Annotated in this window: 53 protein-coding genes (2 of these 53 cut by a window edge); 27 read left to right on the top strand and 26 right to left on the bottom strand. The window is 37.3% G+C overall.

The window, feature by feature from the left end; all coding sequences use genetic code 11:
* A protein-coding gene (locus AC27IF_RS08215; protein WP_487053555.1) for an AAA family ATPase crosses the window boundary here: on the bottom strand, positions 1-2,110 show its 5' portion. 1,403 nt of this gene lie to the left of the window's left edge; only the first 2,110 of its 3,513 coding nucleotides appear in the window; its start codon is at positions 2,108-2,110; its stop codon lies beyond the left edge, outside the window.
* Positions 2,107-3,480 carry an exonuclease subunit SbcD gene (gene sbcD, locus AC27IF_RS08210; protein ID WP_487053554.1) on the bottom strand — a complete coding sequence of 458 codons (1,374 nt, stop codon included), beginning with the start codon at positions 3,478-3,480 and terminating at the stop codon, positions 2,107-2,109. Before sbcD ends, AC27IF_RS08215 begins: the two co-directional genes overlap by 4 nt.
* A gap of 91 nt (positions 3,481-3,571) precedes the next feature.
* Here sbcD and ybaK point away from each other — a divergent pair, with 91 nt between their 5' ends.
* The gene (gene ybaK, locus AC27IF_RS08205; protein WP_487053553.1) at positions 3,572-4,039 is read left to right on the top strand and encodes a Cys-tRNA(Pro) deacylase; all 468 of its coding nucleotides are present in this window, start codon (positions 3,572-3,574) and stop codon (positions 4,037-4,039) included.
* 74 nt (positions 4,040-4,113) lie between these two features.
* Here ybaK and ppsA read toward each other — a convergent pair whose 3' ends face one another.
* Positions 4,114-6,489 carry a phosphoenolpyruvate synthase gene (ppsA, locus tag AC27IF_RS08200; protein ID WP_487053552.1) on the bottom strand — a complete coding sequence of 792 codons (2,376 nt, stop codon included), beginning with the start codon at positions 6,487-6,489 and terminating at the stop codon, positions 4,114-4,116.
* Positions 6,490-6,666: 177 nt separating this feature from the next.
* Here ppsA and ppsR point away from each other — a divergent pair, with 177 nt between their 5' ends.
* The 3 genes from ppsR (at position 6,667) to AC27IF_RS08185 (ending at position 10,853) form a co-directional block, all read left to right on the top strand.
* Positions 6,667-7,476 carry a posphoenolpyruvate synthetase regulatory kinase/phosphorylase PpsR gene (gene ppsR / locus AC27IF_RS08195; RefSeq protein WP_487053551.1) on the top strand — a complete coding sequence of 270 codons (810 nt, stop codon included), beginning with the start codon at positions 6,667-6,669 and terminating at the stop codon, positions 7,474-7,476.
* A 148-nt stretch (positions 7,477-7,624) separates the two neighbouring features.
* On the top strand, positions 7,625-8,674 hold the full coding sequence (locus AC27IF_RS08190) for a 3-deoxy-7-phosphoheptulonate synthase (RefSeq protein WP_487053550.1): 1,050 nt from the start codon (positions 7,625-7,627) through the stop codon (positions 8,672-8,674).
* A gap of 325 nt (positions 8,675-8,999) precedes the next feature.
* Complete coding sequence (locus AC27IF_RS08185) at positions 9,000-10,853, top strand: choice-of-anchor I family protein (protein ID WP_487053548.1); 1,854 nt, start codon at positions 9,000-9,002, stop codon at positions 10,851-10,853.
* A gap of 70 nt (positions 10,854-10,923) precedes the next feature.
* Here AC27IF_RS08185 and AC27IF_RS08180 read toward each other — a convergent pair whose 3' ends face one another.
* The 7 genes from AC27IF_RS08180 to AC27IF_RS08150 form a co-directional block, all read right to left on the bottom strand.
* Complete coding sequence (locus tag AC27IF_RS08180) at positions 10,924-11,394, bottom strand: low molecular weight protein-tyrosine-phosphatase (protein ID WP_487053547.1); 471 nt, start codon at positions 11,392-11,394, stop codon at positions 10,924-10,926.
* A 354-nt stretch (positions 11,395-11,748) separates the two neighbouring features.
* Positions 11,749-11,976 carry a hypothetical protein gene (locus AC27IF_RS08175; protein ID WP_487053546.1) on the bottom strand — a complete coding sequence of 76 codons (228 nt, stop codon included), beginning with the start codon at positions 11,974-11,976 and terminating at the stop codon, positions 11,749-11,751.
* Positions 11,977-12,381: 405 nt separating this feature from the next.
* Entirely contained in the window at positions 12,382-12,702 is a 321-nt protein-coding gene (locus AC27IF_RS08170; protein ID WP_487053545.1) for a hypothetical protein, read from the bottom strand.
* A gap of 309 nt (positions 12,703-13,011) precedes the next feature.
* Positions 13,012-17,163, bottom strand: coding sequence for a thrombospondin type 3 repeat-containing protein (locus AC27IF_RS08165; RefSeq protein WP_487053544.1), 4,152 nt, complete (start codon positions 17,161-17,163; stop codon positions 13,012-13,014).
* 231 nt (positions 17,164-17,394) lie between these two features.
* Positions 17,395-18,000, bottom strand: coding sequence for a hypothetical protein (locus tag AC27IF_RS08160; RefSeq protein ID WP_487053543.1), 606 nt, complete (start codon positions 17,998-18,000; stop codon positions 17,395-17,397).
* 209 nt (positions 18,001-18,209) lie between these two features.
* Positions 18,210-19,970, bottom strand: coding sequence for a gamma-glutamyltransferase (gene ggt, locus AC27IF_RS08155; RefSeq protein WP_487053541.1), 1,761 nt, complete (start codon positions 19,968-19,970; stop codon positions 18,210-18,212).
* A gap of 34 nt (positions 19,971-20,004) precedes the next feature.
* Entirely contained in the window at positions 20,005-20,634 is a 630-nt protein-coding gene (locus AC27IF_RS08150) for a tRNA-uridine aminocarboxypropyltransferase (protein ID WP_487053540.1), read from the bottom strand.
* A 109-nt stretch (positions 20,635-20,743) separates the two neighbouring features.
* On the opposite strand from AC27IF_RS08150, the gene rrtA reads away from it, so the two are divergent.
* A complete protein-coding gene (rrtA, locus tag AC27IF_RS08145; RefSeq protein ID WP_487053538.1) occupies positions 20,744-21,370 on the top strand; it encodes a rhombosortase in 627 nt (208 codons plus the stop codon).
* Positions 21,371-21,403: 33 nt separating this feature from the next.
* Here rrtA and AC27IF_RS08140 read toward each other — a convergent pair whose 3' ends face one another.
* Entirely contained in the window at positions 21,404-23,920 is a 2,517-nt protein-coding gene (locus tag AC27IF_RS08140; RefSeq protein WP_487053536.1) for a S9 family peptidase, read from the bottom strand.
* A gap of 246 nt (positions 23,921-24,166) precedes the next feature.
* On the opposite strand from AC27IF_RS08140, the gene AC27IF_RS08135 reads away from it, so the two are divergent.
* A complete protein-coding gene (locus AC27IF_RS08135) occupies positions 24,167-24,715 on the top strand; it encodes a YchJ family protein (protein WP_487053534.1) in 549 nt (182 codons plus the stop codon).
* A 25-nt stretch (positions 24,716-24,740) separates the two neighbouring features.
* Here AC27IF_RS08135 and AC27IF_RS08130 read toward each other — a convergent pair whose 3' ends face one another.
* From AC27IF_RS08130 to AC27IF_RS08120, 3 genes are all read right to left on the bottom strand, one after another.
* A complete protein-coding gene (locus tag AC27IF_RS08130; RefSeq protein WP_487053533.1) occupies positions 24,741-25,328 on the bottom strand; it encodes a VC2046/SO_2500 family protein in 588 nt (195 codons plus the stop codon).
* A gap of 98 nt (positions 25,329-25,426) precedes the next feature.
* Complete coding sequence (locus AC27IF_RS08125) at positions 25,427-26,737, bottom strand: ATP-binding protein (RefSeq protein WP_487053532.1); 1,311 nt, start codon at positions 26,735-26,737, stop codon at positions 25,427-25,429.
* Positions 26,738-26,822: 85 nt separating this feature from the next.
* Complete coding sequence (locus tag AC27IF_RS08120; RefSeq protein ID WP_487053696.1) at positions 26,823-27,518, bottom strand: response regulator; 696 nt, start codon at positions 27,516-27,518, stop codon at positions 26,823-26,825.
* A gap of 245 nt (positions 27,519-27,763) precedes the next feature.
* Here AC27IF_RS08120 and xthA point away from each other — a divergent pair, with 245 nt between their 5' ends.
* Positions 27,764-28,573, top strand: a complete 810-nt coding sequence (gene xthA / locus AC27IF_RS08115) for an exodeoxyribonuclease III (protein ID WP_487053530.1) — start codon at positions 27,764-27,766, stop codon at positions 28,571-28,573.
* A 7-nt stretch (positions 28,574-28,580) separates the two neighbouring features.
* Positions 28,581-29,393: a 23S rRNA (guanine(745)-N(1))-methyltransferase gene (gene rlmA / locus AC27IF_RS08110; RefSeq protein ID WP_487053528.1), complete on the top strand. Its 813-nt coding sequence runs from the start codon at positions 28,581-28,583 to the stop codon at positions 29,391-29,393.
* Between the two features lie 4 nt (positions 29,394-29,397).
* Here rlmA and yfbV read toward each other — a convergent pair whose 3' ends face one another.
* Entirely contained in the window at positions 29,398-29,868 is a 471-nt protein-coding gene (gene yfbV, locus AC27IF_RS08105) for a terminus macrodomain insulation protein YfbV (protein ID WP_487053527.1), read from the bottom strand.
* Positions 29,869-30,052: 184 nt separating this feature from the next.
* Between yfbV and AC27IF_RS08100 the strand changes: the two genes are divergently transcribed.
* The 7 genes from AC27IF_RS08100 (at position 30,053) to AC27IF_RS08070 (ending at position 36,800) form a co-directional block, all read left to right on the top strand.
* Positions 30,053-31,330, top strand: coding sequence for an acetate/propionate family kinase (locus AC27IF_RS08100; RefSeq protein ID WP_487053526.1), 1,278 nt, complete (start codon positions 30,053-30,055; stop codon positions 31,328-31,330).
* A gap of 3 nt (positions 31,331-31,333) precedes the next feature.
* The gene (gene pta / locus AC27IF_RS08095; RefSeq protein ID WP_487053524.1) at positions 31,334-33,454 is read left to right on the top strand and encodes a phosphate acetyltransferase; all 2,121 of its coding nucleotides are present in this window, start codon (positions 31,334-31,336) and stop codon (positions 33,452-33,454) included.
* A gap of 405 nt (positions 33,455-33,859) precedes the next feature.
* On the top strand, positions 33,860-34,243 hold the full coding sequence (locus AC27IF_RS08090; RefSeq protein WP_487053523.1) for an ACT domain-containing protein: 384 nt from the start codon (positions 33,860-33,862) through the stop codon (positions 34,241-34,243).
* Between the two features lie 52 nt (positions 34,244-34,295).
* The gene (locus AC27IF_RS08085; RefSeq protein WP_487053521.1) at positions 34,296-34,676 is read left to right on the top strand and encodes a Spx/MgsR family RNA polymerase-binding regulatory protein; all 381 of its coding nucleotides are present in this window, start codon (positions 34,296-34,298) and stop codon (positions 34,674-34,676) included.
* Positions 34,669-35,847, top strand: coding sequence for a succinyl-diaminopimelate desuccinylase (gene dapE, locus AC27IF_RS08080; protein ID WP_487053519.1), 1,179 nt, complete (start codon positions 34,669-34,671; stop codon positions 35,845-35,847). The genes AC27IF_RS08085 and dapE overlap by 8 nt, the downstream gene beginning before the upstream one ends.
* Positions 35,834-36,616, top strand: a complete 783-nt coding sequence (locus AC27IF_RS08075) for a M15 family metallopeptidase (protein WP_487053517.1) — start codon at positions 35,834-35,836, stop codon at positions 36,614-36,616. Before dapE ends, AC27IF_RS08075 begins: the two co-directional genes overlap by 14 nt.
* Positions 36,609-36,800: a hypothetical protein gene (locus AC27IF_RS08070; RefSeq protein ID WP_487053515.1), complete on the top strand. Its 192-nt coding sequence runs from the start codon at positions 36,609-36,611 to the stop codon at positions 36,798-36,800. Before AC27IF_RS08075 ends, AC27IF_RS08070 begins: the two co-directional genes overlap by 8 nt.
* Before the next feature lie 102 nt (positions 36,801-36,902).
* Here the strand turns inward: AC27IF_RS08070 and bamC are convergent, their stop codons facing one another.
* A complete protein-coding gene (gene bamC / locus AC27IF_RS08065) occupies positions 36,903-38,018 on the bottom strand; it encodes an NlpB/DapX family lipoprotein (RefSeq protein ID WP_487053514.1) in 1,116 nt (371 codons plus the stop codon).
* Between the two features lie 263 nt (positions 38,019-38,281).
* Between bamC and AC27IF_RS08060 the strand changes: the two genes are divergently transcribed.
* Both AC27IF_RS08060 and bcp read left to right on the top strand, forming a co-directional pair.
* A complete protein-coding gene (locus AC27IF_RS08060; protein ID WP_487053513.1) occupies positions 38,282-38,809 on the top strand; it encodes a glycine cleavage system transcriptional repressor in 528 nt (175 codons plus the stop codon).
* A gap of 27 nt (positions 38,810-38,836) precedes the next feature.
* The gene (gene bcp / locus AC27IF_RS08055) at positions 38,837-39,313 is read left to right on the top strand and encodes a thioredoxin-dependent thiol peroxidase (RefSeq protein WP_487053512.1); all 477 of its coding nucleotides are present in this window, start codon (positions 38,837-38,839) and stop codon (positions 39,311-39,313) included.
* Positions 39,314-39,358: 45 nt separating this feature from the next.
* On the opposite strand, the gene AC27IF_RS08050 is transcribed toward bcp, so the two are convergent.
* On the bottom strand, positions 39,359-40,414 hold the full coding sequence (locus AC27IF_RS08050) for an AI-2E family transporter (protein ID WP_487053510.1): 1,056 nt from the start codon (positions 40,412-40,414) through the stop codon (positions 39,359-39,361).
* 10 nt (positions 40,415-40,424) lie between these two features.
* On the bottom strand, positions 40,425-40,652 hold the full coding sequence (locus tag AC27IF_RS08045; RefSeq protein WP_487053508.1) for a sulfurtransferase TusA family protein: 228 nt from the start codon (positions 40,650-40,652) through the stop codon (positions 40,425-40,427).
* Between the two features lie 108 nt (positions 40,653-40,760).
* Between AC27IF_RS08045 and AC27IF_RS08040 the strand changes: the two genes are divergently transcribed.
* From AC27IF_RS08040 to AC27IF_RS08020, 5 genes are all read left to right on the top strand, one after another.
* Positions 40,761-41,390, top strand: coding sequence for a hypothetical protein (locus AC27IF_RS08040; RefSeq protein ID WP_487053507.1), 630 nt, complete (start codon positions 40,761-40,763; stop codon positions 41,388-41,390).
* A 51-nt stretch (positions 41,391-41,441) separates the two neighbouring features.
* Positions 41,442-42,908: a beta-barrel assembly-enhancing protease gene (gene bepA, locus AC27IF_RS08035; RefSeq protein ID WP_487053506.1), complete on the top strand. Its 1,467-nt coding sequence runs from the start codon at positions 41,442-41,444 to the stop codon at positions 42,906-42,908.
* A 63-nt stretch (positions 42,909-42,971) separates the two neighbouring features.
* Positions 42,972-43,313: an arsenate reductase (glutaredoxin) gene (gene arsC / locus AC27IF_RS08030; protein ID WP_487053504.1), complete on the top strand. Its 342-nt coding sequence runs from the start codon at positions 42,972-42,974 to the stop codon at positions 43,311-43,313.
* A gap of 23 nt (positions 43,314-43,336) precedes the next feature.
* Entirely contained in the window at positions 43,337-43,732 is a 396-nt protein-coding gene (locus AC27IF_RS08025) for a DUF2069 domain-containing protein (protein ID WP_487053502.1), read from the top strand.
* Between the two features lie 15 nt (positions 43,733-43,747).
* Complete coding sequence (locus AC27IF_RS08020; RefSeq protein WP_487053501.1) at positions 43,748-45,682, top strand: hypothetical protein; 1,935 nt, start codon at positions 43,748-43,750, stop codon at positions 45,680-45,682.
* A gap of 28 nt (positions 45,683-45,710) precedes the next feature.
* Here AC27IF_RS08020 and AC27IF_RS08015 read toward each other — a convergent pair whose 3' ends face one another.
* From AC27IF_RS08015 to AC27IF_RS08005, 3 genes are read right to left on the bottom strand one after another with little or no spacing between them, the layout of a single operon-like run.
* A complete protein-coding gene (locus AC27IF_RS08015; RefSeq protein ID WP_487053499.1) occupies positions 45,711-46,322 on the bottom strand; it encodes a fumarylacetoacetate hydrolase family protein in 612 nt (203 codons plus the stop codon).
* Positions 46,323-46,360: 38 nt separating this feature from the next.
* Complete coding sequence (gene hda / locus AC27IF_RS08010; RefSeq protein WP_487053498.1) at positions 46,361-47,080, bottom strand: DnaA regulatory inactivator Hda; 720 nt, start codon at positions 47,078-47,080, stop codon at positions 46,361-46,363.
* Positions 47,077-48,294 carry a DUF2066 domain-containing protein gene (locus tag AC27IF_RS08005; RefSeq protein ID WP_487053497.1) on the bottom strand — a complete coding sequence of 406 codons (1,218 nt, stop codon included), beginning with the start codon at positions 48,292-48,294 and terminating at the stop codon, positions 47,077-47,079. Before AC27IF_RS08005 ends, hda begins: the two co-directional genes overlap by 4 nt.
* 166 nt (positions 48,295-48,460) lie before the next feature.
* On the opposite strand from AC27IF_RS08005, the gene purM reads away from it, so the two are divergent.
* The 3 genes from purM (at position 48,461) to AC27IF_RS07990 (ending at position 51,086) form a co-directional block, all read left to right on the top strand.
* Positions 48,461-49,501 (top strand): phosphoribosylformylglycinamidine cyclo-ligase, encoded by a 1,041-nt coding sequence (gene purM, locus AC27IF_RS08000; RefSeq protein WP_487053496.1) that lies wholly within the window; start codon positions 48,461-48,463, stop codon positions 49,499-49,501.
* A gap of 78 nt (positions 49,502-49,579) precedes the next feature.
* Entirely contained in the window at positions 49,580-50,236 is a 657-nt protein-coding gene (gene purN, locus AC27IF_RS07995; RefSeq protein WP_487053494.1) for a phosphoribosylglycinamide formyltransferase, read from the top strand.
* 82 nt (positions 50,237-50,318) lie between these two features.
* The gene (locus AC27IF_RS07990; RefSeq protein ID WP_487053492.1) at positions 50,319-51,086 is read left to right on the top strand and encodes a DUF3108 domain-containing protein; all 768 of its coding nucleotides are present in this window, start codon (positions 50,319-50,321) and stop codon (positions 51,084-51,086) included.
* 13 nt (positions 51,087-51,099) lie between these two features.
* Here AC27IF_RS07990 and AC27IF_RS07985 read toward each other — a convergent pair whose 3' ends face one another.
* The 3 genes from AC27IF_RS07985 to AC27IF_RS07975 all read right to left on the bottom strand — a co-directional run bounded on the left by AC27IF_RS07985 (position 51,100) and on the right by AC27IF_RS07975 (position 52,980).
* A complete protein-coding gene (locus tag AC27IF_RS07985; RefSeq protein WP_487053490.1) occupies positions 51,100-52,356 on the bottom strand; it encodes a Y-family DNA polymerase in 1,257 nt (418 codons plus the stop codon).
* A complete protein-coding gene (locus tag AC27IF_RS07980; protein ID WP_487053488.1) occupies positions 52,344-52,757 on the bottom strand; it encodes a LexA family protein in 414 nt (137 codons plus the stop codon). The genes AC27IF_RS07985 and AC27IF_RS07980 overlap by 13 nt, the downstream gene beginning before the upstream one ends.
* Positions 52,758-52,827: 70 nt before the next feature.
* Positions 52,828-52,980, bottom strand: coding sequence for a hypothetical protein (locus AC27IF_RS07975; RefSeq protein WP_487053487.1), 153 nt, complete (start codon positions 52,978-52,980; stop codon positions 52,828-52,830).
* Positions 52,981-53,308: 328 nt separating this feature from the next.
* Here AC27IF_RS07975 and AC27IF_RS07970 point away from each other — a divergent pair, with 328 nt between their 5' ends.
* A complete protein-coding gene (locus tag AC27IF_RS07970; RefSeq protein ID WP_487053485.1) occupies positions 53,309-54,646 on the top strand; it encodes an RICIN domain-containing protein in 1,338 nt (445 codons plus the stop codon).
* 365 nt (positions 54,647-55,011) lie between these two features.
* Positions 55,012-55,194 (top strand): hypothetical protein, encoded by a 183-nt coding sequence (locus AC27IF_RS07965; protein WP_487053483.1) that lies wholly within the window; start codon positions 55,012-55,014, stop codon positions 55,192-55,194.
* Between the two features lie 10 nt (positions 55,195-55,204).
* Here AC27IF_RS07965 and AC27IF_RS07960 read toward each other — a convergent pair whose 3' ends face one another.
* A complete protein-coding gene (locus tag AC27IF_RS07960) occupies positions 55,205-56,377 on the bottom strand; it encodes a cystathionine beta-lyase (RefSeq protein WP_487053481.1) in 1,173 nt (390 codons plus the stop codon).
* 128 nt (positions 56,378-56,505) lie between these two features.
* Positions 56,506-57,671, bottom strand: partial view of a DNA polymerase II gene (locus AC27IF_RS07955; RefSeq protein ID WP_487053479.1) — the final stretch only. The gene runs 1,213 nt beyond the window's last position; only the last 1,166 of its 2,379 coding nucleotides appear in the window; its start codon lies beyond the right edge, outside the window; the stop codon is at positions 56,506-56,508.

Raw genomic sequence — 57,671 nt, 5'->3', positions numbered from 1 at the left:
GCTCTAAACGTTTACTACTGTCATTTAACTGCTCTTTAATATGATTTACCGCTTGCTGATGTTGATTGAACGCGTCATTAAATAACATCAACTGCTTTAAGTGCTCATCATGCTGCAAAGCCGTTTGCTCAAGAGTAGTAAAATGATCAATAGTTAGTGGTGATGCTGAAGCAATAGGCGAGCTAAGTGACAGTGCGCTAAAACTGTGCGATAGCTGTATTTGCTCTTCGCTATTTTTCTGTAGTATTTCTGCATTGGCATTTAGTTTCCAAATTAACTCTTTTTCTTTTAACTTTAACTCTTTCCCCTGTTCTTCAAGCAATGATAATTCACTGCGAATTTGCTGCAGTCGGCTTTGATGTTCATCAAGACTAATGGCTTGATATTCGCTTATTGCAGGGTGTTCATGTGAGCCGCATAAGGGGCATGGCTCATGTGCTTGTAATTTGTTTCTATGCTCACTTAACGCCATTATTGTTTGCTGTTGGCTAATTAAGGTTTCTACATCAATTTGCTGTTGTTTTACCGTGGAAAATTGCTTTCGTAACTCAATAAGTTGACTATTCGCTGTGGCGATACTGGGTTCAAGAGCGTTTTTATCTTCATTAAGCTTTACTTGCTCTTGAGATAAAGTCATAAAACGTTTCGAAAGCTGTAATGCTTGTGCGTATTTATGCTGAAGCTGTTGACCATGACTCAACTTGGCATTCAATGTTTCCATCGATAGGTTGTCATACGACAGCTCAGCACTCGTCAATAAAGGCTCATTATCAATAAGTAATTGCTGATATTTACCATCGAAAGCGTTTACTTGTGTCAATAAATTTTGCTGTTGCTGGTGATGTTGAGTTAATAGCTTTTGTTGCGCTTGCTGCTGCGTATCTAGCTGTTTTTGACTTTGTTGACTGCGCTTAAGTTTCTGCTCTTGCTCATCAAGATTAGCAACCATTTGTGTTAGTTGATGTTGCTGACTTTGCCATAGCGGCAGTTTTTCTTTAACTTGTGCTAGTACCTTATTCTCAGCAAGATATACTTGTAGCTTTGATAATTCAGCGTTTACTGTTATATGCTCGGCGCTAGCTTGCTTATATTTTGTTTCTGACGTTAGGCTTAACTCTTGCTGATTGTTCAGTTGTTTAGTCACTTGTTCAAGCTGAGTATTTAACGTGGTTAACTCATTCTCTAGCGGAAGAATGTCATTAATTAATTTATCTTCAATGATTTTGTGTTTGGCATGAAGCTTTTCTTGCTCAACTAAACAAATATCGATTAACGATTGCCCATCAGTTACTTGCTTTTTAATCTGCTCCCCTTGAGTTTCAAGTTCACTTAACTGACACACTAACTTTTGATAGTCTTGCTGAGTTAATTGCAGCTCTTTAAGGGCTAGATAACATGTTTGTACTTGAGAAATTCGCTTATCTTGCTCAACCAAGGCTAACTGCTCATCACAAAGTTCATTTAATGCTTGTTCACTAAGTAAACTAACGTCTTGTGCCCTAGCTTGTAGAGTTTTTAAAGCGCTTTCTGCTTGTTTGTGATTATCAAAAACCTGTTTTGATATATCACCATAAATTTGTGTCCCTGTTAACTGCTCTAATAATTGCGCTCTGTCATTAGGCTGTGCTTTTAGAAAAGCCGCAAATTCACCTTGCGATAACATCATCGACTTTCTAAAACGTGAAAAGTTTAAGCCTGTTATCTCAGCTATTTTATCTTTTACCTCTTTGATTTTTTCGGCAATGATTTCGCCATTAAGTAAAGATAATTGCGCCATTGGCGCAAGTAAGTTGCCATCAACTTTATTGCGAGCACGTTTTTGACTCCAAAAAGCACGATATCCTTGTCCTTTTACTTCAAATTCAACCTCTGCCATGCAATGAGCTGTAAATCGCGTCATTAATTGATTATGGCTCGCTGAAACCTTCATTCTTGGCGTTTCATGATACAAGGCTAAACAGATCGCATCTAAAATAGTGGTTTTACCGGCGCCAGTCGCACCAGTAATAGCAAAAAGGCCATTGCTATCAAATGGCGCTTGAGTAAAGTCTAATTGCCAAGCATTTTTCAAAGCATTAACATTTTCAAAGCGAAGTCGCAATATTTTCATTCATTGCTCTCCTTCTCTTTAGTGGCCATAGCCTGATTTTCTGAAGCTTTAGTTAATGCTTCTTCTTTCACCAAAGCTTCGCCTTTAGAAACACCCTCAACAGCTTGTTTAAATAAGGTATGTAATTGTGTGCGCCTAGCTTGTATCTTCGCTCTGGCATCATTATCTTCGCTTTCATCATTAAGACTTGGCTCATGATTTAAACGAGCAGTAAATACATCCTCTAACGTTATTTCATTTAACGTACTTTGAGCAGCTTTATGCTCTGACAATAGACGTTTTCTTACTTGCTTTGCTCTACGTACCAGTAAAACCTCTACCGGAAACTCATCGACTATGGTCATGATCCTTGGCTGTAAATCACTTAATACACCCGAGTTTGATAACTCAATATCAAGCCAAATTTTTATACCTTCTTCAAGATCGTTACTGTCGTTTATCAATACTTCAATAGCTTCTTTCAAAGCTTCTATCGAGGTTTTAACCATCGCTAATGGTTGAAAACATGGCACAGCTAAATCATTAACTTCAGTTAACTTATCTTGTTCAAAATCGACCATCAATACACGTTTATTTTGCTTCGCTTCATCAAAACTTAGCGGTATGGGTGAGCCACAATAGCGAATATGCTCAGTTTTACCGACTTTTTGAGCTCGATGGATATGACCTAGGGCAATATAGTCTGCAGGTGGAAAGGCATTACTTGGTAACGCTTCTAAGGTACCAATATAGATATCTCTGACTGAATCTGAGGTGGTAACACCCAGTGCGGTTAAATGGCCAGTAGCAATAATCGGTAATTTGTTATTGTCAGTGCCTTGCTCGCTTGCCAATTGTTGTGCATGTTCATATAACTTTTGGTAATGGGTGACTATAGCCTGTTGTAAGCTTTTACTTTTATCTTTAGAAGATTGCCCTGCTTGGCTTTTAATGACATCACGCGGGCGAATAAACGGTACTGCGCATAGAACAGCCTGCGGTATACCTTGCGTATTGGTAATGGTAAATACTTGCTCGGCTAAATGTTCACTGTCACTAATATCAGTAACATTGGCAATAACCCGTGTCGACATGGCGTTGAGTAACTCTTTGGATTCACTCAACATACTCACAGAGTCATGATTACCTGCTAACACAATTAATTGGCAATTAATTGATTGTAAGTCACTGATAAAATTAAAGTACATTTGCCGCGCATAACTTGGCGGCGTAGCAGTATCAAAAATATCTCCAGCAACTATGATGGCATCAACAGCTTGTGTAGTTGCTTGTTCAAGTAACCATTGTAGAAACTGCTGATGTTCATTAGCACGACTTTTGCCATAGAAATATTGACCTAGGTGCCAATCTGAGGTGTGGATAATACGCATAAAAGACAAAGAGATATTAAGAGTAGATTGATAATTCTACCTGATTAGGATAAATAAACCATTAAAGATTATAATTCATAGGGACTTAAACATGACACCTGCAATAAAGCAACTTGAACGAAAGCAATTACCGTTCGAATTACTTCAATATGAGCATGATACTAATGCCAAATCATTTGGCCTTGAGGCTGTGGAGAAACTAGCATTAGATGCCAAACTTGTTTTTAAAACGTTAGTGGTTTGCTCTGATACAGAGCAATTGGCGGTTGCCGTCATTCCCGTTGAAAGCAAATTGAATCTTAAAGCCATCGCTAAAATCCTGAAAGTTAAAAAGATCAAAATGGCTGATGCTAAAAGAGTAGAATCCACTACTGGCTACATTCTTGGTGGGATTAGCCCCTTGGGCCAGAAAAAGTCATTAAAGACACTTATAGATAGTAGTGCAGAGGAATGTGAAAAAATTTATATTAGTGGTGGGCGACGAGGTTTAGAGATTGGTTTATCTCCTTTAGATTTAGCCAATCAATGTCAGGCAAGTTTTGCTCAAATTGGTCTCTAAAATAAGAACTTATATTCATTAGATGAAAAGTTAATACCAGTGGGAGCCATCAAGACTCCCACTGATAATATCGTTTACTCAGACAAAGTTTTTGCTAAATATAACCAAGTCGGTAATACCGTATCTGGATTAAGAGAAACACTATCAATCCCCTGCTCTACTAACCAAGCAGCGAAATCTTCATGATCTGATGGACCTTGACCACAAATCCCGACATATTTACCTCGTTTTTTACACGCAGATATTGCCATTGATAATAGTGCTTTAATTGCAGGATTTCGCTCATCAAATAAATGAGCAATTAAGCCTGAGTCTCTATCTAAACCCAATGTTAATTGCGTTAAATCGTTTGAGCCAATAGAAAAACCATCAAAGTAATCAAGAAATTGATCGGCAAGTAAAGCGTTTGAAGGTAATTCACACATCATAATAATACGTAAACCATTCTCACCACGCTTTAAACCGTGCTCTGCTAAAATATCGATAACAGCTGCAGCTTCTTCCAAGGTACGTACAAACGGGATCATAACCTCTACATTGGTTAAGCCCATATCATTTCTTACGCGTTTAATGGCTTCACACTCTAATGCAAAACAGTCTCTAAAATCTTTAGAAATATAACGCGCTGCGCCACGATAGCCAATCATAGGATTTTCTTCATCAGGCTCGTATTCATCTCCACCAACCAAGTTCGCATATTCATTAGATTTAAAATCAGACATACGCACAATAACTTTTTCTGGAGAATAAGCAGCAGCGAGTGTTGAAATTCCTTCCGTCAATTTAGCAATATAAAACTCAACAGGGCTTTCATAACCAGCAATAATGTCATTGATTTCGTCTTGCAAGTCAGCCGACTGCTTATCAAAGTTCAATAACGCTTTGGGATGAATTCCAATCATTTTATTTATGATAAATTCTAATCGCGCTAAGCCAATACCTGCATGGGGTAATTTTGCAAAAGCAAAAGCTCTGTCAGGATTACCAACATTCATCATTATTTTTAGTGGTAACTCAGGCATATCATCTATTTCTGAGGTAGTCACTGTATAGTCGAGCTTACCTTGATAAATAAAACCCGTATCCCCTTCTGCACAAGAAACGGTAACTTCATCACCCGTTTTGATAAGTGAGGTTGCATTACCACAACCTACAACAGCAGGTATGCCCATTTCACGCGCGATAATAGCGGCATGACAAGTTCTGCCACCACGGTTTGTAACAATTGCCGATGCGCGTTTCATGATAGGCTCCCAGTCGGGATCAGTCATATCAGTAACAAGTACATCACCAGGTAAGATTTTATCCATTTCTTCAAGTGATGCTAAAACCTTAGCTTCACCACTACCAATCTTATGACCAATAGAGCGTCCTTCACACACAACACCTGCGGTTGCTTGTAATTGGAATTGCTCCATTACATTGGCATTTTCACGACTCTTAACGGTTTCAGGGCGTGCTTGCACAATATAAAGCTTGTTATCTAAACCATCTTTGGCCCATTCAATATCCATGGGGCGGCCATAATGTTTTTCAATAATTACGGCTTGTTTAGCTAACTCTTGTACTTCGTCATCGGTAAGAGAAAAGCGATTTGAGTCTTGCTCATCAATATCAACAATTTCAACTTGCTTATTGTGCTCTTGCGACTGGGTATAAACCATTTTAATCGCTTTGCTGCCAATATTACGGCGCACAACTGCAGGTTTATTTTTAGCTAATGTCGGTTTATGTACGTAAAATTCATCAGGGTTTACAGCCCCCTGTACTACCATTTCACCTAAACCGAAACTTGAAGTGATAAAAACTACATCTTCAAATCCTGATTCCGTATCAATTGAAAACATAACACCAGAAGCAGATATATCACTACGCACCATACGTTGAATACCTGCAGATAATGCAACGCCACGATGATCATAACCTTGATGAACACGATATGAGATAGCGCGATCATTAAATAGGGAAGCGAAAACATGTTTAATGGCTACCATGACAGCATCTAAACCACGAACATTTAAAAAGGTTTCTTGTTGACCGGCAAAAGATGCATCAGGCATATCTTCCGCGGTAGCAGAGGAGCGTACTGCAAACGAAGCATCTTGAGTGAATTCACCAGCTAACTTGTTATATGCTTGCTCTATATCAAGCTGCATTTGCGGTAGAAAAGGCGTATCAATAATCCACTGACGTATGGTTGAACCACATTTTGCTAATTCATTAACATCATCTACATCTAAAGTATCAAGTAATTGATATATTTTTTCATTAATGCCACTTTGCTCTAGGAATTCGTTAAAAGCAAAAGAGGTCGTAGCAAAACCTGTTGGTACTTGCACACCAACATTTGCTAAGTTTGAAATCATCTCTCCAAGTGACGCATTTTTTCCGCCAACACGATCTACATCACTCATTCCCAAGTTTTCATACCAAAGTACGTTATCTTGCACAACAATTCTCCATTAGAGTCAATAAAAGGGTAAATATTTAAATTAAAAGAATAATTTGCTTACTTTATTTGTAGCTTAATTCATTCTACACTGCCAACTATTGAAACTAAAAGTTAAAATGTAATTTAACTTAGAAGTTTTCATTTTTATTATCAAAACTTTTTCATAAGGATTTTTATGCGCACAGCATTTTATATTTCTGATGGTACTGCAATCACGTCTGAGGTTTTTGGTCATGCACTATTATCACTGTTCCCGACAGAATTTGAGCATGAAACTATTTCCTTTGTAGAGACCAAAGAGAAAGCGCTTGAAGCAAAAGAAAAAATAAATAAAGTATGTGCGCGCTCCGATGAACCAGCACTAGTTTTTCATACCTTTGTTAATAATGAAATCAGAGAAATTATCGATAGTTGCGATGGCATTATTTATAACTTCTTAGAGCACTTTGTGGCACCGCTAGAAACACAGCTTAATATGAAGGCTAAGCCCACAGCTCACCGTACCCATAGCATCCATGAAAATAGTTATGATTATCGTATTGATGCGGTCAATTATGCGCTTGCAAATGATGATGGCTCAAATGTTACCAACTATGAGGATGCCGATGTTATTCTGGTTGGTGTTTCTCGTTCTGGAAAAACCCCCAGCTCTTTATATTTAGCACTGCAATATGGCATAAAAGCAGCGAATTACCCATTTACTGACGATGACATGGAAGAGCTTAAATTGCCCGAGTTCCTTAAGCCGCATAAGAAAAAGCTTTTTGGTTTAACTATCGACGCCCAACGTTTGATAGATATTCGAGAAGGTCGAATGTCTAACTCTAAGTATGCTTCTGCAAGGCAGTGTCGAATGGAAGTAAGAGAAGTAGAAAAACTTTATAAGAAAGAGCGAATCCCTTTCATCAACACCACAAAGTTTTCGGTAGAAGAGATCACGGCAAAAATACTCTCAGAAACAGGGTTACAGCGTTATAAATACTAATATCAAATACACTTAAGCAATATTGTTAGTTTTTATCATTAAAATGGTTCACATTGGCGGTTAATTTAGCTATGTTACGCCATAATTTCGTTTATGTGCGCTATTATTTCCACATGTTTACGCGCCTTATTTAAAGTATTTCTATTTCATGACTATAAAAACTGATGAATTACGCACAAGTTTAATTGAAAACTTAGTGTCTCCAGCTCAATTAGCTGAGCAAATCCCACTAACGCAAGATACTGCTGATTTTATTATGCAAAGTCGACAAGAAGTTGAAGCGATAATTAGTGGTAAAGATAAACGATTACTTGTGGTGATTGGTCCTTGCTCGATACATGATACAGAAGCCGCAATTGATTATGCTAAGCGTTTAAAGAAACTTAAAGATAAGTACAGCAACGAATTACTTATTGTTATGCGTGTATATTTTGAAAAACCGCGTACGACAGTTGGCTGGAAAGGCCTTATTAGTGATCCTGATCTAGATAAATCTTTTCATGTGGCCAAAGGTTTAAACTTAGCTCGTCAATTGTTAGTCGATATTAATGAAATGGGCTTAGCCGCTGGCACAGAATTTTTAGATATGGTTACCGGTCAGTATATTTCTGATTTAATCAGTTGGGGCGCCATTGGTGCACGTACAACTGAGAGTCAAGTTCACAGAGAACTCGCTTCTGCTCTTTCTTGCCCTGTAGGCTTTAAAAACGGTACAGATGGCAACGTTAAAATTGCCTTAGATGCAATTAAAGCCTCTAGTGTTCCTCACGTACTATACTCTCCCGATAAAAGTGGTCAAATGTGTATTTATCGTACCCACGGCAATCCATTTTCTCATGTGATTTTACGTGGTGGTAAAATGCCAAATTATCATAAAGAAGATATTCAAGATACCTGTCAGCAATTAGAAAAAGCGGATTTACAACAAAGTATTATGATTGATTGCAGTCATGGCAATAGCTATAAAGATCACACTAAACAAATTGACGTTGCCCAATCAATCGCAGAGCAAGTTAGCAATGGTGAGCAAAGTATCTTTGGTGTCATGATTGAAAGCTTTATTGAAGCGGGTAACCAATCAGTAAAGCCTGATACGCCACTGGTTTACGGCCAAAGTATTACCGATGCCTGTGTTGATTTAACCGTTAGTGAAGATATTCTTACCTTATTAGCCAATGCAGTAAAAGAAAGGCACTAAAAAACGTTAGATGAAGGTAGAGTCTGCTGCTACCTTCATTATCTCCTCAGTTTACTTACCTCCAGTTATTATAATACCAAGAGCATTTTTCACTAGCCTCCCCAAAATTACGAATAACCTCCAATAAGCATTTCCAGTAGGTAATACCAAGTGGATTCATTAATTGATCTGTTTGGTAAAACTTCCCTGCTATTCCTTTCAACTGATTTTCTTGTTTCATTTATCTTTCACATTCGTGCAATAAATTAGTCATTAAGTTTCCCTATGATGAGAACGTTTGTAATAACAACAAAAAAATAATACTCAATAAATCAAAGGAATAATCATGTTATTTAGAAAAACAGCGCTAGCTTTATCTATTGTTACTGTGCTATCTGCCTGCCAATTTGATGGTGATGATGGTGTAAATGGCACTGATGGTGTAAATGGTGTTAATGGCGCACAAGGCGAAGCTGGACAAGATGCACGACAAGATATTAGCTTAGAGGTTGTCGGTCGATTTACTGCTGGTGACTCAAGCCTATATGGCAAAAGTGCTGCTGAAATTGTACAGTTTCATCAAGCATCAAATGCAGCCTTTGCTGTCAATGGTGCTTTGAACCAAATTGAAGTCATTGATTTGACAAATATCTCAACCGAAAAAGTTGCAGACCCTACTACCAATTCAAGCTTATCATCAACAGCATTCACCTTCCTTACTGAAGTCACGGTTAAATTACCTGACTTAACTGAAGAGCAAATAGACTTAGGTGATGCTAACTCTATTGCGATACATGAAAATTTATTAGCTATTGCAGTAGCCGCACAAAATAAAACTCAAGATGGTGCAATTCTTTTCTATTCATTAGATACCACTGGCGCAGGTACGTTTATAAAGGCTGTTAAAGTAGGCGCCTTGCCTGATATGGTAACTTTCACGCCAGATGGCAGTAAAGTATTAGTTGCCAATGAAGGTGAGCCAAACAGTGATTATACCGTAGATCCGGAAGGCTCTATTTCAGTCATTAGTATTGTTGAAGAAATGCCAAATGACTTGGCAACTATGATTAATCTCACCTCAGATATAACCTTTAGTAGTGATTTACTTGACGATGAAGATTACGATGATGATGCAAAGCGTACCGCATTATTAACCGAGAAAGGTTTAAAACTAGCAGGCCCTGCCAACACTACACTTGCCCAAAGCCTAGAGCCTGAGTACATAACAGTCAGTAATGACAGTCTAGTTGCCTATGTGTCACTACAAGAAAATAACGCCATAGGTATTATTGATTTAACTAAAAACACAATTGAAATTAAGCCGTTAGGTTTTAAAGACTGGAGTCAATACCAGCTAGATTATACCAATAAAGATGAAATCGCTCAGTTTGATACTGTTGATGGCTTGTACGGTATGTATCAACCAGACACAATTACTTCTTATCAGTGGCAAGGTGCTACTTTCATTCTTTCTGCCAATGAGGGTGATGCCCGTGATTATGACGGCTACTCTGAAGAAGTTAGAGTTAAAGATATTATTGATACTGACGAATTAAACATGGCGTTAACTGCTGAATTACAAAGCCAATATGATAACAGTGGTGGTAAAGATGGCTTAGGTCGTTTGAAAGTTACCACGGCCTTGGGCGATGCTGATAATGATGGTGTATTTGAAGCCTTATATGCCTACGGAGCCCGTTCTTTCTCTATCTGGGACAAAAATGTCAACCTAGTGTTTGACTCAGGTGATGATTTCGAGAAAATTTCTGCTGCAATATTAGGTAGTAACTTTAACTCTACTCACACAGAAAACAAAGGTGATAACCGCTCTGATGATAAAGGTGGTGAGCCTGAAGCAATAGCTGTGGGTGAAGTCAACGGACGTATGTATAGCTTTATTGGCCTAGAGCGCTCTGGTGATATTTTTGTCTATGATGTGACAAACCCATTCAATGTCTCTTTTGCAACTCACTATAACAATCGCGACTTTACTATTAATTATGAGTTAGATGACGATTTAGACAACCCCTGTGATATTGAAGAAGGTATGGATTGTAGCATGGTCGAAAGCGCGGGTGATCTGGGCCCTGAAAGCATCAAGTTTGTTAGCGCAGAGCAAAGCCCTAGCGGAGAACCTTTATTAATAGTAGGTAACGAAGTGAGCGGCACGGTTACTATTTATCAAGTAGCCGCTCAGTAGAAAGTGAAAAAGCTGTATACCATAGGTGGTATGCAGCTTTTGTATAGTCACGAATAAACTTTGTTTATGTTTAGTTTAACTTAGTTAATAAACCATCACTGGCATCTTCAACTAAATCAAGTACAAAACGAAAGCCATTTGCACCACCGTAATATGGATCAGGGACTTCAAGCTCTTCATGATTATTAGCAAACTCTAAAAACAGTTTAACTTTATCTTTAAGTGCCTCGGGAGCTTTATTTAATAAATACTCCAAATTAGCATTATCCATAGCAAGGATAAGGTCAAAATCCTGAAAGTCTTGTTCAGTTACTTTACGCGCTTTAATACCATCAAAAGAATATCCGCGCTCTACTCCCACCTTTTGTGCTCTATGGTCGGGCTTCTCTTTGGCATGTGCGCCAACAGTACCTGCAGAGTCGATATGTAAAGTTAAGCCTAATGACTTCGCTTTATGTCTAAAAACTGCTTCTGCGCTAGGCGAACGGCAAATATTGCCCATACAGACGAACAATACACTTTTCATTTCTTTATAATTCATAAACTTAACAACCATTTTCCATATGATTAACAGGTTATTCTTAGCATTTCACACACTAATAAATCAATAACTTATGCTTTTATTTTTGGGGATTTATTAGCATTATTCTGAGTGTTTTTTAACAAGAGGTAAAGAGGAAATTAATTAATTGTTTATTTTAAGTCAAAGAAATCTTGGATAACAGCTGAACTTTTAAATTCACTACATCCTTCTTTATTAGCTTTCTACATTGTTTTCGCTACAACAAATACAAATATATACCAATAGCAAAGTATATTCCGACACAAATAAAGACCCCTAAAGAATCATTAGCGTAAGTTGCAGTATAAGATTTAAGATTAAATTCACCTTTGATTATTGAATAAATTGCAAAGAACCAGAAAAAGCTATTACATATAATATTCTATGAGTTTTAGACGATTTTTCATTAAATTTTCTTGGTTCGGTTTCTTGAGGGGCATTTATTTTAGTATTAATTAAATCACTAACTATTTTAAAACGCTCAGGGTATAAATCTTTATCAATGTTTTTCTGTACATCTAACAATTCTTCTAATGTGAATTTCGAGAAATCAGGCTGCATTTTACAACTTATATCGACATGGAGCTAAATTTAACAAATAACATACCAATTGAAAGCAGAATAAATCCAGGAATAGCATGTAAAACACTATTGGACATTGAACTAGGACGGATTTAGTTGGTATAAAAAAATAAGGATCAAACTTATGAATATACCTATAAATAGCTGTGACTAATGGTTTAAGCCAAGTCTGAAAAAAAATATCCAAATACTGCAACTACCCGAACCTCTAAAAGTAAAAAAAACTCTAAGCCAATACCACCCAGTAATATAGCTAAAGCTATAAACTCAGGCCCAAGTAATAAAAAGCTAGATACTTTCCATGACAATTTTTTAAAATTCAGACCTAACCCTCGCGAAATTGCTAGCGTCTTTTTAACTAGTTTTGTCGTTTGTTAAATGACTTTAGCCAAGGGTAGCAAGAAGTGTAACAAATACTGAGATAAACAAAGCGTATATTAACCAATTGTCATGCTTATCTGCTTCCAACTCATTTTCGTGATGTTGAATCATTTTCTTAACAGAGCCTTTAAATTTACCAAATCGATTAATTTGATATGATAGATCGTTAGGTAGTTGAACAAAGTAATCCGTATATTTTAAAAAATATTCTCGAAGTGTTTGAGCCTCTATATTGGTTTCCTTTGAAAGAGTATAAATTCCTTTTCCTTTCGGTGTGTGGGTTTCTAATGATTCCAGTATTTTAGTTAGTTCACTTACTTTCAAAATCATTCCATCCTTGAGAGTACACAAGAGCTCATTATGTAGATATCTTATTAATAACATCTACTTATTTAAACATAACTTATCATATAACAAGTTAAATTCAACTGGTTAAAAAGTAATAATAAACTTACTTGTTAAACAATAGTCGCTATTGTTTATAAACGAGCAACTAAAAATACTGAGAATTATCAGTTATCTTATATTAAGATTAAAACAAAAGATAATAAAAAAGACCTGCACTTATGTATAAACAACTACAGATCTTTAGTTATATCAACTTTCAAAATTTTGGAAAATATATGCCTTAAGCTAGGAGCTATGCGCTACATAAAAACGCCTTAGCAAAAACAAACTCATCACTAATAAGACGTAATATGAAGTACTACCACTACTCGATTTTTCTGGTGCTGTTTCTTTAGCTATTGTTTCATTTGAAACCACAGCGATACCGCCAGGATCATCAATTACACCGTTGGCAATCCCGTCGCTATCATTTGCGCCGCCATCTTCAATATACAAGCGCAAACAAACGTTACCAATAGTTAATCCATCGACATAAAGATCACTTTGTGGTGGTGGACAAACACCATTGACCGTTGCACTTGAAGCAATGGCATTATTGGCGTCTATGGTAAAGTCTTGCCAACCGTTTTCTTTAGTATATTTACGATAAACTGCAAATTCCTCAATGGCTGCAGATAGCGGTAAAACGATATAAACAGAGCGACCAAACGGGGTAATATCATCAATGATGAAGTCATAATAACTGCCATCATGCGACAAAGTATCAGCAGTTATCAAACCGGTATTATCGATTTCTTGTTGCGATAATTGCAAACCATCTGCAAATTGTTGAATTGCATATTTTCCTAGCTGTAAAGTTAAGCCAGGCTCAGTTTCTGCGATACTACTCACTGAGGAGTTAACATGCAAAGGTTGTAAATAAGCTATGGTTGAAGTATCTAGATACTCAGGTAAACCGTCATTATCGTCATCATTATAGCCCTCATCAATATCTGAAATACCGTCGCCATCAGTATCAGTAGTACTGAGCCTTGCTAGAGATTCAACCAAAATAAAACTAAAGGTTTTTGTTTGCGCTAACGGCTCACTACCGCTATTGGTTGTATTACCGCTATCAGTAACAGTGACAGTTATGTCAATCAAGCCGTTATTTTCATCAGGTAATGATACTTCATCCGGGTCAATAAACACCTGAAGCTGGTTTGCACTGATATCCGCTGATAAATAATCAGGGAATTGCCATTCAACCACATGTGTGTCCGCTATGTTTGAGTCAGTGATAGCTAGATTTAACGTGCCCTCGCCGGCATCTTTAGCTAATTGTGCAGTGAAAATACCATTTTGCTCTAAGGTTAAAGTAATATTTGGTACAACATTAGTTTCCACCACATTAATGATATGTGAGCTATTAACCCCACCATTAACACCTTGTTCAAAAGTTAGTATAAGCTGCTCATTACCTTCTAATTCAAAATCAGAATGCAGAAGCACTTCAATACTGCCTTCTGTGCCTTCATCAATCGTAATAATATTATTTGTTAGTTGATAATCGGCACTATCAACACTTCCTGTAACATTAAAAGCAATATCTAATGGGTAATTTGGCGCTTCACCAGAAAGTGTCACTTTAATTGTTGTCGTGCCACCTTCTGCTACCGATTGTTGCGCTGAAAAGTTAACAAGTGGATGAACATTGAGTATTTGCTCTTTAGTAGCAACATTACCCGCATTATCAACAGCACGCCAAGTGATTGGGTACAAACCAGAGCTAATGTTTTTCGATCCCGTTTCAAACCCTAAGGCCGTTAAATTACAGCAATTCATACCATCTTTGCCATCTTCCACTGCAACACTGGTGATACTAATTAGTGTAGCTAAATCTAACTCCGTAAACGTATGATCAGCATAGATATGTGCCGACTGAGGTGGTGTAATCATAGGTGCATAGTCATCTAATAATGGATCAGTATTAGATTGAGCTTCTTCAGCATTAGTAATACCATCAAAATCTGTATCAAATGTAGCATCTGCAGGCTCAAGAGGGTCAAAATTATAACTTAATTCAAAAGCGTCACTCATACCGTCACCATCGTCATCAAGATCGGCATTATTACCTATTTGATCATTGTCGGTATCAACTTGTTCACTAGCATCAAGTGGTAAATCATCATAAAAATCTAACGTACCATCACCATCATCATCACTATCTAACACATCACCAATACCATCACCATCAGTGTCATCAGTCTCAAGAGCATTGAGTGGAAAATCGTCTAGGTAATCAGGAACACCATCATTATCATCATCACTGTCTTCATTATTGCCTAAACTATCATTATCACTATCTTCAAATTCATTGATGTTTAAAGGGAATAAATCAAATGCATCAATAACCCCATCATTATCGTCATCTTGATCTGAGATATTACCAATACCATCAGCGTCAGTGTCTAGCCATTCTAGCGGATCATTAGGTAAGGCATCTTGTTGATCGACAAAGCCATCATTATCATCATCGCTGTCACTATTGTTACCTAGGCCATCACCGTCAACATCAAATTGTTCATTGGCATCTAATGGAAAAGCGTCAGACCCATCAAGTTCACCATCGTTATCATCGTCATCATCAGTATTGTTTCCAATACCGTCTAAGTCAGTATCGAACCATTCGAGTGGGTCAGTATCAAAGGCATCAATATCGTCAGTAAAAGCATCATTATCATCATCACTGTCGACATTATTACCTAAACCATCACCATCAGTATCATACTGCTCGCTCGCATCAAGGCGAAAAGCATCAAGGTGATCAAGAACACCATCACCATCATCGTCGTCATCGGCATTATCACCAATAAGATCGCTATTTGTTGGGTGCGTCGCATCAGAGTTTAAGTACTCATTGACATTCAGTGGATAAACATCGCTACCATCTGCAATACCGTCATTATCATCATCGGCGTCACTGTTATTGCCAATACCATCACCATCAGTATCTAGCCATTCTGTATTATTAAACGGAAAAGCATCACTAGCATCATTTATACCGTCACCATCGTCATCAGTATCAACGTTATTACCTACGCCATCACCATCTGTATCTATTGTTTCAGAAAAGATATCAGGAAAGTCATCATCACCATTAGCAATACCATCACCATCTCTATCAGCATCAATATTATCACCAATACCATCGCCATCTAAATCGTTAGTTTCAGTTGCATCTAACGGAAAAGCATCAAGAGCATCATTAACATTGTCGCCATCATCATCAAGATCAGTATTATTACCAACGCCATCTAAATCTGTATCAATATATTCTGATGGATCATCTGGGAAATCATCACTTGCGTTATTAACACCATCGCCATCACGATCAGCATCCGCATTATCACCTAAACCATCATTATCTAAATCGAACTGCTCGGTATTATCTAAAGGAAAATCATCAGTAATATCCGGCTCGCCGTCATTATCAGCATCAAGATCTGGACCATCACAGGTGCCATCATTATCTGTATCTAAACGCTCTAGTGGGTCTAACGGACAGGCATCTAAACCATCTTGTACGCCGTCTCCATCATCGTCGTCATCAGCAAAGCTATCACCTAAGCCATCGTTATCGGTATCTACAGACTCTGTTGGATCTAAAGGTAAATCGTCATTAATATCAAGAAATCCATCGCCATCATCATCATCATCGGTATTATTGCCGATACCGTCGGTATCCGTGTCATACCACTCGCTTGGGTCATCAGGAAAAACATCATTAGCATTTACAACACCATCGCCATCTCTATCAGCATCTGCATTGTTACCAAGGCCATCACCATCAATATCTTGCCATTCAAGTGGGTCTAGCGGAAATAAATCATTAACATCTAACGTTAAATCACCATCATCGTCATCATCAGCATTATTACCAATGCCATCAAGATCAGTATCGATTGTCTCTAAAGGATCAAGAGGAAATTGATCGTAGACATCGAGTACACCGTCATTGTCATCATCGGTATCAGAATTATTACCAACACTATCGTTATCTGAGTCTAGTGTTTCAAGAGGATTTAGTGGAAAGTCATCGAGAAGATCAAGTACGCCATCATTGTCATCATCGGTGTCCGTGTTATTTCCTAAACCGTCATTATCAGTATCGAGCCATTCGCTGGGATCTCTAGGAAGGGGATCATATAAATTAATAGCAAGATCGCCATCATCATTATTATCTGGTCCACCATCAGTACCATTTAGAAGTCCATCACCATCAATATCAGGGTCAGAGTTATTACCTATGCCATCAAGATCGGTATCAATCCACTCAAGTGGATCATTAGGAAAAAGGTCGACGCTGTCATCATAACCGTCGCCATCGGTATCTACGGCAAGAGCCGTACCACTACATAATAGCAATACCAGTGATGTATATTTAAATCCACGCATTGTAATACTTCTCCACACGCTTCCCTATAAACGAAATTCAAGTGTTATTTTCAGCTACTATTGGTAGCATTTTTATACTTGATTATTGAACATAATAAGTTTAGCAAAAATGAAAAACAAAGCTGTAATGGCTTTGTAACATACTAAACATAAGGGTTAAGTTAACTTTATAACGACTGACTAAGATAAAACTTAAATCAACCTGCCCCACTGTAACGAAATAAGCTAGGGTTAATAGCCCATTTGACGACCAAATGTATAACTAAAACCAATATAAACTGATGATATATCGCCAAATTCAGAATAATCAGGATAATTTTTTACACCAATTTGCATCGCCATTTGTTTGGTAAACTTTTTATGTACGCTTAAACCGACCATGCCGTTGACATCACCTTGCTCTGAGAAATACTTCTCTTCATCAAGCTCAGGCCAAATAAATTTATTTTCAGTAATAGCAACACCAACACCAGCTTGAAATTCAAAAATTAAGCTTTTTATAAAGGTATTATACGATTTTGGGTAATAACGATAGCTTAATGCTAAGTCCACAGTGTCTAAAGCAAAGTTAATATCTTCATCATTCCAATGAATATTAATATCTTCGAGACGGTTATAGCTGACAGACCAGTTAAATTCTTTGTGATTAAAAAAGTTATCACCGATACCAAAGCTGACGCCATATGCACCTGATTGATCAGGCTTATGCATTTGAATTGAAGTTTCTAAAGCGGAACTGTTAAAAGCAGTCAGTACCAACAATACGCCTACCAAGCGTTTCAAAAATTTACTCTGTGCAAACAAGCTTTTATATATTATGTTATTTTTACTACTCACTACTACTCTCCTGCCAGTTTTTTGTCAGCTTATGATGATTTATTAGTCTATTAAGTCATATTTAGCGTTTTATGATTAACTAAGCAAAAATCAAACCACTCTATATTAATAATGTTAATCGGCTTAATTATTACGACTTCTCTAATTGAAATAAAAACGGCTGTCACTTTAAAATGACAGCCGTTGTATTGTTAGTAATTTCTACTTAGTTATTCAGCTAAGACTAATCCTTCTCGGCGTGGGTCTGCTCCACCAACCAGACCTTTTTTGGTAACCTCAATAGCTTGAATACCGCTATTTAAATCTCGAGACTGTACTTTATGGCCTTTTGCTTCAAGTAATGGAATCAACTGCTCTGCAGGTGTTCCACGTTCAACCGTTGTTATATGGTTGCGGTTAGTTATTTTAGGTAAGTTGATGGCTTGTTGCGGGCTTAATTTCCAATCTAGAACACCAATAATGGTTTGAGCGACATAATTGATAATTCGACTCCCACCGGGTGCCCCCAATAATAAACGTAACGAATTATCTTCGTTAAAGACCATCATTGGCGCCATTGAACTTCTAGGACGTTTATGGGCTTGTACTCGGTTAGCGACCAACTTGCCGTCTTTTTTAGGCGCTAAAGAAAAATCGGTTAACTGGTTATTTAACAAAAAGCCTTCAACCATTAACGCTGAGCCAAAACCATTTTCGATACTACTTGTCATTGAAACCGCATTCCCTTCACCGTCAACAATAGATAAATGTGTTGTTGATGGTCTTTCAATGGCACTGTCATTAGCTAAAGCCAGAGCACCTTGCGGAGAGCCTGCCTGTGCTTTACCCATATCAACTTTAGGATTAATTAGTTGTGCTCGTTTAGCTAAATAGTCAGGGTCGATTAGGCCTTTTACTGGTACAGAAACAAAATCTGCATCTGCAATATACTTATTTCGGTCTGCAAAAGCTAAACGGGCACTTTGGGTATATAAATGAATTGCTTGAGCATCATTGGCTGAGTATTTTTCTAGATTAAATGATTGCAGCTGCCCTAATATCTGAATAACAGCAACACCACCCGAACTCGGCGGCGCCATACCGCACACTTTAAATTTTTTATATGGACCACAAATAGCTTCGCGTTCTTTTACTTGATATGACGCCATATCTTCCATAGACAATAAGCCTGGTGCTATCGCCGCATTTTGTACTTTTTCAACAATTTTTTGAGCTATCCAACCTTGATAAAATACATCAATGCCATCTTTAGCCACACTGCGGTAAACATTTGCCAACTTTTTATTAACTAATACGTCACCTGCTTTAACAGATTTGCCATTTGGGAAAAAATACTGATTAGCTTCAGGTAAGGTATGGATACCTGGATTAAAATTCATACCCAATAATTTCTCTAAGCGAGGAGAAACCACAAAGCCCTGCTCTGCTAACGTGATGACTTGCTCAAACAAGCTACTCCACGCCAGCTTACCATGTTTATCATGAGCTGTTTTCAGTGTGGCTAGTAAACTAGGAACCCCGACAGAGCGTCCGCCAACTACGGCATCTCGCCACTTAAGTGGTTTGCCATTTTTATCCAAAAACAATTCACTTGTTGCTGCCGCAGGAGCTGTTTCTCGACCATCGAAACTAGTGAGTTTAGTTTTATCGTTATCCCAATAAAGCATGAAGGTGCCACCACCTATGCCTGAAGACTGTGGCTCAACTAAAGCTAATACTAGCTGTACCGCAATAGCAGCATCAACAGCGCTACCACCTCGTTTTAAAATATTAAAGCCAGCTTTGCTCGCATATGGGTTAGCAGCAGCCACCATAAACTTATTACCATGTACCGCTGTTTTTTCAATATAACCTGTAGCAGCTTCAGGCTCGCGAGTTTCTCTTTGCTCAATAGTTTTATTTGCAAAAGATACGCTACTAAAAACGAGTAAACTCGCTGTAGATAAAGTAAAAATATTTTTTAAGATCATGTGATGGCTTATTTAAGTCAAGGTGAACGAGAAATTAACTCTGAGGTCTAAACGATAACTGAAATTGATTAAACTGTGCAAATTTATTTAACAAGGGTTGGTACTTAGCTAATGCTAAAGCTTCACTTTCTGTACAATCTAATAAAGCTAGTGCATAACAACAGGCTTCAAGACTCGACAAAGCATTCGTTTTCGCTACTTTACGGATCAAATACTGACCGTTATTAGCATATTTTTCTGGTAAACAAACTTGCTTAAGTTGCTGTAAATTAGTTGATTGCATCAGCATGCGATAAGCTTTTTTCCATGTGCCGTCTAGAATAATCAAGCACAACTCCTTACCTAATTGATGAGCAATTTCTTTATGCTCAACCACACTAGTATTAGGTGTTAATACAACAGAGCTTTCACCGGGATAAAGCAGTAAAACATGATAACGGTTAATTATATCTTGTAACTCTTCACAATCAGTAAAGTTTTCACCAACAAGGGTTTTACATTGCTTTAACGACATTGTTAATAAAGCTGCCGTACCTTTACTATGATTAACTTCACTTGGATGTTGCAAAATAACGACATTAATATTGTTGTTAACTGGCGCAACAAAATTACAAATACATGCCTTTGTAGGTCGTTGACAATGTTGACATAAAATTCGAGTCATAATAATTAAAGCTAGTTGATTAGTAAGATAAACTATTGAATTCAATTGTGTTGGTAGTCATTGTATACTTATCCCTGCCTCACTTCAGCTTTTAGCGAATATAAAACATATGAAATTATCATCATTACCTTTAGCCAGACAACAAGCGTTGGCTGTATTTATAGTTTCGATAATATCTGTAGTCGCTTTTATCCTTGAAAAGCTCACAGGAAATAGTTTTACTGAATTATTTGTTTATCAAAAACAGTTAATCGGACAAGGAGAGATTTGGCGATTAATTACGGGGCACTTTCTTCATACCAATGGCTTTCATTTATTATTAAATCTCGCCGCTTTAATAATGCTTTGGTTATTACACGGTCGCTTTTATAATTTAAAAAATTATAGTTTCCTATTTTTATTCACTGCATTAATTACCAGTTTGAGCTTGTATTATTTCACCCCAACCATACAGCAATATGTAGGATTGTCTGGAGTTTTACACGGTGTTTTCGTTTTTGGCGTTATGATGGATATTAAGACTAACGATAAGACTGGATATTTACTATTTATTGGCGTGTGGCTCAAAATTGCTCATGAGAAAATTTATGGTGCCAGTGAAGATGTTAGTGCAATCATTGAAGCATCTGTTGCTATTGATGCTCATTTGTGGGGTGCGTTAGCGGGCTTACTTTTCGCTATACTATATTGGTTGATGGCAGATGATATACAAGACGATTTATCAATTAACTCATAAACCGTCTTGCCTATTCAATCAAAGTCTCAATAACTAAAGTGTCTGTTCAAACAGTTTAAAAATACGACGGTATTCATCTAACCAAGAGCTAGGTTGCACAAAACCGTGTGGCTCAACTGGGTAGATAGCCGTTTCAAAGTCTTGTTTTTCAAGCTCTATTAAACGTTGTACTAAGCGTACCGTATCTTCAAAGAACACATTATCATCAACCATAGGCGCATTAATTAATAGCGGCTTTTCTAAACCTTCCACAAAGTAAATCGGTGAGCTACGCTCATAAGCAATAGCATCATCAGCTGGTGTGTTTAAAATATTAGAAGTATAACCGTGATTGTAGTACGCCCAATCTGATACTAATCGAATAGCAGAGCCAGATTCGAATAAATCAGGTGCCGTAAACATTGACATTAACGTTAAAAAACCACCATAAGAGCCACCATAAGTACCAATACGTTTGGCATCGACATTGGCATTATCAATTATCCAATTTACACCATCACGCATATCTTCGACTTCTGGCTTACCCATATGACGATAGATACTAGTTCGCCAATCACGGCCATATCCTTTTGATGCACGATAATCCATATCAATAACAACGTATCCTTGTTGTACTAACATAGAGTGAAACATAAACTCACGGAAATAGCCTGACCAACCTAGATGTGAATTTTGTAGATAACCAGCACCATGTGTAAACATAACAGCGCGATTTTTTTCCGTCGTTTGATCATAGTTTTCAGGCAAATAAACACGCGAGTATATTGGATCAGTCTGCTTAGTTGATGGTATAGCTACAATGTTAGGTGTTGACCATGGCATCGCTTTAAACTTAGCTGAAACTGTATCGGTTACTTGTTTAGCTTTTTCTTCTGTACTCAGGGTTTTGACATAAAGCTCAGGAGGCATAGTTAAGCTAGAGTGCTGAATTAATAACTTACTTTCATCAGGACTTAATGCGTAATCATTCATACCACCAAGATCCGTTAACGCTGAAATATTGTTTTTTGAATCGCCATCTAAACTCACTTGGTAAATTTCATAAATACCTGGATGTTTTTTATTTGCTTTAAAAACGAAACGTTGTTGATCTTTCGTTAGCGTTACATCACTCACCTCATATTGACCTGAAGTAAGCTGTTGTGTTTTACCAGCACCTGATACTTCAAAAGCTTTTATATAAAGATGTGAATATCCGCTCTCTTCAGATAAGAAAAATAAACTTTTACTTCCTGTAGCTGAAGCTATCCAACCAAACTCGTTAAAATTCCAATTAATCCACGCATCATCATGCAGTTTATGTTGGCTAACCAGTTTATTATTATCAAAATCAATGCTAGTTAACCATCGTGTTTTGTTATCCCACGCTTCAAGCATAAAAGCAATTTGGCTACCATCTGCGCTCCATTTTACTGGGTACCACATTTGTAATAAATGGATATTACGTGGACTTTTCTCGCTGTGATATTTTTTGCCGTCACGCTCATAGTTTTCCTTTTTAACTGCGGCTAATACATCCCTATTGAAATCAGGTAAAGTGTCATAGGCTAACGCATCCTTACTACCTTTTGATAAATCTAGTATAAATAGCTCTTCTTTGTACTGGCGATTATTGGCCACACGTGCACGAACTTTTTCGGCAGCTATAACACCATTGCTAGTGATATAGTTAGGCATAATATCCGTTTTATCACGGCTTGATTTAGCCGATGTAATACTAACAAATAGCTTTTTACCCGATGGCGATAAACTCGCATGGCTTACCTTATTACCTTTACCGAAGTAAAATTTTGTTTCTCTAATGCTAGCGTTTTCATTGGCTAATGATTGTTGCTGTGCTTCACTCAACTGTTTATTTCTATGCTGTAAAGCAATGTAATCAATTAACTGGTGTTGCTCTTTAGCAAGATAACTACTCGGAGCTTGCAGCCCTTGTGGCTTATCTGCCATTTTCAAATTTGCTAACTCTATAATTTGACCTGTTTGAATATTGTGGGCATAAAATACATTGCCAACACGATATGACACTGAGCCATCACTAAGAAATTTAGCATCACTTTCTTGTGCAGAGGTATAAGTGATCTGCTTTACTGTGCTATCGGCTACCTGTTTAACAAACACATTACCTTTAAAGGTATAAACCTCATGAGTACCAGTTTCATTACTCACTGCATTGTCATCAGCAACAATATGCATTTTAGCCAGCTTAACTTTTGAGCCATTACCAAGATCATTAACTAAATCTTTAACATAAAGATCATTAAGTGGGTTTCCTAGCTGTTTTTGTTGATAGAAAATAGTATTGCTATCATCTCCCCAATACCAGCTGTGTGGTGTTCTTCCCATCCAGTCAGGATCAGCCATAATTTGTTCAAGCGTAATAACGGTATCTTGATTGACCGTGTTATTAACGTTTGTTGCAGATGGAATAATAGTCGCAGCTTTCTCAGTTTTGGTTAGTGTTTCTGTCGAGTTTTCAGTACTCACACAAGCGACTAAAGTAAAGCTTAACGCTAAGGCAATTTTACTTTTCAATGACAATAATTTCATACATATAGTCTTTATTGGGGTTAAAATTAAGTGGATAGAATATAGTTATACTGTTGAATTGCTTAATGTTCAATATGAAGCAAGCAGTAGAATATGATAAAAAATAACTTAAGTGTAAGGGAAAGCTACCAGTTGCTAGTTTTATCGGATGAATTCCCTTACCAAAAGAGCGGTATTAATTAATCGGTTTCGAATAACAATCCTTATGCTAAACTAGCCTGCCAATATAGTTTTAACTACCCAACGATGCAATCAAATCAAATTTGTTTTTGTGGCAGCAAAGATCTCTATACTGAATGCTGCAAACCATTAATTAATAAAGTTAAATTAGCTGAACATCCAGAGCAATTGATGCGCTCGAGGTTTAGCGCTTATGTAGTGAAAGATTATCAATATATCTATGATACTTATGCTAAAGAATGCCACATATCATTGCATATCGATGAGATAAAAGAGTCCGCAGAAGATTGTCATTGGATTGCATTAGTCATTCACAATAGAACTGATAAATCATCGAACGAATTAGAAGGATTTGTCGAGTTTTCTGCTTATTACATTAGTCATGATAGTGTTTACGAAATGCGTGAAAAATCAAGATTTATACGAGAGGAAGCCAACAATCAATTACTGCAATGGCGTTATGTTGATGGAACCATTATTGCGCACACTAAACAAAAGAAAATATCACGTAAACAGATTTGTCCATGTAATGATTTCCCTACCGCTTGGCCTGCTGCAATTAACAAAAAAAATAAAAAGTATAAACAGTGCTGCGCTAAATATTTAACAATATAATTAGCAATCAAAGCATTGATAAAGTTTAGGCCGCGAGGCCTGAAATTAATCGTGATTTAACCAATGACGTTTGAATATTTTGCAGCCATGCATCTACATGCATAGAGTCACGTTTATTTAAAACCGTATCATCAGCAATCGCATGTTTTGCTTGGCAAACTAAGGTGGTGTTTGTCATCACTTGACTAGAAATATGTTTCTTATCATCACGAAATGCTAAAGGCTTAGGATTAATACTATTACTTAGATGGATATTTGCTAGATTGAGCTCTTTGATATCCTCGGCCTGATTATAATCATTAATCTGTGCGAGAGACTCTAAAGCTAATGGGGATTTTTTAGGTAATTGAAACTGCTGACGTAGAGCTTCTTCAGTCAGTACTCTACTTGATGGCTTATGCTGAGGTAAAGAAAACTGGCTTTGCTCTCTAACATCATCACAAAGCATAGCAAGCATTAAAGAAAAGTCAGCGCGCCTAGCTTGGTGAACACATTCATTTAACTGCTCACCAAATTGCAATTCATGTAATAACGTATTTGATGTAGAGCCAAGATTGTTTGGCTCTACATCAATGGTATTATTAGCAAGTTGTTTTACTGCAGTTAAGGCCAATGAATGTGCTCTTTTTACTTATACCCTTTTGGGTATGAATTAAGTTAGTAAAAAGGTTAACGGCAAGGTATTAAAAAGCTTTACCTATTTTTAAATATTTATTCAACTGGCCAGGTTAGTGTAAATGCCGCACCACCAAGATCACTATCGGCAACGCTTGCACTACCGTGATGCCATTCCATAATTCTAGAAACGATAGCTAGCCCAAGACCGAAACCACCTGTTTCTCTATTTCTAGAATGATCGCCACGAGAGAACGCATCAAAAATGGTTGCTTTAAACTCATCAGAAACACCATCACCATTATCTTCGACGCATAACTGACACAACTTATTGTTCTTACCGGACTTAACCACAGAGATAGTGACTCGAACTTTACCTGCACCGTATTTAACTGCATTACTGATAAAGTTGTTAAGCGCTCGGTCAATAAAGTGGCTATCACAAATAGCTTGCAAGCCTTGTCCATTATCAATTAGCTCAATATTAGCGCCTACTTTTTCATGATTTGCTATTTGTTTATGCACTAATGACTTTATATCTTCATTGATAAAATGCAGATCTGGTTTATCACTATCAAAAGCGGCATAAATTAGCATTTCGTTAATTAACTCTTCGAGCTCACAAACATCATTATTTATTTGAGCTTGATACTTAGCTCTTTTTTCATCATCTTTAACACTAGATAACATTTGTAAGGCGAACTTACTGCGAGCTAATGGCGTTCTTAGTTCATGAGAAACCGCACTAGTTAGTTCTTTATGCGCTTCAATTAATCGTTTGATACGCGATGCCATCATATTGAAGGAGCCTATCATGGGAGCAACCATGCTAGATTTTGCACTAGGCGCATTGGTATTAAAGTTTCCTTGGCCAAACTCACTGGTGGCCTTTTTAAGGCTCTCTAAATCCCTTGATACGGGCCATAACCACATAAATATAATAGCGCCAAAGGCTGCCATTATTGCAACACGATAAATCGCTTTAATTTTGGGCCTCGTTGGCATAAGCGCAGGGCCTAATGTAAGAACCGTTTCAGAGTTAGGGATTAAATAATGTAATACAACGATGTCATCATTGTAATAAATATGGGTATTCTCATGTTTTAACGCTTGATGATCCTCATGCTCCATAGCATCAAAAGTTGCTAAACTAATTAATTCTAACGGTAACTCATATCGTGCTCCGGTTTTAGCTATTAATTCAGGCCACTCATGCTCCGGATGATTATTAACATAATCTCCCACAGCCATTAGCATGGTTTTATAACCGGTGTAAGATTCTATATCTTGTTCAAGATAACTGTTCCACACATTATCAAGTACCCAAGAGAAGATGATAAAGGTTGAAATAATAAGAAAATAAAGACTGAAAAAAGAGCGGCCAGCAAAATTAATTCGAGAGGTCATAGTTAGCCTTCAACAATAGATAATTAAAAAATAAAAAAAGCGAAGCAGCTTATCGCTGTTTCGCTTAATTAATAAAGACGTTAAATTAATTCCATGCATCTGGAACAAATAAATAACCTTGTCCCCAAATAGTTTTAATTCTAAATGGCGTTTCGGTATCATCGAACAGTTTTTTTCTTAAACGTGAGATACGAACATCGACACTTCTATCTAAACCGTCATATTCTCTACCGACAACCGCTTTATAAATATAATCACGGTTTTGAACTTCGCCCGCTTTGCTTGAAAGTAACCATAATAGATCAAACTCTTGACTCGTTAAGTCAACATTTTCGCCTTTCAAACTAACTTTTCTAGAGGCTCTATTTATATGTAATTCACCACAGTTAACCTCACCCGCTTCTTGGCTTTGATTTGGCAACTGACCTCTACGTAATAAGGCTGTAACTCTTGCAAGCAACACTCTTGGCTCAACAGGCTTGATTACATAATCATCAGCACCTATTTCCAAACCAAGCACTTGGTCAAAATCAGTACCTTTAGCAGTAAGCATTAATATAGGTCCTGAAAATGTTGGCCTTATATCACGGCATACAGCGAAACCATCTTTACCTGGTAACATAATATCTAAAATAATAATATCAGGTTTAAAGAGGTCAACTCTTTTCGCCACTGTATCACCACGGAATTCTTGTTTAACGTGATAACCTTCACTGGTTAGGAAGTCAGTTACTAAATCAGACAACTGACGATCATCTTCAACTAATAATATTTTTTTCACTGAGTCAGACATATTTGTTTCCTTTACATAATATTTATCAACTGAGACAAGCTTAAACAAGTTACAGATCATTAACAATACGCAGTACTAGCTGTTACCTTTAAATTACAATTTTTTACACTTATCAGCCTTATTGATGGATTATTAACCAAGTTATTCGCGATGTTGAAAAATAACTTGCGAGTATCTTATGAAACAAGCAAGATCAGCTCTATTCGTAATGCTTCAAATGAGCCTATTAAACTATGAAAATAATTTCTTTTAACATAAATGGTCTACGCGCTAGACTTCATCAATTACAAGCGATCATTGATAAACATCAACCAGATATTATTGGTTTACAAGAAATCAAGGTTCATGATGAGGTATTTCCTTTAGAAGCGGTTGAAGCTATGGGATACCATGTTTACTTTCATGGGCAAAAAGCTCACTACGGCGTTGCTATGTTATGTAAAAAAGAAGCGGTTAGTGTTCAAAAAGGTTTCCCAACTGATGACGACGAAGCACAAAAACGTATGATCATGGTTGAAACAACCAATGAGTCAGGCGAAAAAATCACCGTGTTAAATGGTTATTTTCCTCAAGGAGAAAACATTAATCATGAAACTAAATACCCGTATAAGCGAAAGTTTTACCAAGATTTAATGACTTATCTTGATGATCATCATAATAAAGATGAAAACATCATCGTTATGGGAGATATTAATATCTCGCCTATTGATTTAGATATTGGTATTGGTGAAGTTAATCGTAAACGTTGGTTAAAAACTGGTAAATGTTCTTTTCAGCTAGAAGAGCGTGAATGGTTAACTCGATTAATGGATTGGGGCTTTATCGATACGTTCCGTCAACTTCACCCTGATAGAAGTGAGCGTTATTCTTGGTTTGATTATCGCTCTCGTGGTTTTGATGATAACCGAGGTTTACGCATTGATGTTATTTTGGCAACTAAAAGTGTCAGTAAAAAGTGTCTAGAAGCTGATGTTGATTATGAATTACGTGCCATTGAAAAGCCTTCTGATCACGCACCCATTTGGTCAACTTTTTCAAAGTAATTAATCTATGAAATCATCCCCTAAATATCTTTGTCCATTGTGCCAAGAAGACTTAACGTGTAATGAAAAAAGCTATGTTTGCGTTAACAATCATAGTTTTGATCAAGCTAAACAAGGCTATGTAAATTTATTACCTGTACAATTTAAGCATTCAAAAGCACCTGGGGATAACAAAAGCATGGTCGTCGCAAGACGTGCATTTCTTGATAAAGGATATTATCAGCCGCTGGTAGATAAGATGCTTGAGCTTTACCAAGAGTATGGTGATGAAAATGGACCTTTACTCGATGCTGGCTGTGGTGAAGGTTTTTATAGCCATCAGCATAAAACCAACACCAATCAAGTTTATGGTGTTGATATAGCAAAAGAAACGATCAAAATAGCCGCAAAACGTTATCAAAATTGTCACTTTAGCGTCGGTACTTTATCTAAGCTGAGCTTTTCTGATAATTACTTTAGTTGGTTAACATCAGTTTACGCCCCTATTTTAGAAACAGAGTTTACACGTGTATTAAATTCACAGGGGTACGTATTAACCGTTACACCTGCTCAACAACATCTCTATGAATTGAAGGAATTAATTTATCGAAATGCTAATGAGCATGATGTCAGTAGTACAGCAATGAATAAACTACAATTAGTCACTCAAGAGCGACTTACCTATGCGATGAACTTTGATAATAGTGAAGATGTACTTAATTTATTAGCAATGACCCCTTTGGCTTTTAAAACATCGTCAGAGGTCATTGAAAAGCTAAAATCAACTGAGCAGTTTACTTGTCAGGCTGATTTTATTTTGCGGTTATATAAAAACGCTTAATTATTTATCGATTCTGGTGGTTATAAGTAAGTTGAAGCAGTTTTGCTAAATCAATGTACCTTGGCTTAGCAGTACTTAACTCTTCAAGTTGAGTTATTCCACCCTGCTCTTTTGCTTTTTCCAAGCCACTACGATACCAAGACGCTAATGACGGCGGCAGAAACTTATCAGCTTTCACACCTAAGACTACTAATGCCTGTACGGGTACAGATAAGATAAACAACGCATACACTAGAGATTGACTTAAGGCGTTCAAAGCATTTTCAATACTACCTTGCCCTAACGGATAGCCTGACCCTACATACAACTGCATAATGAGTGTAAACAACGCTAAAGCTGGAAAATAACGGCAAACAAACCGTGCGACTTGTACCGCTTGATAATCCGCGAAATAATGGGAAAGCTCAGGCCTTTCAGGCCAAAATGCTAGATACCGCTGCCCTAGCTTGATAATTTGTACTACTGATATGTTCATATGCTAACTATAGCAGTTAAAATAAGCTTGGAAAAGTTATGGTACGCCATAGTAGCTATAGTGTTTGTAATGAAATGTTCTATTGTTAAATTTTTTGTTTTGTATCAATATTCTAACTATCATTAACTTTATAATATATTCTCTCTTGAAACAGATATAAATTTTCTATTTAAACGGCATTAAAATGATTCAAAAAACTTCGACACAAATTTCAGCAACCAAAGAAAATGTTATCTTGGTTATTAATTGTGGCAGTTCGTCAGTTAAATTCTCTTTGATTACCCCAAGCTCAGGTCAAACTATATTATCAGGTATCGCCGAGTGTTTGATGACCCCAGAGGCATTAATAAAAATCAATTATCTCGCGAGTGCGGAGGTGAATAAGCAAAAGCAAAGCTTTTCTCTCCCTAAACCATTCGACCACCAAAGTGCATTAACCGTATTGGTTACAACATTAAAAGAATATGGTCTTGATTCTGGTATTGTCGCTATAGGCCATCGCGTTGTACATGGCGGTGAAAAATATGCTGAGCCAACCTTAATTACAGAGCAAGTTAAAAATACTATCGCTAAACTTGCCAAATTAGCTCCTTTACACAATCCAGCAAATTTAAACGGCATTAATGCTTGCCAGTCGGCTTTCTCAGATTTACCGCAAGTGGCCGTATTCGATACCGCTTTTCATCAAACTATGCCTGAAAAAGCTTACCTTTACGGCTTACCTTATGCGCTTTATCAAGAGCATGGCATTCGTCGATATGGCTTTCATGGCACTAGTCATTACTTTGTTGCTAAACAAGCAGCTAGTTATTTAAATAAACCGCTTGAACAATGTAATCTCATCAGCGCTCATTTAGGTAACGGTTGTAGTGTTACTGTAATTAAAAATGGTAAAAGTGTTGATACCAGTTTAGGAATGACTCCACTTGAAGGTGTCATAATGGGTACTCGCAGTGGTGATGTTGATGCAGGCATTGTTGTTCATTTGGTTGAGCAATTAGGCTATAGCATTGAACAAGTAGATACCTTATTAAATAAAGAAAGTGGACTATTAGGGCTATCAACACTGAGTAATGATTGTCGAACACTTGAAACTGCTATGCTTGATGAAAATCACCCACAAACTACTCAAGCAAAAATTGCTTTAACGGTTTTTTGTTATCGTATTGCCAAATATATCGCCTCATTTAGTGCAAGCTTAACCCAATTAGATGGCTTGATCTTTACAGGTGGAATCGGAGAGAATTCATCTTGGGTACGTGAGCAAGTCACCAAACAGCTCTCTTTACTCAATATTCACCTTTGTAATACAAAAAATGAAAACATGCGCTTTGGTAACAGTGGTAACATTGCTCAGGAATCATCTCGTGCCTGTTTTGTTATTGCCACCAATGAAGAATGGGTAATTGCCGAGCAATCTGCACAATTACTTAACTTACCACTAGCAACAAGCGAGAAATAATCTATGTCTCATCGTATTATGTTAATTCCCGTTGGTTTTGGTGTCGGTCTGACTAGTGTTTCATTAGGTTTATTACACGCCTGCGAACAAAAAGGCATTAAAGTAGGTCATTTCAAACCTATTAGCCAACCTTCTCGTAATAAATTAGCCAAGAAAAATTCGACAATAGATGCCATCAGCCTATCACAAAACAGCCGCTGCATATCATTAAGTTATGTTGAAGAAAAGATGGCTGAAGGCAAGCATGATGTTGTACTTGAGGAAGTAGTTGCCAATTTTGATGATTTTAATCAAAACCAAGAAGTTGTTATTATTGAAGGACTTATTCCTACAACTAGACAGCCTTATGCCGCAAGGATCAATAGAGATGTCGCTCAAGCGCTAAGTGCTGAAATCGTTCTCGTTGCCGCCCCAGGTAATGATAGCCCAAATGAGTTTAACGATCGTATCGAAGTTAGCGCCGAAACGTTTGGCGGCCTGAAAAACAAACATCTTATTGGCTGTATCATTAATAAATTAAACGCTCCTGATCAAGATGAATTTGGTTTACTTCCCCGCGAAGAAGATATTAATACCGATTTTGATATTAATGACTGGAATAACTTAGGTATCTTTAAGAATAGGCATTTCAATTTACTTGGCTCTGTTTCATGGGAAATGGATCTTATTGCACCACGCATTATGGATGTCAGTAACTATCTAGAAGCAAAAATAATCAATGCTGGCGATATGGAGCATAGACGTTTTCGTAGTGTCGCTTTTTGTGCTCGAAGTGTCAGTAACCTCGTCAGTTATCTGGTACCTGGTCGACTTATTGTCACCCCAGGTGATCGTACTGATATCATCATCGCAACTTGTTTATCTGCGCTAAATGGTACTAAACTCGGCGCACTTATTTTGACCAATGGTTTTGAACCTTCAGAGCAAGTATGGGAATTATGTCAACAAGCTTTAGATGCCGGTTTACCAGTCCTGTCTGTACCATGGGATACTTGGCAAACTTCTCGATATATCATGAGCTTTAACCCTGAGATCCCCAAAGATGATCTTCAGCGTCACGATAAAGTCAGACAACATGTTGCCGACAGCCTTTGCTCTAAATGGTTAACCAAACTTTCAGCTAAAATTGAATCAAACTATCTGTTATCTCCTCCAGCATTCAGGCATCAAATCACAGAGCAAGCCCGTCAAGCGGATAAACTCATTGTTTTGCCTGAAGGTACAGATATTAGAACAATAAAGGCGGCAGCTATTTGTTGTGAACGTAATATCGCCCGTTGCCAACTATTAGGGAATAAAGAAGAAATACTCCGTATTGCAGAGCAACAAGGTATTCAACTACCTAGCTCGCTAATTATCACCGACCCTGAAAATACTCGTGACAATTATGTCAAACCACTGGTCGAGTTACGTAAAGGAAAAGGCGTCACTGAAGTTATCGCTAATGAAAACCTTCAAGATAACGTGGTATTAGCAACTATGATGCTGCAATTAGGTCAAGTTGATGGTCTCGTATCAGGCGCTGTGAATACCACAGCCAATACCATTAGACCTGCATTACAATTAATTAAAACAGCACCAGAAAGCTCACTTGTCTCTTCAATATTTTTTATGCTTTTACCTGAGCAAGTACTTGTATATGGTGATTGTGCGATTAATCCAGAGCCAAACGCCGAGCAGCTTGCCGATATTGCAATTCAGTCTGCTGACTCAGCTGCAGCTTTTGGGATTCCTCCACGTGTTGCTATGATCAGTTACAGCACAGGTAGCTCGGGACATGGTGCGGATGTAGAAAAGGTAGCTAAAGCCACTCAAATTGCTCAGCAAAAAAGACCTGATCTGATAATTGATGGACCACTTCAATATGATGCGGCCATTATGGAAAATGTTGCCAAGAAAAAAGCGCCTAATAGCCCGGTCGCAGGTAAAGCGACAGTATTTATATTTCCTGATCTAAATACAGGTAATACAACTTACAAAGCGGTACAGCGCTCTGCAGATCTTGTCAGTATAGGCCCTATGTTACAAGGCATGAATAAGCCAGTGAATGATTTATCTCGTGGAGCGCTTGTTGATGATATTGTTTACACCATCGCTTTAACAGCAATTCAAGCACAGGCGTAGTTATTCATACTTGATTGTATAAATAACTACATAGATCAAAAAAGCAAACCAAGAAGGTATTTTTAATACTCTAGTAAACAGAAATTAAAGGGTTGTTTTTTACCCTTTAATTCTTTAATAACACATTCAATGACTTAGCATAGCTCACCCAGATTGTGCACAATGATATCCACAGGTTTTGTGGATATCATTTTTAACCTTACTTTCAATATTCCATTACATAAACAGTAGAAAACAACACATTTTATATGCTTTTCTACGTTATTCTTTTAAGATCAATATAAAATGATCTTTATAGTAAACACAATGATTCATTAGTGTAATTGGTATCACTACATTCTCTAGAGTTCCATGATAAAAGTTGTTATGCTATTTCCCCTATATTTTCTCATAGGAGAGAACATAATGGCGTTAACGTTAAAGCTACTTAATCAATCTTTTGCTATTCATAGCTTACCTCAACATAGTCAAATCCCGGCCCAGGTTTTTAATGCGCCGATATACTTTATTGCCAAAACCTTTGATGAAGTGTCAATTGTGCTACCTCAAGACATTGAAATAGAAAGTGATGATGTTGAGCCTGATTGGCAAGCTCTAGAAGTTGTAGGACCATTAGATTTTTCATTAACTGGTATTTTATCGAGCATAGCGACTGTGCTAGCAAATGAAAAAATAAGTATCTTTGCTATATCTACCTTTGATACTGATTATATTCTTGTTAAGAAAATAACGTTAACAAAAGCAGTGGAAGCTCTACGCGCCAATAACTACCAAGTTATTCACTCCTAAATCAACAACTTTTCTAGCGAATCGACATAACAACAAACTAAAGACCATTAAAATGAATATTACTCTATACGGTATAAACAATTGCGACACAGTAAAAAAGGCACTTAAATGGTTAACGGCTCAGAACGTTAACTTTGAATTTTACGACTTTAAAAAACAACCGTTAACGTCAGAGATATTAATAGAACTTTCTAGTTTAAGTGACTGGAGTTTATTACTAAATAAACGCAGTACCACTTATCGAAACCTATCAGATCAAGTTAAAAATAATTTATCTGATGAGGTTGCTTTTGAGCAAGCTCTTTTGCAACCAACCTTATTAAAAAGACCATTATTATTAATTGAAAACGAGCAACAACAAAAACAATTACACTTAGGTTTTAAAGAACAAACTTATCAAGCATTATTTGCCTTGGATAAAGACCATGTTTGAGAATCAAAGTGACGTAATTGCCTTAACAAAGGAATTAATTTCTCGTCCTTCAGTTACCCCTGAAGATGCTGGATGCCAAGCATTAATCAAAGAGCGGTTAGCTAAACTTGGTTTTATTAATGAAACAATGGTGTTTCACGATACGACTAACTTATGGTCAAGACGAAATGGAAGTGACCAAAGTGAGCATCCAGTATTTTGTTTTGCTGGCCATACCGATGTCGTTCCTGCAGGCAATCTCGAGCTGTGGAATACCCCGCCTTTTGAGCCAACGATTATCGATGGCATGCTTTATGGCAGAGGCGCCGCTGATATGAAAGGCAGCTTAGCAGCTATGGTAGTTGCTACTGAGCGATTTGTAACCGACTTTCCAAAATATCATGGTGCTATTACTTTTTTAATTACCAGTGATGAAGAAGGTCCATTTATTAATGGCACCACCAAAGTCATTGACACTTTAGAAGCCCGTAATGAGAAAATCACCTATTGTATTGTTGGCGAGCCTTCAAGTACTCATCAGGTTGGTGATGTCATTAAAAATGGACGAAGGGGCTCTATTTCAGCCGATGTAGATATTAAAGGTAAGCAAGGACATGTTGCCTACCCTGAGCATGTTAAGAATCCTATTCACTTAGGGATGCCGGCATTAGTTGAGTTAAGCCAGGTTCATTGGGATCAGGGTAATGATTACTTTCCAGCGACAAGCTTTCAACTATCAAATATTAATTCTGGTACAGGTGCAACCAATGTTGTTCCGGGTCATTTAACCGCCTTATTTAATCTCAGATACAGCACCGAGCTTACGGATCAAATTATTGTTGAACAAGTTGAGTCGATATTAGCCAAGCACCAATTAGATTACGATATTAAATGGACATTTAATGGTAAGCCATTTATTACCGAATTAGGAAATGACGAAGGCGACTTTCTTTCTTCAGTAAGTGACGCAGTCAAATCGGTAACCAATATGGCCCCTCAATTATCAACCTCCGGTGGCACATCTGATGGACGATTTATCGCACCAACAGGCGCAAAAGTTATCGAGTTAGGCCCATGTAATTCTACTATTCACCAAGTAAATGAATCAGTGTCATGCTCGGATTTAGACAAATTGTGCGACATCTATTATGCTTGCCTTAAGCGGGTATTATTAGCAGATGATAGTAAGTAACACAGGTTGTACCGTTTTGACTGAGCCGATAAAAAATGATCTTAATGCACAATCGCTTGGGTTAATAGATAACCATATCCATTATTTCGCCCAAAATTCTCAGTACCCTGAAAAAAAAATAGGCATTCATCAGGATATGCTGCTGGCATTTCAAGCATTAGTCACTAAAGGCAAAGAAAATGGTATTACCATTGAAATTGCCAGTGGATATCGCTCTTTTGAGCGCCAGTTATCTATATGGAATAATAAATACCTTGGCAAAACGCATATTAAAGATATTAATGGCCAAAACCTGTCAATATCAACTTTGTCATCAATTGAAATTACTCAAGCAATATTACTTTTTTCTGCCTTGCCTGGCGCTAGTCGTCATCATTGGGGCTGCGATATAGATGTTTATGCGCCTAACCTATTAGCACATGATCAACATTTACAACTTGAGCCTTGGGAGTATGAGACATCAGGTCCAATGGCAAAGTTATCTGATTTTCTCGCTAAAGAGGCACAATCATTAGGGTTTTATTTTCCCTATGATCATTATCGTGGCGGTGTTGCCAAAGAGCCTTGGCACTTATCGTATGCGCCTGTTGCCTGCATTTATGAACAAGCTTTTAATATCGATATATTAAAAGCTTGTCTGCATAGCAGTAAAATTCAAGGTAAAGAGGCCATTATCAATAATTTAACCGATATCGTTAAACAGTTTGTCATAAATATTAATAACGAATCGTCAATAAACACACAATTAACAGGTATTTCTAATGGATAACTGGCTTGCAATACTTATGATTGTCATAGCGGTGGTGATCATCGTGGGTAATTTAAGTACATTTCAAAAAAGTAGTCATCACAAAATGCGTAAAACCAATTTAAATGATATGAAAGAAACATTACCTAGAAGTAGTAAAACCTCTCACAAAATGCCAACGATAAATAAAGACAATATCAAATAAACCTTAAACAAGAAGAAAGCCCTACTTTCATTCATCCATTTAAAATGAGCATAAAAAAACGCCGATGAATCGGCGTTTTTAATTTAATTTTTAAGCTTTCATTTAATAAAAATTTCTAAACGATAAACCCGCTTCCATTACAGGGAATATACGCTCTAATGTTTCTAGTGGAATTGGCTCGCCATCAACATTGTAGATACTCACTGCCGTTGTTTGATTTTGATCATCCAATGGTGAAAGTACGAATTGGTATTTAGCATCTTCAACTTCAACAACTGGTGGTTCATCACCCCAAATTGAGTCCCAAATACTAATATCAGGCTTACTAAAATCAACATAATATATTTTATTAGTTTCATTTAAATCGGTAATTGTAAAGCCATGTTTTTCAAAGAAAACAGGCATATTGGTCCAAAGGTTATCAGGGGCCATTTCAACTACGTATGCCGCTTCCCCTTCAGGGTTCTCTCCAATAGTGACTAATTTTTGATTCGCACGCATTAAACGGTTTTCACGTTGCTGTAAGCGATAATCATAATCAACTTGTGCCACAATCTCATTTAGCATAGCCATTTCAGCACGCTGCTTATCGATAGGATCAACCGTTTTACTGCCACCTTCAACATCTGTTTTCATGTAATCAATTAAGGTGACTTGTAAGGAAACACTTCGGCCATGTGTTTTAGCTTTTAATTCATATCGAAAACGTAAGCTTGTCGACAGTTCAACTTCTGTGAATAACCAACCAGTTTCTACTTCACTGTGATACCAAGTGGATTCTAATACTAAACTTGTTGAGTCTTTCTCATTTTCCACATCAGACTGAATTTCTTCATAACTCACATCATCAGACATTAGCTGGCTAATAATGGCGTTTCTTATAAAAACTACCAGCTCTTTATCTTCAAGTACTTTATCAAACCAAATAATCGCTTCATGTGAATCTGAAACAACACGAGAAGAGGCTGCTACAGGTAACACAAGTGATGGAGCTCTAACATCCATCTTTTCGCCAATAGGCCCATTGATATTAGTATTTTCTGGAATTAAAAACTCATTTTGTTTTGCTGGTTTATCTAAAGATTCAGGAATAACAAACGCTTTTGACTCTTTTTTTTCTGCATAATCAAAATCTCCCTGTGCTCGTTTATTATCAACACCACTACAGGCTGACAATGATAAACTTAACACTGAAAAATAAAACAATTGACGACTCATTAATACTCCTGAGGAAACACTTTATAATTTTAGCTGTTCATTGGATGGTAAATAACTCAAATGGTTCACTTTTGATTAAAGCCCATAGCACTTAAGTTACCAGAACAATTTTTAGCGCACCATGGTACTTTGCTGGTTTTGCAAACACAAGTAGTTCAGATATATTTTATTAGTGATGTTTCACTCATACCGTGACGAGTTTCCTGTATCTTGAGAAACTTTGTGTATATAATGCCGTTTTCTTATTCAGCGTAGGCGTTTTAATGTCACAATATTTAGTACTAACAGCCATGGGCTCTGATAGAACAGGTTGTGTTAGTGAGTTAACTAAATTAGCAAGTGAATGCGGTTGCAATATATTAGATAGCAGGATGGCTATATTCGGTCAAGAGTTTACTTTTATCATGTTATTAAACGGTGATAATCGTGCTATCAATAAAATTGAAGCTCGCCTTCCTAAAGTGGCACATAACTTAGAGCTGATCACCATGATGAAGCGTACTTCTGGTCATAAAACTTATGACTTAGTCGAGCATTATCAAGCAGAATACGCCGGTATTGATCAGCCTGGTATATTAAAAGCAATGACCGCTTTTTTCGCAACACGTAAAATAGACATATCTTCACTAAAATCAGAAATTGACCCTCAGTCAAATCATATGAGTGCTAGTATCTCTTTTGCCTTAACGCAAAAAATAAACATAGAAGATATTGAAAGTGACTTTATCCAGCTTTGTGAGCAGTTTGCAGTACAAGGTTGTATTAAACAAGCAGCCAATAACCTCATATAATGACATTAACTTATTAACAGGATATTTATGAATACGCTTAACACAGGTGATATCGCACCATTGTTTTCTCTTTTAGATGAGAATGAACAAACTGTCGAATTAGCAAGTTTTGTTGGTAAGAAACAAGTTTTAGTTTATTTTTATCCCAAAGCTATGACGCCAGGTTGTACAGTTCAAGCACAAGGCTTAAGAGACATAAAGTCAGAGCTAGAAGCATTAAATACCGTGGTGTTTGGTATATCTCCTGATCTTCCTAAGCGTTTAGATAAATTTTGCCAACGAGATGAGTTGAATTTTACACTTCTTTCTGATGTTGATCACAAAGTGGCTGATGATTTTGGAGTCTGGGGATTAAAGAAATTTATGGGCAAAGAGTATGATGGTATACATAGGTTAAGCTTTTTAATTGGTCTTGATGGTAAAATTAGCCATGTGTTTAATAAGTTTAAAACTAAAGATCATCATCAAGTTGTGCTTGATGTCTTAAATGAGTTAAACCCATAAGACTTATGCTGCAAATAGCCCAGCGCTTATTTGCAGCACTTCTAACTACTCTGTTTGTGTTGAAGACCAAGCGTTAATAACCGCTTTTACCAGAGTCGCTAATGGTATCGCAAAAAACACTCCCCAAAAGCCCCATAGACCACCAAAAAAAATGACCGCGACAATAATAGTAACTGGATGCAGGTTAACAGCCTCAGAAAAAAGTAACGGTACAATCACGTTACCATCAAGTGCTTGAATGATGCCATAAGCTAACATCACATAACCTAATTCATTACTAAATCCCCATTGAAATAACGCGACTAAAAATACTGGAATAGTAACGATCGTCGCTCCAACATATGGTACTAAAACGGATAAACCAACCAGTACGCCAAGTAGCACTGCATAACTTAAATCAAGAAAGATGAAAGCGATAGTCGTTGAAATACCTACAATTAAAATTTCTATCACTTTTCCGCGTATGTAATTAAGGATTTGTTGATTCATCTCCTTACCTACTTGTACCGCCATACGTCGCTCTTTTGGTAAAAAGCTTTTAAAAGTAATTAGCAAGTCGTGCTTATCTTTAAGGAAAAAGAACACCATCAAAGGTACTAAAATAAGATAAATCATTAACGCAACGATATCTGAAATAGAATTTAAACCAACCGTTAAAGCCAGCTGCCCCCACTCCAATAGTTTCTCCTTCACTGACGAGATAAAGGTTTCGATTTGTGATGCTTGGATAATATCAGGGTACTTTTCCGGTAAGGTTAATAAGTATTTTTGACCTTCCGTAACCATATGTGGAACTTCTTGCAATAAACTACTGCTTTGCTTCCAAATAACAGGAGTTAACCCCAACATGACAATAAGTGTAATGCCAATAAAAGTTCCAACCACGATCATGGTCGAACTAGTACGAGATAGATTTAAATTGATGAGTTTATTTACGGGTAAATCAAGTAAAAAAGCGATTCCCAATGCCACTAACACCGGCATTAATAAGTTGCTAAAAAACGCAATAAATAAAAAGGCACATATGAGAATTACCATCAAAGTAACAGCATGGGGATCAGAAAACTTACGTGCATACCAATTTTTGAACAACTTAATCATAACTTGCCTTTTATTCGCTCTTATTCGTTATTGTAATTTCAACAATATTTTCAACGGTTGTGTTTAACGTATGTTTATAGCCTAATTTCAACAACAGTTTAGGAATGTCATCAATAGAGCCACTATCTGAAACTTTAATAATGCAAGTATCATCGCTGCGCATTTTTTTTAATATTAAACGTAAATTTACTAGTGGTAACGGGCATTTTTCTTGACTCGCGTCATAACGGAAAATCATACTAAGTTTCTTTTATTTAACAAAGTAATCTGAGACAATTACCCTAATACACTTGGTGTAACATACTAACGTATCTATATTTGTTTACCTAGCAGGAATCCTCATTAAATGAGCAGTTTAGCTAAAAAACCTAACTTAAAAGAAATTAATGCCCACAAAAAGAAACTCACTTGGGGTGATGTTCCTGCTATTTATCATTTGGTTTCTTCATCTTTAGGGGAATTAGACGGTATTTTATCTCATGGCTTTGATAGTGCATACAAGCAAATATTAGATCGTAATACCTGGAACTTAGCCCCATTAGGTGGTCATAAAGATAATGATGGCAAAATCCATGTTAAAATAAAGCCGCAGATTGTATTACAACATAACTATAACGATATGGGCTATGAGCTACATTGTTTTCCAATCATAGATGGTGAAAGAGTGTTAAGACCTTTGGTGCGCGATCATCGATGTCCATTTCAAAACTGGTTACCAGAAAGTATGCGTATGTTGTTTAGAATAAATAGCTTAGTTGCTTTTTCAATTTATACCTACCAAAGTGGGGATGAAGCAGATTTAGCTATCGTTAAGTACGCTTATTTACGTGTCAGAAAATTAATTGATATTTTATCCGAATCTTTTGATATTTTAGAGGTCGAAGGCTATAGCATTGCCGATTTTTACCAAGAAATAGACCGCAGAAATGGCAATATACTCTCGAGTGATCATATCCAAAACTCCTCACCGAGCTAACACATAATTAAACGCAGTTTTATGCTGAATTATCCAAAATAGGAAAAGCTATTGTTTACATTGAAACCATTATTATTGGCTTGTGCCCTCACCTTATTAGTCGCAACCTTATCAACATTTGATGTTGCTGCTAGTGCACAAAACAATAAAAACAAATTACCTGAAATTGGTATCTCCGGCTTTAGTGTTTTATCACTAGATAAAGAGCGTCAAATTGGTAAAGCAATGATGCGACAAATACGTGCTAGTCAGCCTATTATTCAAGATCCTGTTTTAATTGAGTATATTAATCATTTAGGGAATTTATTAGTTAAAAATGCTCAAGATGTAAATTATGCCTTTGAGTTTTTCCTCATTAATAATAACGAATTAAATGCCTTTGCATTTTTTGGTGGCCATGTTGGTATTCATAGTGGACTGTTAACCACAGCAGATAACGAAAGTGAATTAGCTTCAGTCATTGCTCATGAGATATCTCACGTCACACAACGTCATTTAGCTCGTCGTCTAGAATCACAAAGCCAAACTCAAACCTTATCAATGGCAGGAATGGTTTCAGGTATATTATTAGCCTTAGTTAACCCTACCGTTGGTATGGCTGCATTAAGTGCCTCAATGGCGGCAACACAACAAGCAAGCATCAATTATACTCGTAGTAATGAGAAAGAGGCAGATCGAGTGGGTATCGCATTATTGGCCAATAGCAATTTTGATCCGCAAGGTGCGCCAAGTTTTTTTAGTAAAATGTCGGCAAAATACCGCTATGCGAGTAAACCGCCAGCAATGCTTTTAACGCATCCATTACCTGAATCTCGAATTTCTGATGCCAGACAACGTGCTCATAAATACCCGGTAAGGCATTTACCACCGAGTTTAGAGTTTGAATTAGCAAAATCACGTATTAAAGCTCGCTATCAAAGTAACCCAAAAGACAATATTGCTTATTACGAATTGCAATTAGAGAAAAAAAGGTATGCTTTAAAACCTGCAGCTCAATACGGTTTGGCGCTTTCATACTTTGAGAACAAGCAATATGAAGATGCACAATATATTCTTGAATTCTTAAAAGCCGCCGACAAAAACAACTTATTTTATATTGATGCCCTTACTGATGTTTACCTAGCTTTGCATCAATATGATAATGCCTTTGCTATGTTAGAGCCGTTAAGTTTGTTGATGCCTAACAATCAGGTTGTCACCTTAAATTATGGTAACGCGTTATTAACAGCCAAAAAGTATGACCAAGCTGCACGTGTGCTACAGGACTTTTTACTCGTTAGCCCAGGAAACTTTATCGCTTATGATATTTTAACGTCAGTGTATCGCGCACAAGGAAAAACAGGCTTAATGCACGTTAACAAAGCGGAAGTTCTGGCTTTACTAGGAGCGTACCAAAAAGCAGTTGATGAATTGCAAACCAGTCACACTTTATTTGCCGAGCAACCCCTATTACAAAAAAGGGTAAAAGCACGTATATTGCAATTCCAAGAACAAGAAAATAAATTGAAGCGGTTATAATTCAAGTTTCAATACAAAGCTAATTTACCTTTTATCTTAACTACACTAATACAGAGATTAATTATGTTAACCATTTACCATAACCCAAGATGCTCTAAAAGCCGTCAAACACTTGAGTTATTAAACGAAAATCACTCTCAAGAAATCAAAATCGTTGAGTATCTTAAAACACCATTATCACAAGCAGAAATTACTGATTTACTAGCACAACTCAGTTGTAAGCCTGTTGAAATGATGCGCACCAAAGAAGCAGAGTTTAAAGAGCAAAACCTTGCAAAATCGAGTGATGAAGAGCTAATACAAGCGATGGTGTTAACACCTAAACTTATTGAACGCCCTATCGTCACTAATGGTAGTAAAGCTATTATTGGTCGCCCTCCTGAAAATGTGCTTGCACTTTGTTAATCCAGATTTAAATTTAGGTCGTCATGAAAACACAAAGAATTAGTACCGCTAATTTACGAAAAATGGCCTTAGTTGGCTATCTCGCATTACTTATATATATGCCTTTATGGCTACTGGTATTATCACCAAACGGTGCGCTAGGTGCTAGCACCACTTTTGTATTATTTGTTTTGCCGCTGTTATTCCCTTTAAAAGGATTAATACAAGGTAATCCATACACATATGCTTGGTCGAATTTTATAGTACTGATATATTTCCTACATAGCCTCACCACACTTTGGGTATTACCTGAGGAAAGGTTATTGGCATTTATAGAATTAGTCTTTGCAACCCTTATGTTTATCGGTTGTAGTTATTATGCGAAATATCGCGGTCAAGAATTAGGTCTTAGTATAAGAAAGCCAAAAGAAGATAAATAAACTTTAGGGAAATACATGACGTTTACATCAACTTTATTCTCTCCTGTCGCTAAGTCGCTAGCAGTAACAACGATTGTCACTGCTAACTTGCTATTGGTAGGTTGCAATGGTCATTCAACGGATATCCCAGATGATGATATAAACTTTGATACGGGTAAAGTAGTAAGCGTTGATGATAATTCCCTTGTTAATCAAAGTGCTGAATTAGTTCTTTTTTACCCTGATGACGAATTAACGAATATTAGTTGGCAGCAAACTTCTGGGGAATCGGTTACCTTACTAACCCCTAGCACTAAAGTGATCGCTTTCACCCCGACCGTTGCTGGTGATTACGAATTTTCAGTTAGTTTTTCAGTCAATAGCGGAGCAACGCAAACAATAGCTCACACGATTACGGTTAGTGAAGATACAAATAAGATAGCTTCTCGACTTGCTCATACTGCCCTTAGTGATAATGGTGTTTCATTACGCGTTTTTATTGATCCCTCTATCGATAGCAGTTCAATCGCATGGCAGCAAACGTCAGGTCCGACAGTGAGTTTTGATCAAGAAATCGCTGATGGTGAATTAGTGGTATTTTTTACTGCGCCAAGTGTCACACAAGATACCATCTTAACATTTGAAGCCTCCGCCAGTGATAGTAGTCAAACTTATACTGATAAAGTGGTTGTATTGGTTGAGCCTGCTGACAATATTGCTAGCAACGCTTACTTTGATGACAGAGTGGCTATTGTTACACCCTATAATAGCAACAGTCCTTATGCTCAAAGTATTGTGAACTGCGTATATAGTAATTCCTTATCTAGCTCATGCACTTTAGCTGAGCTGCCCTTGTTAGCATCTGAAAATACAACACCTAGTATCGACAATATTATGGACAGAGTCGTAGTCTCACATCCGTGGATGGGTGATAGATTTAAAGAATTCCTTACTAACAATGATCCTAATGATGACTTTAAGCACTTATTACGCGCAACTACTGCCATCGTTATTGCATACGATGTCCGACCTTCATTTTATTGGGCCGCAACTGGTGCGATATATTTAGATGCGGACAATTTCTGGCTAACACCAGATGAAAGAGACACAATCAACGAAGCTCCTGATTATCGAAGCGACTTTGGTAATGATTTGCAGTTCATCATGCCTTGGCGTTATGTCAAAGATAATGATTACGCCGACAGTTATTTCTCTATCGAAGATAGAGTCACTCGCTCTACATCTGATGGCTTTTACCGCTTAGCTTCTTTGCTTTACCATGAACTAGCTCACGCTAACGATTTTTTTCCAAGTAGCGAATGGTTTAGCCACGATGCAGAAACCCGTATTCTGGATGCGGCCTTGAGTTCAAACTTTGAATCTGATGGTTTAGCAGTTACCTACCCTTTACAAAGTAGTGAGATGCGCAGCTTAGCGCAAGTGAGTTTTGCAGGAGAGACTGCGACACAGACTCAACAATCATATTCAACTAATGATATAGAAACGTTTTTTAGCCCTGATCTTGCCAGTGGTTATTATGCTTATTCCAGCGAGCGAGAAGACTTTGCTCTGTTGTTTGAAGAGTTAATGATGCAATCACGCTTTGATGTTTTTCGTGACGTTGCCGTTACTAATCAGCCGACAGGTGATGATGTTAGTGCCACCGATTATATCGTGACATGGGGACAGCGTGGCCGTATTGGTGAAGATACAATAAAACCTAGAGTTATTTATAGTGCCAGCCGCGTATTAACTGAATTTGATATTACAACAGCAATTACACAAGTTCCTGAGCCAATAGCTATGACTGTTGGCGATAACTGGTTAGAGAATTTAACGATCAGCCCTGAGGCTGACAACCTTGAGCGCAGCAAAAAACTTAATAAATCAACGCAATCAGATAATAAAATAGTTTCAGATAAACGCCCTATCTCCAACTCCTATTATCAAAAAGCCTTGCCTAAGCAGTAGTTTATTATTACTTAACCTTTAGTCTCTGTTATTTCGCTTGCCAATCAGCAGAGACTACAGTGCTTTCATCACAAAGCACTTTACCGCTAAATAGGCTGCCAGCATTGATTTTACCAACGCCTTTTGGCGTACCTGTCATGACAATATCACCGTCTTCTAGCGTCATAAACTCTTGCAATTGCGCTAAGATCACCTCTGGCTTATACATCATCAATGACACACCACCAGATTGAATAACCTGTTCATCAATAGTTAGTTGTAAATTTAATGAATCATCTATCTTTGCTATTGCAACAAAATCACTAAATACCGCTGAGCCATCAAAAGCCTTCGCACGCTCCCAAGGTAAACCTTTCGCTTTTAATTTTCCCTGTAGTTCTCGCTTGGTTAAATCTAATCCTATGGCGACAGCACTAAAATGGCCTTGTTGATATAAAAAGCATAATTCAGCTTCATAATGTAAAGGCTCTTGGTGAATGGCATTGAGCTGTGTTGAAATGGCTGAATTAGGTTTAAGAAACACCACCATATCATCAGGTACTTCATTGCCAAGCTCAGCAATATGATCAACATAATTTCGGCCTATACAAATAACTTTCGACGGAAATATAGTTTCATTATTAAAGGTAATAGAATGCATCAGAGCTCCAATTGGCTACTAGGTGAATTAGAAGTCTATTAAGAAAGTTTCAGTACTTCTTTGATAAAAGGGATGGTTATTTTTCGCTGCTCTCTTATTGATGCTTTATCTAAAGTATCTAGCGCATTGAGTAAATGTGCCATTTCTCGGGATAAGCGATTTAAAAGAAACTTTGCAGCTTCATCGCTAACCATTAACCCTCTTTGTGAAGCGCGATATTGGATCACCAACACTTTTTCATCATCACCAATGGGTTTCACTTGCTCTGTTAATCCCCAGCTCAGTCGGGAAACAAGATCAGGTAAACTTAAACCAAGTTGGTTGGCACTTTCTTGACCACTGATCAGTAAACAATTATTTTGTTCAATAACTCGGTTATACAAATCAAATATGGCTTGCTGCCATAACTTACTGTTTGCAATTAAGTGAATGTCATCCAAACAAATAAGATCTATTTGCTCTAAACCATCCAAGACATCAACGGGTAAATTTTGTAATTCATGGCAAGACAAACACACTGAAGACTTTCCTAGCTGTGCTGCATAAGCACTACTTGCATGAAGTAAGTGAGACTTGCCAACACCTGATATACCAAACAAATAAAAACTATTAGGCTGACGCTGCTCTGTAGCTCCTTTTTGCTCAATAAACTGCTCCAGTTGGCTAAGAACACTTTGATTTACTTTACTTCTAAAGCTTTCAAACGTTTCATCATCAGGAAGTTGTACTGATAAGGCTAATTGACGACTATCGGTCATTTGTCTCCCCAATAAAATACAGGGGCAAGCATTTCACCAGCTTCATTATTAATAGCCGCTAAAGGATCAATATGTTGTTTTAATTGTTTATTAAGTTTTAACGAGGCTAATAATGCTTCTGTAGAGCCGAGTAATTGCAATTTAAATCGCCTAGACTCCCCTTTCGCATTTAATAATGTAACGTTACTAACTGAAGAAAGGCCATTTAAAAAATCAAACACCTGCACATAAGTGCTCAGTGAGTCGACATTAGCTACTTCAAGTACAAATTCTGTATTACTGCTGGTTGATAAAGCATAGTGCTGATAAATAATTTCGGTGATATCCGCTAAACCTTCCTTTAATAGAGCCTGACGTTCACTGCCCTGATATTGCTGACTGAATGTTTGCTGATTGGTTATTAAGCTCCAATCAAGCACATAACCTGCCTCTTGTTCTTGAGGTTTTACACATAATAAGCCGCAGCTCTTTGAAACATCATCACCAAAGTAGCTTTCTGTGTTATCACTTTGCTCATCACTTATACTTTCAACATTTTTCAAACTGGAGTCTGAGATACGCATCACCACAATGGCTTCAGCAAAGTAACGGGCTGAAAACTCCCGTACTGGTTGCTCAAACCGTCCCCAAACATCGCTTATATTGATTTGAGTAGCGTCAGTCAAATCCATCAATGGCATCATTATCGGCAGACCACGTTGGGCTGAGAATTCATTAACCATATAAGGTAAAGCAGAATCTGTAGAATTTGACATTATGGTACGAGAAAAACCTTTTTCATCAACTAACCATAATAGAATCTGTGGTCGTAGACGTCCCCATATAGGTAAATTAGCCTGTTGAAACAAGGCATTTATTTTATCTTCATTAAAACTAGCCAGTAGATAAAGCTGTTTCTGAACACGCCCATTTTCGTTTGCTACGTTGTTTTCAACCCGCACCGTTTTTTGTTGGTAACGATACTTAGTTAAGTATTGTTGATGATTTTTTAATGCATTTTTAATCAGGCTATTATCTAACACACTTTTTTCGCCGCCGACTTTAAGCATTACGGCTGCTAACGATTTTTTTATCGCCGCTGCTCTATCGCGACTATTTTGTGAATTAACGGCAACACTGGCTTGATAAAGATCATTAACTTCTACCGCCTGGACAGGAGGTAGTAATATAAAATGAGTACTAACAATTAGTAGTAAAATTAAACGTCTAAGCATATGAAAAACAATAAGCAATCTTGTAATGCAGATATTATCACAACAAAGCAAGATTTTACCGTCAAATAAAAATATTTATCTATTTGAGATAAAGATTTTGAGTATGTGCTCGTGCGCTGATAGAATACGCACCTTTAAATTCTTTGGTATTTTTTTGAGGTTTCTCGTGAGCGAACAAAAACAGTCTTTAAGCTATAAAGATGCTGGTGTCGATATTGATGCTGGTAACGCCCTTGTTGAAAACATTAAAGGTGCGGTTAAACGCACTACTCGCCCTGAAGTCATGGGTGGTTTAGGTGGTTTTGGCAGCGTATGTCAATTGCCAACGGGTTATAAAGAGCCTGTATTAGTTGCCGGTACTGACGGTGTTGGTACAAAATTACGTTTAGCCATTGATTTAGCCAAACACGATACGGTTGGTATCGACTTAGTTGCTATGTGTGTTAATGACCTTATCGTACAAGGTGCTGAGCCATTATTCTTTTTAGATTACTACGCAACAGCTAAATTAGATGTTGATGTGGCATCTTCTGTTGTCGAAGGCATTGCTGAAGGTTGTATTCAATCTAACTGTGCCTTAGTTGGCGGTGAAACGGCTGAAATGCCAGGCATGTATCATCAAGGTGATTACGATATTGCTGGTTTTTGTGTTGGTGTTGCTGAAAAATCACGCTTACTAGATGGTACTAAAGTAGCCGCCGGCGACCAGTTAATTGCTTTAGGTGCATCTGGCCCTCATTCAAATGGTTTCTCTTTAATTCGTAAAGTATTAGAAGTAAATAATACTGACACCAAAGAGTTACTTGACGGTAAAGCGATTAGCGAACATTTACTTGAGCCAACTAAAATATACGTTAAATCAGTATTAGCCTTATTAAAAGAGGTTGAAGTACACGCATTATCACATATTACCGGTGGTGGCTTTTGGGAGAATATCCCACGTGTATTACCTGAAACTGCTCAAGCAGTTATAAACGGCGAAAGCTGGCAGTGGCCTGAAATTTTCAACTGGCTACAAGAAAAAGGTAACATTACTACCCATGAAATGTATCGCACATTCAACTGTGGTGTTGGTATGATTATCGTTGTTCCTGAAGATAAAGTTGCACAAAGTATCGACATCCTAAGTGCCCATGGCGAAAAAGCATGGCATATTGGTGCGATTGCCGATAAAGCCGATGATGCTGAGCAAGTTATTTTTGCGTAAGCGCTAAATTAGAATATGATAAAGGGGCTGTTATCCAATGGGATATAATTGCCCCTTTTTTTATAAAAGGAAACTAAAATGTCTAGTCGAATAGTCGTTTTAATATCTGGTAGTGGTAGTAATTTACAAGCCATTATTGATGCATCAACTTCAAGTGATTACCCTGGAGAAGTTGTTGGTGTTATTGCTAACAAAGCCGATGCCTATGGGTTAACTCGCGCTGATAATGCAGACATCGAAAATATTGCCCTTTCTCATAAAGACTTTGATTGTCGTGAAGATTATGATCAAGCGTTAATGACTGAAATAGACAAATTCACTCCAGATGTTGTGGTGCTTGCAGGTTTCATGCGTATTTTAACACCTGCTTTTGTTCAGCACTTTCAAGGCAAATTACTTAATATTCACCCTTCATTATTACCTAAATATCAAGGCCTGAACACGCATCAACGTGCTATTGATGCTGGCGATAGTGAACATGGTGTGAGTGTTCATTTTGTTACCGAAGAGCTTGATGGTGGCCCAGTTATTCTGCAAGCCAAAGTACCAGTATTTGATGGCGATAGCAGTGATGATTTAGCCGAGCGAGTACATGAACAAGAGCATAGAATTTATCCTTTGGTGGTTAAATGGTTGTGTCAAAATCGTCTTGCAATGAAAAATGAAGCTGAACAAGAGTTTGCTATATTAGATGGTAACATTTTACCGACTTCTGGTTACGCTAACGACGAATAAATGGCTAGTAAGTTATGTTAAGATAAGGTAGATTATTTTTCCTACCTTATTTTATACAATTTACATTATTACATTGCTGTTTATGATAACCAAAACCTCTTACAGAAAACCTTTACTCACCTTATTACTCTCTATAATGCCATCACTCCTAGTACAAGGAGCACAGGAAGCATCGATAACAAAGCACCCGCTTGAGAAAGTCATTCCTGCATTTACTGCCCATTATAGTGTTTTACATAAATCAGACCCTGTTGGCACCGCAATTAGAGAGCTGACTTACCAAGCCGATGGCAGAATTGATTACCATTATAAAACCCATGTTGAATGGTTGATTTTTTCTCAAACTCGCACAGAAACCTCTATTGTTGAGGTTGATGGTGATAAGGTAATTCCTCAGCATTATACATATAGCCGTGAAGGTACTGGTAAAGATAAGTTTTATGAATGGCGTTTTAATGCCAAAGAGAATACTGCACAAGACTTGGGTCGCAAACGTAATGTTTCCCCATTGGATTTTTCTAATAACCTTCAAGACAAGTTAAGTTACCACTTACAACACCGCCTCAATCTTATCAAAGATGCCAAACAAAAAAGTTACATCTACCCTGTTGTTAGCACTTCTGGCTCAGTAAAAGATTATATTTATCAATATGATGGTAAGGAAGAGTTAATTTTGCCCTACGGCATGATTAAGACAATCCGTTTTAAACGTGAAGTTAAAGCGAAAGAGCGTATCACTTACGCTTGGTTTGCGCCTGAATTAGATTACCTGCTAGTGAAGCTTTATCAGGTGAAATCGGGTACAGAGCAATTTGAAGCGCAGCTATCATCACTCAGTATCTTAGATTAATACAGTTAATAGACTAACACTGTATTTTCGGTATATCAGCCCATTTGGTAGTGTAGCTCGGCGATAAAAAATAGCGCTTCATTTGCCAGCCGTCTTGCTTACTTTCTGTAGCGAGCTGCAATGCACCTTGACCGTAGCGACTGTTAATGAGATCAACACAGTTCATTAGTTTTTCGTTATTCGTATCCGGTGTAAAAAGATCCGGTTGCCTATAACGATTACTTTCAAGCTCGATAGCCCCGACACCACACTTATAAAATAAGACGCCATAACGATATATACTTGGCAACGCATTAACTGCAGCATTTGCCATGACTAAACTATTATTCGTTGCTTGTGGAAATTGTACAATAATGGACTGCTTATAATAATTGGCTTGATATTGAGAGCTGTGGGCAAATACATATAACTTTTTAACCAAAGAGTTTTGTTGACGAAGTTTTCTAGCAACAATGTTCACATGACTGACTATCGCAGACTTTAATGCATTAAAGTCAGTTACTCGTTGACCAAAACTACGCGTTGAAAAGATTTCTTGTTTCGGCTCTTTAACCTCATCCCATGACAAACAACTTATACCATTTAGCTCATTAACAGTGCGTTCAACAACAACACTAAATTGTTGACGCATCGCTTTAGGACACTGATTAGCTAAGTCTAGCGCGGTATTGATGTTCATCATGGCTAATTTTTTACTTAAACGCGATCCAATTCCCCATACATCAGACACTTGCATTCGTGCCAATATAGAGCAGCGCATTTTCTCGTTATCAATAACCGCCACGCCATTAAAGCCCGAGAGCTTTTTAGAAGCATGATTGGCCGCCTTAGCAAGTGTAGGTGTTGTCGCTATACCTACACCTACAGGTAAGCGAGTTTCTCGCCATACCGTTTGACGTATTTTAGTGCCATATTGGTGCCAATCATGAATCATGCTTTTATAACCCGCCAACTGCAGAAAACATTCATCAATAGAATAAATATGCTGATTGTCACAAAAACGGGCAATAACATTCATCATCCGCTCACTTAAATCGGCATAAAGCTCATAGTTTGATGAACGAATCACCACATGGTGCTGCGCTAAATAGTCTTTAATTTTGAAATAAGCACCAAACTTAGGGATATTAAGTTTTTTGGCGATAGGACACACAGCGCAAATACAGCCATCATTATTGGTCAAAACGACGACAGGTTTTCTGCGTATTCTGGGATCAAACACCTTTTCTGCTGAGGCATAGAATGACGTAGCATCTACTAAGGCATACATGCACTTAACTCACGAATAGGCTCTAAAATTCGTATAACACGTGTTACTACCCCTTCAATTTGAAAGTCATCGTTTGAGGTTATAGTCACGGGAGGATGATGATTAGAGGCCGATATCAATTGCGCCTTACTTTTACTCAATGTTTTACAAACAAAGCAGCCGTTATAGTTAGCCACAATAACGGCGTTATCTTTAACTTGCTTAGAACGATCAACTATAAGTAAATCACCGTCAAAAATCCCTATACCTTGCATAGAGTCACCAGACGCTAAACCGATAAAAGTCGCATTCGGGTTTTCAACAATCAGCTCATCAAGTGACAAACCAAGCTCTTTATACTCTGCAGCTGGTGATTCAAAGCCACTAACACCAGCTTCTATATAGATAGGGATAACTTTCATAGGCCAAACAACAAACACCACAAGTACTGTACATAAACATAGTATACATTAAGAGTGGCTAGTTAGAAAGTTAAGGTATAGATATTAACAATTCCGCTATTGATAGCATTTGGTCATCATCAGTGTCGATATCACCATCTTGAGGTAAGTGAGTAATATCCCCTACGCTATAGCTATCTTCACGTTGTTCCACTTGCTTAATATCATTCCACTGTGTCAGCAACAATTCCTTATTCGTTTCATCTGCTAAAAAAACAAAATTAGCCTTAAAATACAACTAATGACAAACCATATGATGAAATATTAATGATGGTAAATTACAAATAAAGCATCCTAAACATTACATTTAATAATGTTTATTTGTTTGAAAATATCAATAAAATGATTTTTGCTTATTGTTGACAATTAACCATAATTAAGCGCATTATGAGCTTGCTTATTTTTAGACCGATGAAAATAGGTTTGGTTTAAACGTGAGTTAAACCAAAAACGGAGCTATTTAGGCTTCTACGCTATAAAAATTAAACAGAATTATAATAAAAAGGTGATTAATGAAAAAATTAGCAGTACTTACAAGTAGCATTTTACTTACATGTTCAACATTCGCAGCTGATTGGGATAATATCGCCATACCAGCTAATGCTGGCTCAGGCAAAACGTGGCAGTTACAACAGAGCTATTCAGATGACTTCAATTACACAGGTAAACCAAGTGAATTTACCAGTAAGTGGAATGATACCTATTTCAATGGCTGGACAGGTCCGGGATTAACTTATTGGACACAAGATTCATCATGGATTTCTGACGGTAACTTAATTATTGGCGCTTCACGCAGAGCAGGAACAAATCAAGTAAATGCCGGAGTAGTTACTTCAAAAACTAAAGTAAAATATCCAATCTTTTTAGAAGCGAATATAAAAGTTAGTAACCTCGAGCTCTCTTCAAATTTTTGGTTACTCAGCGAAAATGATGAACGTGAAATTGATGTACTTGAAGTATATGGTGGCGCACGAGAAACTTGGTTTGCACAAAATATGTCAACTAACTTCCATGTTTTCATCCGTGATCATAATACAAACGAAATTATCAGTGATTTCAATGACCAGACCCATAATACCCCATCTTGGGGCACATACTGGCGTGAAGGGTTTCATCGCTTTGGTGCTTACTGGAAAAGTCCAACAGAAGTAACTTTTTATATTGATGGCCAAGAAACACCTAATGGCTCATGGGCTGAAGTTGTTATGAAAGATAAAGACTATACTGGTGCGATTTTAAATAAAAGCCAATACAACATGGACGAAGAAGCCTTTATTATCTTAGATACTGAAGATCATTCATGGCGTTCAGAAGCTGGTAATATTGCCACTAACGCAGATTTAGCCGATGGCAGTAAAAATAAAATGTATGTAGATTGGATTAGAGTATATAAACCAATCTCTACCGGTGGTTCAGATGATGTGCCAACAGGTTTTACCAACATACAGGCAAAACACAGTGGCAAATGTATTGATCTTAAAAACGGTTCAATGCTAAATGGTGGTACCTACCACCAGTGGGGCTGCGATAACACCAATCTAAATCAACGCTTTAAGTTAAATAGTTTAGGTAATGGTGAATATTCAATCCAATCTGAGCGCAGTATGTTATGCGCAGAGCTAGCAAACGGTAGTAATGCTAATGGTGCCTTAGTAAATCAATGGGTATGTAATCATAGTAATGATAACCATATCTGGACATTAAACGATACGGGTGATGGTTACTTTGAAATTAAAAGTAAAGTCACAGGAAAATGTTTAGATATTGCGGGTAAGTCTGTTGATAATGGCGCAAAAATAGTTCAGTGGAGCTGTTATAACGGCACTAACCAAAGATTTAAATTCTTATAACCGCAAGCTTATTTTATCGATAATAGTTGATATATAAGCACTGAATACAAATTATTCAGTGCTTATATTTTTATACAGCCCTTTCAATTACAGCGACTCTCCCACCAATCATTCAATCAGTTACTTTAGAGAAGACTAACCACGAGCAATTACCGATAATAATTTTTATTTGCATTTGAAGAAAGGTTACATTAAATTAATGGCTATAAAAAATACATATTATTTTAATAAAAAGTAGTCGTGTGTGTAAAATGCAAGATTCAGCTTGATGCAGTAGCTATAAAAAGCCAAATGAAAGGCTTTAACTGCTATCTAGCGTGTGTTCTTGCGTTCCATAGATAAAACTACAATCAAGGAAGATACTTATGGACTCAGCGCAACTTAATAGATTTAACTTTCTTTCAGCAAAGGTCGCCAATACCGATGCTTCAGTTCATGAACTTAACGAATTTAAAGAATTATTAAACTCGTTAAATAATTTTGTTGATGTTTCTCTTCCTCAGCTTTTTATTAACACTAAAGAATACAATAATACATCGAAGTCTTAAGCTTAATCATTTATAGCTTGGCGTTAAAATGCTCAAATCCCTGTTCAAGATCGGCAATTAAATCATCGACATCCTCTAAACCAATATGTAAACGAATTAATGGAAATTCCGCCGTCCACTTAGTGGCCGAGCGAATGGAGTCAACACTAGTAATACCTAATACTAATGACTCAAACCCGCCCCAAGAATAGCCCATTTTAAAATGCTCTAAACTATCCAAAAATGCAGTCAGTGCAGCTCTATTACCGCGATTTAAGGTGAACGAAAATAAACCATTTGAGCCTGTAAAATCACGCTTAAAAAATTCATGCCCTGGGCAAGACTCAAAAGCTGGGTGTAAAATAGTATCCACTTCAGGTCGTTGCTTTAACCAGTTAGCTACTTTTAACGCACTTTCTTGATGCTGCTTTAAACGCACGCCAATAGTGCGAATACCACGCAGTGCAAGATAAAGATCATCTGGAGAAGTACACTGCCCCATCAAATAACTGTTATCACGCAGCTGCGGCCAATATTTCTCAGTGGCTGTCGCAGTGCCTAACATCACATCAGAATGACCAACAATATATTTAGTCGCCGCTTGCACACTAATATCAACCCCATAATCAAAAGGCTTAAAGTTAATACCTGCACCCCAAGTATTATCAAGCATCACAATACAATCATGTTGATGGGCTATTTTACTAATGGTAGGTACATCTTGCACTTCCATGGTAATAGAGCCGGGAGATTCTAAGAAAACAATACGGGTATTTTCTTGAATTAACGCTTCAATACCAGCACCGATAAGCGGATCATAATAGGTGGTTTCTACCCCCATTTTGGCTAATATTTTATCGCAATAATCTCGTGTTGGTTCATAGGCACTATCAACCATCAAAATATGATCACCGGTTTTAACAAATGAAATGATGGCATTAGTAATGGCAGCTGTGCCTGATGGATACAAAGCACAGCCGGCACCACCTTCAAGCTCAGTCATGGCATCACTAAACGCAAAGGCTGTTGTTGTGCCACGGCGGCCATAAAGCATGGTATTGTTATGACGATTTTTTAAGGCATTATTCATTTCTTCAACGGTATTGAAAACTACGGTCGAAGCACGAGTAACACTTGGGTTAACAACGCCTTGAGTAAACTCGGGTTTACGCCCAGCATTGACTATTTTCGTATCTTGTTTCATTGACTACCTTAAAATATAAACTTAATGATAGCTATCTAGCCATCTAAAACTTAACTCTATTTATACCCTGAAATAACCTGCATTTCACCTGTTATTTTCATTTTATCTATATCAGCTAAGAATATTTGCTAAAACAAGCCTAGTTGCGCATCGGTTATTTGTGCAAAGCTAGTACCTACAAAAGGCAATATAGCATCAGCTACCGCACATAGTTGCCGATCAATATAGAATTGATAATCTAATGGCGCAGATAAATGTTCAACGGTTTGTGGCCCATTCAAGGTCATATAGTATTCAATCCAGCCGCGCTGTTGATAGCGTAACGGCTTACCCTGCTTTTGATTAAGAGCATCGGCTAAACGTGCTGCTTTGACATGAGGAGGAACATTTTTAACATAATCCTTTAACTTACGTCGAATACGCTTTCGATAAACAAGTTTGTCATCAAAGTCGCCGTTTAAGGTTTGTTTAACCGTTGCTTTGATAAAATCATCAACACTTTCTTGATTAAAGACTTTTAAATATAAGGTGTGCTGGAAGTCTTTCGCCAGTTGTGTCCAATCGGTTCTGACACTTTCTAAGCCTTTAAATACCAATTTTTTAGGTGTGTCTTCCCCTTTGCAAACTAAGCCAGCATAACGCTTTTTCGTTCCTACATCTCTGCCACGAATTGTCGGCATTAAAAATTTACTAAAATGGGTTTCAAATTCTATTTCTAACTCACAGGCTAAATTGAATTCTTCTTTGATATGATGGTGCCATTTGCTATTAATCAATACCTCTAACTCTTTGCCTAGCAGCTTACTTTGCGTCGATGTCAACTCAGCTCCAACATGCACAAAAATTGAGTCGGTATCACCATAAATAACTTTATAGCCCTTATTTTCTATCCATGCTTTGGTGGTTTTTAATATTTCATGGCTACGTTTGGTGATAGAGCCAGATAAACGCGGATCGAAAAAACGACACCCAGTTGAACCTAGCACCCCATAAAAGCTGTTCATAATTATTTTAATCGCTTGCGATAAAGCGGCGTTTTGTTGCTCTTTAGCCTTATCACGCTCTGACCATAGGGAAGTAATTATGTCTGGTAAAAAGTGCTTCTCTCGAGAAAAATAGGCACCATCAAAACCTATGATAGCGTCGATATCAGCTAGCTGCTCTCGTAAACCTTCAATCAAGCCCATAGGATCAATTTTAAAGGTACGAATAATACTTGGGTATAGTGATTTAAAGTCAAGCACTAATACATTGTCATAAAGACCCGGTATTGAGTCCATGACATAACCGCCAG

It is taken from the genome of Colwellia sp. KS18-150 (genome assembly GCF_057551365.1).
Note: the sequence above shows the minus strand (reverse complement) of the source record. Positions and strands in the feature narration are given on the sequence as shown.

Excerpts from the sequence above, each read along its gene's own strand:
- AC27IF_RS07980 (WP_487053488.1), bottom strand. The coding sequence starts at position 52,757 with ATGAAAGTTATCCCTATCTATATAGAAGCTGGTGTTAGTGGCTTTGAA.
- AC27IF_RS08015 (WP_487053499.1), bottom strand. The coding sequence starts at position 46,322 with ATGCATTCTATTACCTTTAATAATGAAACTATATTTCCGTCGAAAGTT.
- AC27IF_RS07985 (WP_487053490.1), bottom strand. The coding sequence starts at position 52,356 with ATGTATGCCTTAGTAGATGCTACGTCATTCTATGCCTCAGCAGAAAAG.
- bcp (WP_487053512.1), top strand. The coding sequence starts at position 38,837 with ATGAATACGCTTAACACAGGTGATATCGCACCATTGTTTTCTCTTTTA.
- AC27IF_RS08125 (WP_487053532.1), bottom strand. The coding sequence starts at position 26,737 with ATGACCTCTCGAATTAATTTTGCTGGCCGCTCTTTTTTCAGTCTTTAT.
- pta (WP_487053524.1), top strand. The coding sequence starts at position 31,334 with ATGTCTCATCGTATTATGTTAATTCCCGTTGGTTTTGGTGTCGGTCTG.
- AC27IF_RS08190 (WP_487053550.1), top strand. The coding sequence starts at position 7,625 with ATGACTATAAAAACTGATGAATTACGCACAAGTTTAATTGAAAACTTA.
- AC27IF_RS08180 (WP_487053547.1), bottom strand. The coding sequence starts at position 11,394 with ATGAATTATAAAGAAATGAAAAGTGTATTGTTCGTCTGTATGGGCAAT.
- AC27IF_RS07990 (WP_487053492.1), top strand. The coding sequence starts at position 50,319 with ATGATAACCAAAACCTCTTACAGAAAACCTTTACTCACCTTATTACTC.
- hda (WP_487053498.1), bottom strand. The coding sequence starts at position 47,080 with ATGACCGATAGTCGTCAATTAGCCTTATCAGTACAACTTCCTGATGAT.
- ppsR (WP_487053551.1), top strand. The coding sequence starts at position 6,667 with ATGCGCACAGCATTTTATATTTCTGATGGTACTGCAATCACGTCTGAG.
- AC27IF_RS08040 (WP_487053507.1), top strand. The coding sequence starts at position 40,761 with ATGAGCAGTTTAGCTAAAAAACCTAACTTAAAAGAAATTAATGCCCAC.
- AC27IF_RS08100 (WP_487053526.1), top strand. The coding sequence starts at position 30,053 with ATGATTCAAAAAACTTCGACACAAATTTCAGCAACCAAAGAAAATGTT.
- AC27IF_RS08075 (WP_487053517.1), top strand. The coding sequence starts at position 35,834 with ATGATAGTAAGTAACACAGGTTGTACCGTTTTGACTGAGCCGATAAAA.
- AC27IF_RS08070 (WP_487053515.1), top strand. The coding sequence starts at position 36,609 with ATGGATAACTGGCTTGCAATACTTATGATTGTCATAGCGGTGGTGATC.
- AC27IF_RS08005 (WP_487053497.1), bottom strand. The coding sequence starts at position 48,294 with ATGCTTAGACGTTTAATTTTACTACTAATTGTTAGTACTCATTTTATA.
- sbcD (WP_487053554.1), bottom strand. The coding sequence starts at position 3,480 with ATGCGTATTATCCACACCTCAGATTGGCACCTAGGTCAATATTTCTAT.
- AC27IF_RS08045 (WP_487053508.1), bottom strand. The coding sequence starts at position 40,652 with ATGATTTTCCGTTATGACGCGAGTCAAGAAAAATGCCCGTTACCACTA.
- AC27IF_RS08090 (WP_487053523.1), top strand. The coding sequence starts at position 33,860 with ATGGCGTTAACGTTAAAGCTACTTAATCAATCTTTTGCTATTCATAGC.
- yfbV (WP_487053527.1), bottom strand. The coding sequence starts at position 29,868 with ATGAACATATCAGTAGTACAAATTATCAAGCTAGGGCAGCGGTATCTA.
- bamC (WP_487053514.1), bottom strand. The coding sequence starts at position 38,018 with ATGAGTCGTCAATTGTTTTATTTTTCAGTGTTAAGTTTATCATTGTCA.
- rlmA (WP_487053528.1), top strand. The coding sequence starts at position 28,581 with ATGAAATCATCCCCTAAATATCTTTGTCCATTGTGCCAAGAAGACTTA.
- AC27IF_RS08165 (WP_487053544.1), bottom strand. The coding sequence starts at position 17,163 with ATGCGTGGATTTAAATATACATCACTGGTATTGCTATTATGTAGTGGT.
- ggt (WP_487053541.1), bottom strand. The coding sequence starts at position 19,970 with ATGATCTTAAAAAATATTTTTACTTTATCTACAGCGAGTTTACTCGTT.
- purN (WP_487053494.1), top strand. The coding sequence starts at position 49,580 with ATGTCTAGTCGAATAGTCGTTTTAATATCTGGTAGTGGTAGTAATTTA.
- AC27IF_RS08150 (WP_487053540.1), bottom strand. The coding sequence starts at position 20,634 with ATGACTCGAATTTTATGTCAACATTGTCAACGACCTACAAAGGCATGT.
- AC27IF_RS08025 (WP_487053502.1), top strand. The coding sequence starts at position 43,337 with ATGAAAACACAAAGAATTAGTACCGCTAATTTACGAAAAATGGCCTTA.
- ybaK (WP_487053553.1), top strand. The coding sequence starts at position 3,572 with ATGACACCTGCAATAAAGCAACTTGAACGAAAGCAATTACCGTTCGAA.
- AC27IF_RS08175 (WP_487053546.1), bottom strand. The coding sequence starts at position 11,976 with ATGCAGCCTGATTTCTCGAAATTCACATTAGAAGAATTGTTAGATGTA.
- rrtA (WP_487053538.1), top strand. The coding sequence starts at position 20,744 with ATGAAATTATCATCATTACCTTTAGCCAGACAACAAGCGTTGGCTGTA.
- AC27IF_RS08060 (WP_487053513.1), top strand. The coding sequence starts at position 38,282 with ATGTCACAATATTTAGTACTAACAGCCATGGGCTCTGATAGAACAGGT.
- AC27IF_RS08135 (WP_487053534.1), top strand. The coding sequence starts at position 24,167 with ATGCAATCAAATCAAATTTGTTTTTGTGGCAGCAAAGATCTCTATACT.
- arsC (WP_487053504.1), top strand. The coding sequence starts at position 42,972 with ATGTTAACCATTTACCATAACCCAAGATGCTCTAAAAGCCGTCAAACA.
- AC27IF_RS07960 (WP_487053481.1), bottom strand. The coding sequence starts at position 56,377 with ATGAAACAAGATACGAAAATAGTCAATGCTGGGCGTAAACCCGAGTTT.
- AC27IF_RS08020 (WP_487053501.1), top strand. The coding sequence starts at position 43,748 with ATGACGTTTACATCAACTTTATTCTCTCCTGTCGCTAAGTCGCTAGCA.
- AC27IF_RS07970 (WP_487053485.1), top strand. The coding sequence starts at position 53,309 with ATGAAAAAATTAGCAGTACTTACAAGTAGCATTTTACTTACATGTTCA.
- AC27IF_RS07965 (WP_487053483.1), top strand. The coding sequence starts at position 55,012 with ATGGACTCAGCGCAACTTAATAGATTTAACTTTCTTTCAGCAAAGGTC.
- AC27IF_RS08085 (WP_487053521.1), top strand. The coding sequence starts at position 34,296 with ATGAATATTACTCTATACGGTATAAACAATTGCGACACAGTAAAAAAG.
- dapE (WP_487053519.1), top strand. The coding sequence starts at position 34,669 with ATGTTTGAGAATCAAAGTGACGTAATTGCCTTAACAAAGGAATTAATT.
- AC27IF_RS08185 (WP_487053548.1), top strand. The coding sequence starts at position 9,000 with ATGTTATTTAGAAAAACAGCGCTAGCTTTATCTATTGTTACTGTGCTA.
- AC27IF_RS08140 (WP_487053536.1), bottom strand. The coding sequence starts at position 23,920 with ATGAAATTATTGTCATTGAAAAGTAAAATTGCCTTAGCGTTAAGCTTT.
- xthA (WP_487053530.1), top strand. The coding sequence starts at position 27,764 with ATGAAAATAATTTCTTTTAACATAAATGGTCTACGCGCTAGACTTCAT.
- AC27IF_RS08050 (WP_487053510.1), bottom strand. The coding sequence starts at position 40,414 with ATGATTAAGTTGTTCAAAAATTGGTATGCACGTAAGTTTTCTGATCCC.